Raw genomic sequence first — 57,439 nt, 5'->3', positions numbered from 1 at the left:
TCTTATCCCGGCTGGCGCGCTCTAACGCGTCCTGGTAGCGCTTACGCTCGGTAATATCGCGTCCAAAGCCCATCAGGCCGTGGCGCTTACCCACGCGGTCATAATAAGGCACTTTGCGGATTTCAAAGCAGGCTTTGCGCCCGTCCGGATAATCCAGCCACTGTTCATAGGTCAGAGAGACGTTGTGGCGGAAGACTTTCTCGTCGGTTTCAATGACCTTCTGCGCCGCCTCCGGCGAGTAGACGTCCTGCGGCTTCAGGTTGACCAGCTGCTTTTCGCTTTTGCCGGTCAGCAGCTCCATGGCGCGGTTACAGCCCGAGAACTCTTTGTCTTCGTTGCGGTAGAAGACCAGGTCCGGCGAGGCGTCCAGGAAGGAGCGCAGGAAGGAGGACTGCTGCTCCAGCAGGATTTGGGTCTCTTCACGCTCTTGCATCTCTACCTTGAGCTGCTCGAGCATGGTCTGACGCTCGTCCTCCGCCTTCACGCGGTCGGCAATCTCCTGGTTCAGCTGGGCGATGTTGTCCTTGAGCTGCACGTTTAGCTTCAGGTCGCGCTCGCGCATCTCCTCCAGCTTTTCAACCAGCTTTGACAGCCGCTGCCGCGACTCTTCGAGCTGCTCGACAACCACTGAAAGGAAGTAAACGGCCCAGGGCGTGATCAGCAGGCCGAAGAAAATTGAACGCACGACATCGATGCTTTCGACTTCGCCGCGCAGCAGCATGGTGACCGCCATCTGCACGATAATCGCCAGCACCACCAGGGCCGAGGCCAACAGCAGGGAGAAGCGAACCAGCCCCAGCTTCACCATTAAATCAACGTAGTACTGCGCCAGTAACCGGATTTGCTTCATGGAACGTTTCCTTCGCCAACAATTCGCTAAATATACCGCAAAAAGACGTGGCGCTCAGGAATTACGAGACGAGAGTGGGATCCCAGGGGGTATTCAGCCCGGAGCCCTGGGGGCCAAACTCCTGCAAATATTTGTCGATGGCCGCCATGCCAGCCCAGCGGTTCTCGCACCAAAGGGGCGCCAGCAGGGTCGGACGACGCGCATTGGCGGAAATTCGATGATAGACGACGTCCAGCGGCGTATGGCGGATCATCTCCCCTGCGGTTACAGCATATTCTTGCAGTTCGATCCCCTGCAAACGCCCCGCCTGCCAGCTCTTCGCCATAGTGCTGCCCTCAACAATATGCAGCGGATGAAGCTTGATGCCGTCCACGCCCGTCTCCACCACGCGCTCCAGCGTTTCCATGCAGTGCTGCTGCCCTTCTCCCGGCAGCCCGACGATAAGATGGCTGCATACTTTCAGGCCGCGCAGGCGGGCGCGGCGCGTTGTTTCCTGGTAGCAGGCGAAATCGTGACCGCGATTAATGCGGCGCAGGGTTTTGTCGTGCGCCGTCTGCAGCCCCAGCTCCAGCCAGACCTCGTAGCCACGGTCATGGTATTCACTTAATAAATCCAGAACGCTTTCCGGCACGCAGTCCGGGCGGGTGCCCACGCACAGCCCTACGATGTTGGTCTGCGCCACCGCTTCCTGATACATCGAACGCAGCACCTGAACTTCCGCCCATGTGCTGGTATAGGCCTGGAAATAGGCCAGATAGTGCTGGGCACGGTCCGCGAGCTTCGCCTGATGGGCAAGCTGGTCGGCAATCGACTTATGCTGCTGGGTTTCATCGGCAAAAGAGGCCACGTTGCAGAAAGTGCATCCGCCGCGTCCGATGGTGCCGTCGCGGTTCGGACAGCTGAAGCCGCCGTGGAGGGAGAGCTTATGGACTTTGTGCCCGTAGCGGCGGGTAAGATCGCCGCCAAACATATTGACTAATTTCTGTAACTGCATAATCTGTTGGGCCGGCCCGAGAAAGGGACGTAGCCTGCCATTTTCTGCACCACGACGCGATGACCTGGATCAAGCGTACTGGCGCAGCTTTAGCTATTGAATAACCATTCACAATTAGTGCAATTCTACGCACGATGCAGATGATTACTTTTCCTTATACTGCGACCTTCTTTTCAAAGAATATGCCCGCTGGTGAAAAACAGTGTCATGCAGTACGCCCAGGCCTATTAGCAGCATAACGTGCTGGTAAAATTACTGGTGCCAGCATGGACTGTAATTTCGTTGCCTTTCAGACAGTGAGAGAGATCACAGAACCCGCCTCGTTTACGGGTGCGTCACGCGTGCCAAAACGATTAGAAATATCTTTATATTCAGCGCGTTAAGCATCGTTTAGCACAATTACGCATAAATAAGAATGACATTTGACCTGTGTACGCTTTCCCGATAAGTTGGAAATCCGCTGGAAGCTTTCTGGATGGGCCCTGTGCCCGTCATATTTATGCAGTAATTTAGATTCCCTCTAAAGCAAGTCCTCAACGCTTGTGAAACCGATGCAAAGGTCAATTAAGAGGGCGACACGCGAGGTGAGCGTATGACACGCGAAACCCCGTCGCCATGCCCTTTTTACGCCCGTGCGCAGCGGTCCTGGAGTGAGTCACGTAGAGCCTGGGGAGGTTCACTGATATGTTGTACGATAAATCCCTTGAGAAGGATAACTGTGGTTTCGGCCTGATCGCCCACATAGAAGGCGAACCTAGCCACAAGGTAGTGCGTACTGCTATACACGCACTGGCCCGAATGCAGCACCGTGGTGCGATCCTTGCCGATGGCAAAACCGGTGACGGTTGCGGCCTGCTGTTACAGAAACCTGACCGTTTCTTCCGTATTGTTGCCCAGGAGCGCGGCTGGCGCCTGGCGAAGAACTATGCCGTAGGCATGATTTTCTTAAATAAAGACGATGCCCTGGCTTCTGCCAGCCGCCGCATCGTTGAAGAAGAGCTGCAAAACGAGACCCTGTCGATCGTCGGCTGGCGCGAAGTGCCAACCAATGAAGACGTGCTCGGTGAAATCGCCCTCTCCTCTAAGCCTCGCATCGAACAAATCTTTGTTAATGCTCCGGCCGGCTGGCGCCCGCGCGATATGGAACGCCGCCTGTTCATCGCCCGCCGCCGCATTGAGAAGCGTATCCAGGATAAAGACTTCTACGTTTGTAGCCTGTCAAACCTGGTGAACATCTATAAAGGTCTGTGTATGCCGGCTGACCTGCCGCGCTTCTACCTGGACCTGGCGGACCTGCGTCTGGAATCGGCCATCTGCCTGTTCCACCAGCGCTTCTCCACCAACACCGTCCCACGCTGGCCGCTGGCTCAGCCGTTCCGCTACCTGGCGCACAACGGCGAAATCAACACTATTACCGGTAACCGCCAGTGGGCGCGCGCCCGTACCTATAAGTTCCAGACCCCGCTGATCCCGGATCTGCACGATGCCGCGCCGTTTGTTAACGAAACCGGCTCCGATTCAAGCTCGATGGATAACATGCTGGAGCTGCTGCTGGCAGGCGGCATGGACATCGTGCGCGCCATGCGCCTGCTTGTTCCACCGGCCTGGCAGAACAACCCGAACATGGACCCGGAGCTGCGCGCGTTCTTCGACTTTAACTCCATGCACATGGAGCCGTGGGACGGCCCGGCGGGTATCGTTATGTCCGACGGACGTTTCGCTGCCTGTAACCTTGACCGTAACGGCCTGCGCCCTGCCCGCTACGTCATTACCAAAGACAAGCTCATCACCTGCGCCTCGGAAGTCGGCATCTGGGATTACCAGCCGGACGAAGTGGTGGAGAAGGGTCGCGTAGGCCCGGGCGAACTGATGGTAATCGACACCCGAGTTGGCCGCATCCTTCACTCTGCGGAAACCGATGAAGAGCTGAAAAGCCGTCATCCGTACAAAGAGTGGATGGAAAACAACGTGCGCCGTCTGGTGCCGTTTGAAGACCTGCCGGATGAAGAAGTGGGCACCCGCGAGCTGGACGACGACACGCTGGCGAGCTACCAGAAACAGTTTAACTACAGCGCGGAAGAGCTGGATTCCATCCTGCACGTGCTGGGTGAAAACGGCCAGGAAGCGGTCGGTTCAATGGGTGACGATACCCCGTTTGCCGTGCTTTCCAGCCAGCCACGCATTATTTACGACTACTTCCGCCAGCAGTTTGCGCAGGTCACCAACCCGCCAATCGATCCGCTGCGTGAAGCCCACGTGATGTCGCTGGCCACCAGCATCGGCCGTGAAATGAACGTCTTCTGCGAAGCGGAAGGCCAGGCGCACCGCCTGAGCTTCAAATCGCCGATTCTGCTGTGGTCTGATTTCCAGCAGCTCACCAGCCTGGACGAAGAGTACTACCGCGCCGACACGCTGGACATCACCTACGATGTCACCGAGAAGTCGCTGCACGAAACCGTCAGCGCCCTGTGCGATGAAGCTGAACGTATGGTGCGCAACGGCACCGTCCTGCTGGTGCTGTCTGACCGCAACATCGCCAAAAATCGCCTGCCGGTTCCGGCACCGATGGCGGTAGGCGCGATCCAGACTCGCCTGGTCGAGAAAAACCTGCGCTGCGACGCCAACATCATTGTTGAAACCGCAAGCGCCCGCGACCCGCACCACTTCGCGGTGCTGCTGGGCTTCGGCGCAACGGCTATCTACCCTTATCTGGCGTACGAATCGCTGGCTCGTCTGGTCGATACCGGCGCGCTGGATAAGAGCTACCGTACCGTGATGCAGAACTACCGCAACGGCATCAACAAGGGCCTGTACAAGATCATGTCCAAAATGGGCATCTCGACTATCGCCTCTTACCGCTGCTCGAAGCTGTTTGAAGCGGTCGGCCTGCATAAAGAAGTCTCTGAGCTGTGCTTCCAGGGCGTGGTCAGCCGTATCGGCGGCGCGGGCTTCAACGACTTCCAGCAGGACCTGCTTAACCTCTCCAAACGCGCGTGGCTGGTCCGCAAGCCGCTGGATCAGGGCGGTCAGCTGAAGTTTGTCCACGGCGGCGAATATCATGCCTACAACCCGGACGTGGTGCAGACGCTGCAAAAAGCGGTGAACAGCGGCGAGTACAAAGATTATCAGGACTACGCGAAGCTGGTGAACGAACGTCCGGTGGCTACGCTGCGCGATATGCTGGCGCTGGATCCTCAGGGCGAAAGCATCCGTATTGAAGACGTGGAGCCGGCAAGCGAGCTGTTCAAGCGTTTCGATACTGCCGCTATGTCTATCGGGGCATTAAGCCCGGAAGCGCATGAGTCTCTGGCTGAGGCGATGAACAGCATCGGCGGAAACTCCAACTCCGGCGAAGGCGGCGAAGACCCGGCGCGCTACGGCACCAACAAAGTTTCCCGCATCAAGCAGGTTGCTTCCGGTCGCTTTGGCGTGACCCCGGCTTATCTGGTCAACGCCGACGTTATCCAGATTAAAGTGGCCCAGGGTGCGAAACCTGGCGAAGGCGGTCAGTTACCGGGTGACAAAGTGACCCCGTATATCGCCAAGCTGCGCTACTCCGTGCCTGGCGTGACGCTGATTTCGCCGCCGCCGCATCACGATATCTACTCTATCGAAGATCTGGCGCAGCTGATTTTTGACCTCAAACAGGTCAACCCGAAGGCGATGATCTCCGTGAAGCTGGTTTCAGAACCTGGTGTCGGCACTATCGCAACCGGCGTGGCGAAAGCCTACGCGGACCTGATCACCATCGCAGGCTATGACGGCGGCACAGGCGCAAGCCCGCTCTCCTCCGTGAAATACGCGGGCTGCCCGTGGGAGCTGGGCCTGGTGGAAACCCAGCAGGCGCTGGTGGCTAACGGTCTGCGTCATAAGATCCGTCTGCAGGTGGACGGCGGCCTGAAAACCGGCCTCGATATCATCAAAGCGGCGATTCTGGGCGCGGAAAGCTTCGGCTTCGGCACCGGGCCAATGGTTGCTTTAGGCTGTAAATACCTGCGTATTTGCCACCTGAACAACTGCGCGACGGGCGTTGCAACCCAGGACGAGAAGCTGCGTAAGAACCACTACCACGGCCTGCCGTTCAAGGTAACGAACTACTTTGAGTTCATCGCCCGCGAAACCCGCGAGCTGATGGCGCAGCTGGGCGTGAAGCGTCTGGTAGATCTGATTGGCCGTACCGACCTGCTCAAAGAGCTGGACGGGTTCACCGCCAAACAGCAGAACCTGGACCTCTCTAACCTGCTGAAAACGGCTGAACCGATGCCGGGCAAAGCGGTGTTCTGCACCGAGCACAACCCGCCGTTCGATAAAGGCGATTTGAACGCCCAGCTGTTGGGCCAGGCGAAGCAGTACGTGGACGACAAGCAGAGCAAAACGTTCTGGTTCGATATCCGCAACACTGACCGTTCAGTGGGGGCGATGCTCTCCGGCTATATCGCACAGCACCACGGCGATCAGGGGCTGGCGGCCGATCCGATTAAAGCGCACTTCAGCGGGACCGCAGGCCAGAGCTTCGGCGTCTGGAACGCGGGCGGCGTTGAGCTGCACCTGACCGGCGATGCCAACGACTACGTCGGCAAAGGCATGGCGGGCGGGCTTATCTCCATTCGTCCTCCGGTCGGCTCCGCGTTCCGCAGCCATGAAGCGACTATTATCGGCAACACCTGCCTGTACGGCGCAACCGGCGGCAAGCTGTATGCGTCCGGCCATGCGGGTGAGCGTTTCGCGGTGCGTAACTCCGGCGCAATCACCGTAGTTGAAGGCATTGGCGACAACGGTTGTGAATACATGACGGGCGGCATCGTCTGCATCATCGGTAAAACCGGGGTGAACTTCGGCGCTGGCATGACGGGCGGCTTCGCCTACGTGCTCGACGAAGACGGCGATTTCCGCAAGCGTGTTAACCCGGAGCTGGTCGAGCTGCTCAACGTTGAAGAGCTGCCGATTCACGAAGAGCACCTGCGCGGCATGATTACCGAGCACGTGCAGCTGACGGGTTCACAGCGCGGCGAAGAGATTCTGGCGAACTGGCCGGCCTTTGCACCGAAATTCACGTTGGTTAAACCGAAGTCCAGTGATGTCAAAGCATTGTTGGGTCACCGCAGTCGTTCCGCAGCCGAGCTGCGGGTGCAGGCGCAGTAAGAGGTTACGATGAGTCAAAACGTTTATCAATTTATCGACTTACAGCGCGTTGATCCGCCAAAGAAACCGCTCAAGATCCGTAAAATTGAATTTGTGGAAATTTACGAGCCGTTCTCAGAAGGCCAGGCCAAGGCGCAGGCAGACCGCTGCCTGTCCTGCGGCAACCCTTACTGCGAATGGAAATGCCCGGTTCATAACTACATTCCAAACTGGCTGAAGCTGGCCAACGAAGGGCGCATCATTGAAGCGGCTGAGCTGTCTCACCAGACCAACAGCCTGCCGGAAGTGTGCGGTCGCGTATGCCCACAGGACCGCCTGTGCGAAGGTTCCTGCACCCTGAACGACGAGTTCGGTGCCGTCACCATCGGCAACATCGAACGCTATATCAACGATAAAGCGATTGAGATGGGCTGGAAGCCGGACCTGACCGGCGTGAAGCAAACCGGCAAGCGTGTGGCAATCATCGGTGCTGGCCCTGCCGGGCTGGCCTGTGCGGACGTGCTGGCGCGCAACGGCGTGAAGGCGGTGGTTTACGACCGTCATCCGGAGATCGGCGGCCTGCTGACCTTCGGCATCCCGGCCTTCAAGCTGGAAAAAGACGTTATGACCAAGCGCCGCGAAATCTTCAGCGGTATGGGCATTGAATTCAAACTGAACACCGAAGTGGGCCGCGATGTGCAAATCGACGACCTGCTGAGCGAGTTTGATTCGGTCTTCCTGGGCGTCGGTACCTACCAGTCCATGCGCGGTGGTTTAGAGAATGAAGATGCGCCAGGCGTTTACGACGCCCTGCCGTTCCTCATTGCCAACACCAAGCAAATGATGGGCTTCGGTGAAACCGTTGAAGAGCCGTATGTGAATATGGAAGGTAAACGCGTGGTGGTTCTTGGCGGTGGTGATACCGCGATGGACTGCGTGCGGACCTCCGTTCGTCAGGGCGCATCGCACGTTATCTGTGCTTATCGTCGCGACGAAGAGAACATGCCTGGCTCCAGACGCGAAGTGAAAAACGCGCGTGAAGAAGGCGTTGAGTTCCAGTTCAACGCACAGCCGCTGGGCGTGGAGATCAACGCCAACGGTCGCGTCTCCGGCGTGAAGTTCGCTCGCACAGAGCTGGGCGCTCCGGATGCCAACGGTCGCCGTCGTCCGGAAATCGTTGCCGGTTCAGAACATGTAGTTCCGGCAGATGCGGTGGTAATGGCGTTTGGCTTCCGTCCGCACAGCATGCAGTGGCTGGAAAAACACAGCGTGGAGCTGGACAGCCAGGGCCGCATTCTGGCACCGGAAGGCAGCGATAACCCGTTCCAGACCAGCAACCCGAAAATCTTCGCCGGTGGCGATGCGGTGCGTGGTTCGGACCTGGTGGTAACGGCGATTGCCGAAGGCCGTAAAGCGGCTGACGGGATCCTGAACTACCTGGAAGTGTAATGCCCGTGTCGGATGGCGCTAACGCTTATCCGACCTGCTGACAAAAAAGCCGGAGGACATGTTGCCTCCGGTTTTTTTATGCCACGAGCAGGCTGCGATGCACCTTGATAACGACTTTCTTGATGGCGGCGGGCCGCGTCACGATACAGCCAGGCTTATGCGGCTCGTTTGGCATAAACACCGCAAACTGCCCTGCCCGTAACGTCAGCACCTGCTGATTCTCAATGTGGTTGCACAGCTGATAATCCTCCTCAACGTGCTGCTCCTCACATTCACGCGCGCTGCCGTAAAATCCATAATAGATTTGTTCATCTCCCGACAGCAGAAGCTGGATATCCACGTAGGCCTCGTGCTGCTCGGCTTTTTTCTCGTCCGGTGAGGAAGTCGCGAATTCCATAATATTCATAAAGAGCTTCTCGCCCTGTAAGGGATAGCTGCCCGGTTCCTTATGCTGCGGTTCATGGGCTAACGCCACGCGAACGGCATTAACCAGCGCGGCGGGTAATCCTGCGGATTCAGGATGGTGAAACTCTCCGCTAATCATGGGATGGCTTCCTGTGCTAACAGCGCGGCGCCCAGCAGGCCCGCGTTGTGTTGATATCTTGCCGGGTATAGCGGGGAGCGGTAGGTCTCCGGCTCTTCGGCAAGAAAGGTTTTGACTAAAGATAAATACCCTTCGCTGAGCCCGACGCTGCCCCCTGTCACCACGCACTGGCAGTCCGTCACGGCTTTCACGTCGGCAATCAGCCGCGCCAGCGCCCTGGCCGAGCGCTGTATCAATAACACGGCCTGGGGATTGCCTTCCGCCGCATGGCCAAAAATCGCCCTGGCATCACAGCCTGCCAGCTCCCCCTTTGCCGCCGCCGCAATACCGCGGCCGGAAGCGATAGCTTCCACGCAGCCAATTCGTCCGCAGCCGCAGCGTGGCCCGTTCGGGTCGGCAAGCGTATGCCCAAGATGCCCGGCCAGTCCGCCACTGCCCACCAGCAGCCTGCCGTCGCTGATAATGCCGCCGCCAACGCCGGTGGAAACCGTCAGAAAGACCATATCGCTGATCTTTCCCGCCAGCGGACGGTACTCCGCCCATGCAGCCGCCTGCGCGTCGTTCACCGTGAGGCACGGCAGCCCGGTAAGCTGGGTTAGCACATCCTTTAGCGGGAAGCTTGCCAGGCCGCCCAGGTTTTCAGGGTTAATCGCCGTCAGGACGCCATCTTTGATTATCCCCGTCGAAGCGACCGCGACGCGCCGCGCATTTGCCGCCAGAGGCGTGACCAGTTCGGTCAGACAGGCTCGCAGCGCCTCCGGCGTTTTGCTGGCAGGCGTTGCAGCGGTACGCAGCCCGGTGATGTTAAGCGCCTCGTCCACCAGCGCGGCGGCGATTTTCGTGCCGCCAAGGTCGATGGCCAGCGTGCTCATTTCACCACCTTTTGGACCAGCGAACGTTTCTGGCCTGCTGGAATAACCGCGCCGCTAAACGGCTTGCCGTCGATGGAGTCGTGAGTGCGCACGGCTTCCGGGTGGATCCAGCGCTGAATGCGCGACGGCATATCCAGCCCAATCAGCAGGATCACCACAAACGTGAGGGTAAAGGAGAGCGACGCCAGCGCAGTGCCTAAATCAAGACGCTGTGCGATGGCCGCGCCAATCACCGGGGCCAGCGCGCCGCCAAGGGCACCCACGTTGTAGGTAAAGCCAAGGCCTGCTGCCCGCTGCTCGGTATCGAAATATCCGCCGATGAGCTTCGGCAAAATGCCGGAGATGCCCTGGCCCAGCATCTGCTGGAAGAACAGCAGCAGGCCGAGCACCCAGAGATTCCCGCCGCCAATCGCAAAGACCGGGATGATCAGCAGCTGTGACACCAGCAGGCTGTAAACATAGGCTTTGCGCGTGCCCAGCCAGTCGCCAAGAAAACCGCCGACGCAGCAGCCCACCGCTGCCCCAAAGCCGCTGAAGAACAGCATATGGGCGACCATCGCCGGGTCATAGCCCAGATCGGTTTTAAGATACGTTGGCAGCAGAGCCTGAATCGGCCAGGAATAGAGGAAGGCGAAGAACACCACGACCATCAGCGTGACGCCCGTCGGCCAGCGCTTGCCGCTGCTTTGCACCATAAAACTGATGAACGCCGCGGCGCAGACCAGGCCCAGTGCGGCGATGATCGCCGCGTTGCCAATCTTGCCGGAGAAACAGAAGTAGAGCGCCGTCGCCACGACAAACGTCAGGCAAATATTTATAACCCTGTGCTCGCCGCGATAGAGAATATCCACCATCGTTTTGGTTGGTTTCTTATCGGCAAACTTCTGCTGCCAGTCCTCTGCCTCCGGGATGCTTTTGCGCAGCCACAGCGCGAATATAATCGGTAAAATGCCGATGAAGAACAGCGCCCTCCAGCCCCATTCAGGGACGACAACGCTATAGACCTGCGCGGCCAGCACGGCCCCAATGGAAAAGCCGGAGATCAGGAATCCGCTCGCCTTGTTGCGCAGGTGCTTCGGCCAGCTCTCTATCACGTAGGTGGCGCTGGAGCCATACTCCCCCGCCATCCCCATGCCGATGACCAGACGGGCAATAAACATGGTCGTGAAGCCCGGCGCGAAACCGCAGGCCAGCGTACCGACCGAAAAAAGCACGATGCTGGTGATCATCGCGAGCTTGCGCCCGTAGCGATCGCCCATCGCCCCCAGCACCAGCCCGCCGAACCAGCGGGAGATAAACGCCGCCGAGATCAGGCTGGCGGCCTGAATGGTAGTGAGGCCGAACTCGCTTTGTATTTCAGTGAGGACTAACGCTATCAGAACAAAATCAAAACCATCCAGCAGGTAGCCAATCCACGCCGCCGAAAAGGCCTTCCACTGCGGTCTGGTTAAATGACGATGCCACGGGATCTGTTGGGTAGTGTTATTCATAAAGCACTCCCGGCGCGGGTAGTCAGCTACCCGCCCTTTGGTTAGGTCTGGAAGTCGTAGTAATGCCGGGCTGCCCGGCATTACGGATCAGAATGAAGCGCGTTCCGCCTGCAGCTTAAGCGCCAGCGCTTTCAGTTCCGGTAAATACTGCTCATCCACCGGTGCGAAAGGTTTCCGGCAAAGCGGTACGGCAACGATATCCATGTAGTGCAGCAGCGTTTTCAGGCCGCGGAAGACGCCGACCTTAATCAGCAGGTCGATGACCTTGTTACACTCGCTTTGCAGCCGCATGGCGCGCGCAACGTCTCCTTCCTGAACAGCCCGCCTGATCGCCAGATAGCGCCAGCCCATCACGTTATAAGTGCTGCCGATGCCACCGTCGGCCCCCGCCAGCAGGCCGGAGGCAAAGATTTCATCATAGCCGTTGTAAAGCACCAGATCGGGATGCGCACGGCGGATCTTTTCCATTTCATACAGATCGCCGGAGGTTTGTTTCAGCGCGCCGACGCCCGGCAGGCTGATAAGCGTGGCAATCTGATCCAGCGTCAGCTTCACGCCGCTGAGCGCCGGGATGTTATAGACCACCATCGGCAGCCCGCCTGAGGCGTCGATAACCGCGCGGTAATGATCGCAGTGCTCGTTGAAGCTGAATGGATAGTAGAACGGCGTGACCGCAGAGACGGCATCAAATCCGTAGCGATGCGCGGCGGCTCCCAGAGTCTGGCTCTCCTGGGTGCTGATGGCTCCGACGTGGGCAATCAGCGTCACTTTACCCTTTGCCTCTTCGGCGACGATCTCCAGAACCTGCTCGCGCTCCTGGACGCTTTGCAGGAAGGCCTCTCCGGTCGAGCCGCCAACGTACAGGCCGTCCACGCCCTGCTCAACGTTAAAACGCACCAGGCGGCGCAGGCTGTCCGTATCCACCTGCTGCTGCTGATTGAAAGGAGTGAGCAGTGCCGGCATCACGCCCCGAAGTTTCTGTGTCATATACGCCTCTGTATTGTGTGGTTTTTAATCTGATTGATATACCTTTATACCTGTTATACCAGATCAAAAACTAAACGCCATACCGTGAAGCGGTCAGGATGTGATCCTGTTCATAGGAAATGATGATGGGTGTGAATGAGTGCGGGGTATGTCGCAGATCGCTACGGATCTACTTTTTCGCTGAACGCTTCGCTGGGGTTTTGTAATAAGCGGCAAAAACGCTTTTCAGATGAGCTTTAAGCGCGGCGTCTGCGGCGTCCGGATCGCGGGCCTCAATCGCCCTGTAGATCTCAATATGCTGCTGGTAGCTGACATTGTTATGCGCGTGCAGCTCTTCCTGTGGAACTGCGGGACGCGCGGCAATCAGCCAGTCCAGCAGCGCTACGTGCACGGCCATAAAAATGGGGTTATCGGGGATTTCTGCCAGCTCGCGGTGAAACTCAATATCAGAGCGGATAAACAGATCGTTGTCATCCAGCGACTGGCTGTTCATCTCCAGCGCTTTACCCAGGCGGGCAATCTGCTCGTTGCTGGCAAATTCCGCCGCATAGCGAACCAGGCTTGATTCAAAAAACAGCCTTAGCTGTTCGAAATGGGCAATGCCGCCGGGACGGGAGAGAAAATCTTTCGCCACGCCGGACAGCTCGCCGATGATGGTGTCCGCAGACGGACGCGAAACGCGTGCCCGCTCGCCGTTGCTGATTTGCACCAGGCCTTTGCGCTTGAGCGCGGCCAGCGCCTCGCGCACCGAAGGCCGGCCAACGTTAAAGAACGCCATCAGCTCACGCTCGGAAGGAAGCTGCTCGCCTTCGGCAAACTCCCTTCTGCGGATCATCTGTTCCAGCTCTTCTTCCACCATGTCTGAGAGCTTTTTACGTGCAAGCGGGCGACGGCGCATCGCGTGTCCGATGGTGTCAGTCGTCTCAGCTGGCTGGTCGTCAAAAGTGCTCATAGCGTCAGAGTCGGGCCGTGTAAGGGGAAGAAAAAGCCAGTCGACAGACTGGCCCTGGTGTTACTTGACTACTCGTAGCGCCGGGCGTCCACCGCGCGGAGGTGGCTCATCGTCCGGGCCGTTATCATCTTCATCATGATCCGGGCGATCGCCATCAATTACCTGCATGACCATTTCTGGCTCAGCGGAGACCGGGCCCTGCTCGTCGTTATGACTGGCAGCTTCGCCGTCATAGCTGGCTTCCGGCTCGAACATGGTGCCAGCACCATTTTCACGCGCGTAAACCGCCAGCACGGCTGCCATCGGAACAAACACCTGACGAGGAACGCCGCCGAAACGGGCGTTAAAGGTCACGTCGTTGTTACCCAACTCCAGGTTTCCTACCGCACGCGGAGCGATATTCAGAACAATTTGCCCGTCGCGCGCATATTCCATCGGCACATGCACGCCTGGCAATGTCACATCCACAACCAGGTGCGGCGTGAGCTGGTTATCCAGTAGCCACTCGTAAAAAGCACGGAGCAGATAGGGACGACGCGGTGACAATTGCGACATATCCATCCATTAGCCTCGGGTATGCAGACGCATTTCGCGCTCAGGTTCGGTCAGAGAGGCCAGGAAGGAGTCACGCTCAAATACGCGAGTCATATAACCTTTCATCTCTTTAGAGCCTGCACCGGTCAGCTCAATACCCATCTGCGGTAAACGCCACAGCAGCGGAGCCAGGTAGCAGTCCACCAGGCTGAACTCATCGCTCAGGAAGAACGGCTTCTGGGTGAACACCGGAGCGATAGCCAGCAGCTCTTCGCGCAGCTGTTTACGGGCCGCGTCAGCTTCCTGAGCAGAACCGTTCACCACTGTGTTCATCAGGGTGTACCAGTCTTTCTCGATGCGGTGCATGTACAGACGACTTTCACCACGAGCAACAGGGTATACCGGCATTAACGGCGGGTGCGGGAAACGCTCATCAAGATATTCCATGATGATGCGGGATTCCCACAGGGTAAGTTCGCGGTCAACCAGAGTCGGTACGCTGTGATTTGGGTTGAGGTCAATCAGATCCTGAGGCAGGTTATCCGTTTCCACATGCTCAATTTCAACGCTAACACCCTTTTCGGCCAGCACGATACGTACCTGATGGCTATAGATGTCAGTAGGACCGGAAAACAGCGTCATTACCGAACGTTTGTTGGCAGCGACAGCCATGAAAACCTCCAAGTTTATTCAGAAAATTACTGCTAATAGCCGCAAGCGGCGACTAACCTGACTGTTAATTACCCAACTCACGCCGGACTGCCATCAGTTGCCAGAAACCGTGGCGAAAACAGACTGATGCCGACATTTGGGCAGAAAATTGGTTGATAGTTTACCAGATTTTAGCAGTTTTGTGGGGGGTGGTTCCTGATTTTGGGAAAATGCACCTAATTATCAGGGAGTTGAAAGCAATAATATAAATTTCAGACATAAAAAAACCCGGTACTGGACCGGGTTTTTGCCAATTGCCTTTCTGCGTAAGCAGAGAACAATTAACGCTTGGAGAACTGAGGACGACGACGTGCTTTACGCAGGCCGACTTTCTTACGTTCAACTTCACGAGCATCACGAGTAACGAAGCCAGCTTTACGCAGTTCGCCACGCAGGGACTCGTCGTACTCCATCAGAGCGCGTGTGATACCGTGACGGATCGCACCAGCCTGACCGGAAGAACCACCACCTTTAACAGTGATGTACAGATCGAATTTCTCAACCATATCAACCAGTTCCAGCGGCTGACGAACTACCATGCGGGCAGTTTCACGACCGAAGTACTGTTCCAGAGAACGTTGGTTGATAACGATTTTGCCGCTGCCCGGTTTGATAAACACGCGAGCTGCGGAGCTTTTGCGGCGACCAGTGCCGTAGTATTGATTTTCAGCCATTGCCTATAATCCCGATTAAATGTCCAGAACTTGCGGTTGCTGTGCCGCGTGGTTGTGCTCGGTGCCCGCGTAAACTTTCAGTTTACGGAACATAGCACGACCCAGCGGGCCCTTTGGCAGCATGCCTTTAACCGCGATTTCAATCACACGCTCAGGACGGCGGGCAATCATCTCTTCAAAGGTCGCTTGTTTGATACCACCGATGTGGCCGGTGTGATGGTAATACACTTTGTCAGTACGCTTGTTGCCGGTTACAGCAACTTTTTCTGCGTTCAGAACGATGATGTAATCACCAGTATCAACGTGCGGAGTGTATTCCGCTTTGTGCTTACCGCGCAGACGGCGAGCCAGTTCAGTAGCCAGGCGACCTAAGGTCTTACCTTCAGCGTCAACAACATACCAGTCGCGCTGTACGGTTTCTGGTTTAGCTGTAAAAGTTTTCATTAAAAGCTTACCCAATATATAGTTACACGTTGGTGAACACCCAAACGTTTAAAATCAGTTGAGGTTCACGCGACATTGTCCAGCAAACCTACCCCTTCGAATAGCCTATGCCGGCACGACAAAAGTTTTGGGAAAAAAACTTTGGTTGTAACGTGGGGTCGCAAGATTATAGAGAAGTCACCTTCAAAGGTCGACCCTTTTTATGACTCAATCCACATTATCTGCCTTACGGCATGTGCGACAGGCGTAAATACTCCTCGCTTTGCATTTCCTGCAGGCGGGAAAGGCAGCGCTGGAATTCGAACTTAAGCCTTTCGCCTTGATAAATATCGAATAATTCTGTCTGCGCGGAAACCACCAGCTTGACGTGGCGTTCATAAAACTCATCCACCAGCGCAATGAAGCGCCGGGCTTCATTTTCCGAAGAGACCGTCATCACCGGGACGTTAAACAATAAAACGGTATGGAAAAGGCGCGACAGGGCGATGTAGTCGTGCTGGCTACGGGCATCGACGCACAGGGTTTTGTAGTCAACGGCCAGCGTCTGGTTAGCCGTGCCCAGCGTCTGAAGCGGACGATGGTTAACTTCCAGCGCCGGTGTCCCCGTTCGCGGTTCGCCAGCAAGCGCGGTGTAAAGACGTTCCATTTGCGAAGCCGTTGCGTCATCCAGCGGAGCGAGCCAGAGGTGCGCCTGGGTGAGCGTGCGAAGGCGATAATCAATGCCCGCATCGACGTTCATCACGTCGCAATGACTCTTAAGCGCCTCGATAGCCGGGATAAACCGCGCGCGCTGCAACCCGTTGCGGTAAAGCTCATCGGGCGGAATGTTCGACGTTGCCACCAGCGTAATACCGCGGGCAAAAAGCGCTTTCATTAATGTACCGAGCAGCATGGCATCGGTGATATCCGTGACGAAAAACTCATCGAAGCACAGCACGTCCGCTTCGGCTTTAAATCCGTCGGCAACGATTTCCAGCGGGTCGGGCTGGCCCTGCAGCTGGGTCAGCTCTTCGTGGACCCGCAGCATAAAGCGGTGAAAATGGAGGCGCAGTTTGCGGTCGCCCGGCAGGCTCTGGAAAAACATATCCATCAGCCAGGTCTTGCCTCGCCCCACTCCACCCCACATATACAGGCCACGAACAGGTTCATCGCTGCCTGCCGTGGCCCGTTTGCCTAACAGCTTGCCAAATTTGGCCATTATTCCGCCAGCCGGCGCTGTTTCGGAACATTTACTTGTCAGCTCCTGATAGATGGCATCAAGGCGGGTTACCGCTTCGCGCTGGACGTCGTCAGGCTGGTGGCTTCCCTCGGTGAGAGCCTGTTGGTAGCGCGATGCAGGGGAGTGATTTTGCATGGTATTATGATCTTCCCTTAATAATCTTATTGCCGTTTGCAGGTGTTTTGATGGGCGGATGGCAAAAAAAAGGTCGTTCTACCCTAAGCGATGCTGCGTCAGGATTCCACTTCTCTTAGGTTAGCGGTTATAGTGGCTACATTGCCCTTACGGATTCACAAGATAACGGGAGAAGTTCATGACCTGGGAATATGCGCTAATTGGGTTAGTTGTCGGTATTATTATCGGTGCCGTCGCCATGCGATTTGGCAACCGCAAACTTCGCCAGCAGCAGGCAATGCAGTACGAGCTGGAGAAAAACAAAGCGGAGCTTGAGGATTACCGTGAGGAGCTGGTCAGCCACTTTGCCCATAGCGCAGAGCTGCTCGACAATATGGCGCACGACTATCGTCAGCTTTATCAGCACATGGCGAAGAGCTCCAGCAGCCTGCTGCCTGAGCTTTCTGCGGAAGCCAACCCGTTCCGCAACCGTCTGGCTGAATCTGAAGCCAGCAACGATCAGGCGCCGGTGCAGATGCCGCGTGACTACTCAGACGGTGCATCTGGTTTGCTCCGTACCGAGCGCGCCAAACGCGATTAATCACAGTCAGAAGTTTTTTTTGCCGGGGCATGGCGTCATGCCCCAAATCTCCCTTCTCCCCAGCTATCATCTAAGTATCTCTACGCTATAACAATGACATTGTTACCCGGCTGATATTTCAATAACATCGAGTGTTATCGGGTTTTCCTTTTATCCTTATCCAGGTCACGAGAGCAAGCCATCAATGAAGAAACAAACACGGTTATTGAGTGCGTTAGCGTTAAGCGTTGGGTTAGCTCTGGGCGCGTCTCCCCTTGCAGTTGCCTCTATCCCTTCACAGGTGCCTGGGCAACCGGCGCTGCCGAGCCTTGCGCCAATGCTTGAGAAAGTGCTGCCTGCGGTGGTCAGCGTCCAGGTTGAGGGCACCGCCGCCGCGCCAACGCAGAAGGTCCCGGAGGAGTTAAAGAAATATTTTGGCGGCGAGCTGCCACCTTCCGAAGCGCAGCCTTTTGAAGGTCTGGGATCGGGCGTAATCATCAACGCGGCGAAAGGTTACGTGTTGACCAATAACCACGTGATAAGCCACGCGGAAAAAATCAGCGTACAGCTAAATGACGGCCGCGAATTCGATGCCAAACTGATTGGTGGCGACGACCAGAGTGATATCGCGTTAATCCAGCTACAAAACGCGACCGGGCTTACGCAGATCGCCGTAGCTGACTCCGATAAGCTCCGCGTGGGCGACTTTGCCGTGGCCGTCGGCAACCCGTTCGGGCTTGGGCAGACGGCAACTTCAGGTATCGTTTCGGCCCTTGGCCGCAGCGGGCTGAACCTGGAAGGGCTGGAAAACTTCATTCAGACCGATGCTTCCATCAACCGGGGTAACTCCGGCGGGGCGCTGCTTAATCTCAACGGCGAGCTGATCGGCATTAACACCGCCATTCTCGCCCCGAGCGGCGGCAGCGTTGGCATCGGCTTTGCTATTCCCAGCAACATGGCCCAGACGCTGGCAAAACAGCTGATGGAGTTTGGTGAAATCAAACGCGGCCTGCTGGGCATTAAGGGCATGGAAATGAGCGCTGATATAGCCAAGGCGTTCAAGCTTTCCACCCAGCGCGGGGCGTTCGTCAGCGAAGTGCTGCCGCAGTCCGGCTCGGCGAAGGCGGGCGTGAAAGCGGGTGATGTGATTATCAGCCTGAACGGCAATCCGCTTAACAGCTTCGCAGAGCTACGGGCCAAAATCGCTACCACCGAACCCGGCACGGTCGTGAAGCTCGGCCTGCTGCGCGATGGTAAACCGCTGGAAGTCAGCGTTACGCTGGATAAGAGCACCGCGTCATCGGCCAACGCAGAGCTGATTGCACCTGCGCTACAGGGGGCATCACTCAGCGATGGGCAGCTGAAAGACGGCGCTAAGGGCGTGAAGCTCGACAGCGTAGAAAAAGGGACGCCAGCCGCCCAGGTCGGCCTGCATAAAGATGATGTGATCATCGGCATTAACCGCGAGCGGATCCGTACCATCGCCGAGATGCGCAAAGTGCTGGAATCCAAGCCGCCGGTCATCGCCCTGCAGGTCGTGCGCGGCGAAGACAGCCTCTATTTGTTATTGCATTAATTTTGTCCGGTAATCGGGCATCGCGAGTACGATGTCCGATTAACTCATGTTATTCTGCGTTCGTTTTCTCACTGATTAAATTAAACCCATGTTTCTGAAGATTTTACGATCGGTGGCGATCGGGTTGGTTGTGGCAGCAATACTGTTGGTTTCGCTACCTTCGCTGCGCCAGAAGATCGCCCCGCTCGCGCCATCGAAGTTTGACAGTGCCGACGAAACACCGCTGAGCTATAACATCGCGGTGCGCCGGGCTGCGCCTGCCGTAGTGAACGTCTATAACCGCAGCGTGGGAAGCAATGCCCAGAACCAGCTGGAGATTAAAACCCTCGGTTCAGGCGTGATCATGGATGACCGCGGTTACATCATTACCAACAAGCACGTGATCAACGATGCTGAACAAATTATTGTTGCCTTACAGGATGGCAGGGTCTTCGAAGCCCTGCTGGTCGGCTCGGATAACCTCACTGATTTAGCCGTATTAAAAATTAACGCCACCGGCCTGCCTATCATCCCTATCAACAGTAAACGCCAGCCGCACATTGGCGACGTGGTCATGGCTATTGGTAACCCCTATAACCTGGGCCAGACGATTACTCAGGGGATTATCAGCGCCACGGGCCGTATTGGCCTTAGCCCATCCGGCCGCCAGTCTTTCCTGCAAACGGATGCTTCTATCAACCACGGCAACTCCGGCGGCGCGCTGGTGAACTCGCTGGGTGAGCTGATGGGGATCAACACCCTCTCCTTTGATAAGAGCAACGACGGTGAGACGCCGGAAGGGATCGGCTTTGCTATCCCAACCCAGCTGGCGACAAAAATTATGGATAAGCTGATCCGCGATGGCCGCGTGATCCGTGGTTATATCGGTATCGGCGGACGTGAGATCACCCCTCTGCACGGCCCGGCAACGGGTATCGATCAGATTCAGGGCATTATCGTTAACGAAGTATCACCGGACGGCCCGGCGGCAAAAGCGGGTATTCAGGTCAATGACGTGATTGTCTCCGTGAACAATAAGCCAGCCATTTCGGCGCTGGAGACGATGGACCAGGTTGCAGAGATTCGCCCAGGTTCGGTGATCCCGGTAGAAGTGATGCGCGAAGACAAAAAGCTCACGCTGCAGGTCACTATCCAGGAGTATCCCGCGGGAGGCTAAGAATTCTCAGGCATAAAAAAACCGGAACGGATGTTCCGGTTTTTTTTCATCACTTAGACGATCACTTGTTAACGAATTCTTCGCCCAGGGTGATGTCTTTCTTCAGCGTGTCCAGCATGCCTTCCAGCGCCTGATGCTCGAAAGCACTCAGTTTGCCGTAGGATTTATGCTCTGCAATGCCGTTTTTACCCAGCAGCAGCGGCTGAGAGAAGAAACGAGCGTGCTCGCCGTTGCCTTCCACATAAGCACACTCAACCACATTGCTTTCGCCCTGCAGCGCGCGTACCAGCGACAGACCAAAGCGTGCTGCGGCCTGGCCCATAGACAGCGTGGCGGACCCGCCGCCGGCTTTCGCTTCAACGACTTCGGTGCCGGCGTTCTGAATACGTTTGGTCAGATCGGCAACTTCCTGCTCGGTGAAGCTGACGCCAGGGATCTGGGACAGCAGCGGCAGAATAGTGACGCCTGAGTGGCCGCCAATCACCGGGACTTCGATCTCGGTTGGCTTTTTGCCCTTCAGCTCGCCCACAAAGGTGTTGGAGCGGATGATGTCCAGCGTGGTCACGCCAAACAGCTTGTTCTTGTCGTATACGCCTGCTTTTTTCAACACTTCAGCAGCGATAGCAACGGTGGTGTTCACCGGGTTAGTGATGATACCGATACAGGCTTTCGGACAGGTTTTCGCAACCTGCTCGATGAGGTTTTTCACGATACCAGCGTTGACGTTAAACAGGTCAGAGCGATCCATACCTGGTTTACGAGCCACGCCTGCGGAGATCAGCACCACGTCAGCACCAACCAGTGCCGGGGTAGCGTCTTCGCCGCTGAAACCTTTAATTTTTACATCTGTAGGGATATGACTGAGGTCAACCGCTACCCCTGGGGTAACCGGTGCGATGTCATACAGTGAGAGTTCTGAACCTGAAGGCAGTTGGGTCTTGAGTAGAAGGGCAAGCGCCTGGCCGATACCGCCTGCCGCGCCGAGGACTGCAACTTTCATCCTAAACTCCTTATTATGGTTAGCAAATACGTGCCGTAACTCCATGCGGTGGCGACCATAATCCAGAGAGGGGGTAATTACAATCTTCCCGCCCTCAGAGTGCGACGTTACGCATTCCTCGAACGTTACTGCTGCATTTACTCGCCGGGTGGAACGACGCCTGAGCGCCCGGTCACTACCTGATGTTGTCACATCAACGGCGGTTACATTACACCTTAGCGATGCATCAAAACAACATCATTTTGATAACATTTAGTTCACTTTACGGCTTATTTCCGAGTCGTGACACAGGCATGTTCCTGGATAACGAAATTTGATAAAATCCGCCTCTTACATAACATTAATTCAGGCTTAATCTTTAGCCCGCATTTGCATAAAAATGCAATTAAATGCATAGTAATGTTATTCGTTTCCCTGCCTCAAGGTGATTCATGCGTAATTCCTCAAAACAAGAAGAACTGATCAAGGCCTTTAAGGCGCTTTTAAAAGAAGAAAAATTCAGCTCGCAGGGTGAAATTGTTCATGCTCTGCAGAACGATGGCTTTGAAAACATCAACCAGTCCAAAGTTTCCCGTATGCTGACCAAGTTCGGTGCGGTACGCACCCGCAACGCGAAAATGGAAATGGTTTACTGCCTTCCTGCTGAGCTTGGCGTGCCGACAACCTCCAGCCCGCTGAAGAATCTGGTGCTGGATATCGACTATAACGATGCGGTTGTCGTCATCCACACAAGCCCCGGCGCCGCGCAGCTGATCGCACGTCTTCTGGACTCACTGGGTAAAGCAGAAGGCATTCTTGGCACCATCGCCGGGGATGACACGATCTTCACGACGCCTGCCAATGACTTCACGGTCAAAGAGCTTTACGAAGCGATTCTGGCTCTGTTCGAACAGGAACTCTAGCCTCCCCGCTGGCCCGCTCTCTATGGCGGGCCTCCCCCCGCACGGTCGTCCCTTCTTTATTATCTTTCCCCGTTGGAAAACTTCCTCCCCTTCCTTGCCATAATAATTTCCTCTAAAAATTGTAGGCAATGTTTAATACCGCACAAATTATCAAAGCCAGCCATCCTTATGATTTTACTTACATTTAACATTTCATCGGCGATAAAAACGTCGTTTTAATAACTATAGGTAATAAAAAAAGCTTCTGTTAACGTAAAGTTTCATTGGGAATTGTTAGCAGGGTATTAATTTTCTGCGTTACTAGTGTATACTTGATTTTGTGATGAGGGTCACGAAATGAGGACCCCAACAAAAGAATACGACGAGGAAAAAATCATGAACATGAAAAATACATTAGTAACTGCAGGCCTGCTCTCAATGCTGTCATTCGGTGCTTTTGCCGCCACATCCGTTAACGCTGAACAGGCGCAAAACCTTCAGCCGGTAGGCACCGTTTCCATCAGCGGTATCGCCAGCTCGCCAATGGATATGCACCAGAAGCTGGAGCAGAAAGCCGAGCAGGAAGGGGCTTCATCCTACCGCATCATCGAAGCGCGCTCTGGCGACCAGTGGCACGCAACGGCTGAGCTGTATAAATAAACCCGCAGCGTTATAAGCCAGACCAGTAATCAACGAGACAATGAAATCAACAGTCGACGGCCCCAAGAACAATAAAAGCCGTATAGCCCTTCCGGCCGTCGTGAACCTTATTCAGGAGTAGACATCATGAAAACCACATTAACCATCGCAGCCGTCAGCCTTCTTTCCGTGCTCTCTTTCGGTGCCAGCGCAGCAGCGCAGCAAATCTCCAGCGAGCAGGCGCAGGGCATGCAGTCTATGGGTAGCATTTCTGTCAGCCAGGTTGGCAGCGCGCCGATGGATATGCGCCAGGAGCTGTCGCAAAAAGCAACTGAGAAAGGGGCTTCAGCGTATCGCATTACCGAAGCACGTTCTGGTGATACCCGCCACGCAACGGCTGAGCTGTACAAATAAACCCTCGTCGTCACGTCCGACGACTTTGCCCCCGCTCGCGGGGGCTTTTTTATGCCTGAACGTTGAAGCGCAGCTGGCCCTCAAGCTCCTCCTCTGCCTCATCAAACAGCAGAATCAGCGCGCCATAGCGGCGTCTTTGCATTTCCGGCAGGTTAACAAATTCGATCTCCGCCGGGAGCGGCAGACCTCCTCCCGTCACCACATCCCAAAGGCTGTCCAGATCGTGAACCTGTTTCTTCTCCAGCGCAAAAGTCTGGATAAAGCGGCGATAGAATGCTGGCTGGTCCTCTATCTGGCTAAAATCAAACGTATATTTTTTCATTTCCTGCCACCCCGCCGGAACACGCTCCGCATATCAGCACTTATAATCCGCCAATATGCAGGGTTTTCACTTCCAGAAACTCATCCAGCCCCAGCACCGAGCCTTCACGGCCAAGACCAGATTCTTTTACGCCGCCAAACGGCCCCAGCTCCGTGGACACCGCGCATTCGTTAATGCCGATCATGCCGCTTTCCAGCGCCTGCGAAACGCGGAAAACGCGCTTCAGATCCTGAGTATAGAAGTATGCCGCCAGGCCAAACGGCGTATTGTTGGCGCGCTCAATGACTTCCTCTTCCGTTTTGAAGCTGAAGCAGGCGGCCAGCGGACCGAACGTCTCCTCCTGCGCCAGCTTCATGTCATCGCTGGCGTTAACAATTACCGTAGGCTGCCAGAAGTTGCCGCCCAGCTCGTGGCTTTGGCCGCCTACCAGCGCCTTGCCGCCTTTTTCCAGCGCATCTTCGACGTGCTCCCGCACCTTATCGACCGCAGATTTTTCAATCAGCGGCCCAACAACCACGCCATCCTCAAGACCGTTTCCGACCTTCAGCGCTTTAACCGCATCCGCCAGCTTGCTGACGAATTCGTCATACACCCCTTCCTGAATAAAGAAGCGGTTGACGCTGACGCAGACCTGGCCCGCGTTACGGAATTTATTGGCGATGGCACCCTTCACGGCTGCGTCGATATCCGCATCGTCGAAGACGATATACGGCGCGTTGCCGCCCAGCTCCATCGACACTTTCTTCATGGTTTCAGCGGCGTTACGCACCAGCGTTTTGCCTACCGCCGTGGAACCCGTGAAGGAGATCTTACGGACATCGTGACTAGCCATAATAGCGTCACTGATTTCCGGCGTGTTCCCGGCAACGGCATTCAGCACGCCATCCGGGACGCCAGCTTTTTTCGCCAGCGCCAGCAGGGCAAAAGCGGACAGAGGCGTGTTGTTAGCCGGTTTGATTACGCCAGTACAGCCCGCTGCCAGAGCTGGCCCCAGCTTGCGGGTCAGCATCGCCATCGGGAAGTTCCAGGGAGTGATCGCGGCGACAACGCCAATCGGTTCGCGGGTGGCAAGAATGCGCGAGCCAGGCTTAGCGGGCGGAATAATTTCGCCGTTCGCACGCTTGGCCTGTTCAGCGAACCACTGGATGAAGCTGGCGGCGTACTCAACCTCACCCTCGGCCTCTTTCAGCGGCTTGCCCTGCTCGGTCGTCATTAATCGCCCCAGCCAGCTCTTGTTTTCGATTATCAGCTCGTACCAGCGATAGAGGATGGTTGAACGCTCCTTGGCGGTTTTCGCGCGCCAGGAAGGGAATGCTTTGGTCGCCGCCGCAATGGCTTCTTCGGTCTCATTCTTACCCGCTTTGGCAACCTTAGCGATGGTCTCGCCGGTCGCAGGGTTGATCACGTCAAAGGTCTTATCAAGTTTGCGCCATTCGCCGTTGACCAGATACCCGGTGTTGAATAGTTCACTGTCCTGGAGTGCCTGATTTGTCATAATTTTCTCCTGTTTTAAAAAGCACATCAGGTAAGTATAGATACAAAAAAGCCGACGCAGGGCGTCGGCTCGGGAACTCAGACTAGGCATCAATCAGCGCATGCTGATAGCGATGCAGCACGTCGGCAAGCCGTTTGACCGGCTCGGTCACCTGGAGGGGGGCCTCCCAGACCTTCAGCTTTTCCTGGTAAATCTCCAGCTCGCCGAGCAGCTGCTGGAAGTATTTACGCCGTTTGTCATCGTTAGAGGCCGAGATAACTTTGTCAGCCGTATTACGAAGCTGCCGGTGGAATGCGGAGAGATCGGCATTGATCGGTATCGGAGCGTCGCGCAGCCGCTGGTGCGCAATAATCAGGATCAGCGCCAGCCGGTAGCGTGCAATGTCGCCCGGGAACATATTCAGCAGCAGGTACAGCTGCTGATAAAGTGCGGGCAGGTGGTTTTCTTTGCGGCGCGCTTTATTGGTGGTTAATGCCGAAACGGCGGCCGACACAAACTGGTTGAGCAGCGTGCGCCCGGTACGCTCTTTCGAGTTGTCCCGCACCAGCAGAATCACCATCATCGCGAGGAAACAGCCGACAATCTGCCCCAGCGCGCTGTCCAGGAAGGAGCTGAAGTGAAAGGTCATCGGGTTATCCAGCACGATAACGTTAATCGTCCCGGCAAGCGCGCCCATGGAGCCCAGGCGCCGCTTTTGCACTTCGATACCAATGAAAAAGCCGAGCAGCGCAAGGCTGATACACAGCAGCAGCATGCTTTGCTGGGTTGAGGGAATGATAACCAGAAAATAGAGCGCACCCAGCGGCAGTGCCACCAGCATACCGTAAAGGAAATCCAGCGAGACCATACGCGGGTTAGGCAGGCGCATGGCAAGGGAGGTCACCACTGCAATCATCACCATCGCCCCGCTGCCGGAAGTCCAGCCGGTCCAAAGCCAGAACAGGCTTCCCAGACCACAAGCAATCGTCGTACGCCAGAAGTTAATCATCGCATGATGCCGCTCGGCGGACTGCACCTTAACCACCGTTTCGCCGCTCAGAATTTCTTCTTCTACGGCATTGATCCTGGCGTTGCTGGCGACCCCCCGCTTCAGCAGCAGAAAGCGCGTAGCGGCACCCACCCAGCTACTGATAGTGACAGGCGTATGTTTTTCACCGCTTGATGAGATAAAGCGGCGCAGCATCTTCAACTGCTTGTGAACGTCGGCGGCCGTCTCTACCGGCATTTCGAACAGCATTTTAAACTCTGGCGTGACGAACTCGGGACGCGTGTTCTGAATCAGATAGGTTTCCCCAGCCTGGGTAATCAGCGTCAGAGAGAGCGTATTGATAGCTTTCAGGCGACGGTTTGCCTGACCCCAGCGGGAGGATTCAATTTTCAGGTTCGATCGCATACCTTCCAGGGCCGTGGTACGCCGTACCAGGTTGGCCCAGGATTTATCGACCTCCTCTTTTTCACCGTGGGCGACGCAGAGCTGCATCAGGCGATACTGATCCACCAGCAGGTTATCCAGCTCGCGGTCAATCTCCTGCTTGATGGAGCGCGGGGAGAAGATTAGGTCAGCCAGGATAGCGCAGACGATACCGATAACGATTTCGCTACAGCGCTCAACGGCAAACTGCGGGGCCGTAACCGGGTTTGCCTGAATGGTGACGATAATAATCAGCGCCGTATAGCCCGACAGGCCCCAGGCGTAGGAGTTCTCTACCTTCACCAGCGAGGAGATCCAGGTGCAGAACCCTGCCCAGACGCAGCAGACCAGCAGCATCACGATCGGCGCGCGGATAAGCGTAGTGATAATGACCAGCGCCGCGATACAGCCGATAAACGTACCGATGATGCGGAGCATACCGCGATAGCGAATCGCACCGGAGTATGGCTCGCCACCTGCGGCAAACGCCGGGCCAGCCGCAACGATGGCGGCGGTTAAGACCGCCCAGCGCGGCGTTTCGAGCTCAAAGTGAAAGCCAACAAACAGCGCCAGCACGATGGCAAACGCCAGCTTGAAGGCGAAGCGCAGGTGAAAGGGTGAGATGGAGTACATATCAGCCGCGCTTAACCAAATTCACGCAGACGATGCATGAACTTGATAAATACGGAGTCCTGGCTGACATCCCGGTCTTTTTCACCGGTGACAACAACCGTGGCCGTGGTCCCCGCCGGGAACAGGTTGCCCTGTTGCTGGTCAAGGCGAATACGTACCGGCACGCGCTGCGCCAGGCGAACCCATTCCAGATTGGAGTCCACCGTCGCCATCCCTTTTGCATCGCTGGTGCTGCTGGCGTTGGTTACGCCTGCGGAAATACTGTCAACCGTACCGCGCAGCACGCGGTTGCTGCCAAGCGGGGTGATCTGCACGCGATAGCCCGGACGGATACCTTCGAGCTTGGTTTCTTCCATGTAGGCAAGAATGTAGAAGGTGTGCTGCTTCACCAGCGCCACGGCCGTTGAGCCACGGGTAATAAATTCCCCACCGTGAACGTTCAGGTTGGTCACCCAGCCATCTGCCGGGGCACGAATGACGGTACGTTGCAGGTCCAGCCGCGCCAGGTCACGCGTGGCTTCTGACTTCGCGAGCTGATGCAGCACGGTTTGCAGCAGGTTGTTGGACTGGTCAATCTCTTCACGAGACATGGCCTGGGTACCAAGCTGGTTACGTCGCCCTGCTTCGCGGCGCTTTTCGCTGGCTAAAGCTTTGTAATAAGCAACATCTGCCTCGGCCTGTTCCAGCGCTTTCTGATACCGTGGCTGGTCGATGGTGAACAGCACCTGATCTTTCTTCACAAGCTGGTTGTCATGAACCTGAACGGCAGTGATCAGGCCTGAGACGTCCGGGGCGATGGCGACAACGTCCGCGGTAAAGCGGGCGTCACGCGTCCAGGGTGACTCGGTGTAAAACGCCCAGGCACGGAAGATAGCGATAAAGGCCAGCAGCACAAGGATTAGCGTGATGGCGGTGCGGGTCATTTTTCTTGTAAGTGTTTTCACATCAACCTCAAACGAACAGCTGCGAGATGAGCCAGAACAGGCAGCAATAAAGCGCTGTATTGAACAATGCCGGATGCCAGACGAAATCATAGATGCCCGTAGGGGTCAGCAACCTGCGTACCAGCCAGAATACGGCCAGCGACAAAATCAGCTCAAAGAATATCGGTGGAAAGGACAGCCCGAATACCACGATAACCGGAAATAAAGTCATGTTAACCTTGTCTGAATAGTACTTGCGACACGCCCCCTGATAGTGAATCCGCGAAAGAGTTGCCGGGAACGGCAGGCGAGAACGCGGTATGGGTCGTGTTAATAATAATATATTAACGTAACTGTTACCCTGTTATCTATAATATGTGATCTAAATCACTTTTAACTCAGAGTGAACAATCAGAGTAAATTATGGAAAGACTTAAACGCATGTCGGTTTTTGCCAAAGTTGTCGAGCTCGGCTCGTTTACCGCCGCCGCAAGGCAATTGCAGATGAGCGTTTCGTCCATCAGCCAGACGGTTTCGAAGCTTGAAGACGAGCTTCAGGTAAAGCTCCTGAACCGCAGCACCCGCAGCATTGGCCTGACCGAAGCCGGGAAAATTTACTATCTCGGCTGCCGTAAAATGCTGCATGAGGCGCAGGAGGTTCACGAGCAGCTTTACGCTTTCAATAACACCCCCATCGGCACGCTGCGCATCGGCAGCTCTTCAACCATGGCACAGAATGTCCTCGCGAACATGACGGCGGAGATGCTCAAAGAGTACCCGGGGCTGACGGTAAACCTGGTCACCGGCATACCAGCTCCCGATCTGATAGCAGACGGTCTGGACGTGGTGATCCGCGTCGGCGCGCTCCAGGACTCCAGCCTGTTTTCGAAGCGGCTTGGGTCGATGCCGATGGTCATCTGCGCGTCGAAAACCTATCTTCAGCAAAACGGCGAGCCCGAAAAACCGGCCGACCTGGCCAATCATTCATGGCTGGAGTATAGCGTACGTCCCGATAACGAATTTGAGCTGATTGCACCGGAAGGTTTGCCGACTAAGATCATCCCGCAGGGGCGATTTGTGACTAACGATCCCATGACGCTCTCGCGCTGGCTGAAAGCCGGTGCGGGGATCGCATACGTGCCGATCATGTGGGTGATCGATGAAATCAACAGCGGCGACCTGGAGATCTTATTCTCGCGCTACCAGTCCGATCCTCGTCCGGTGTACGCGCTGTATACCGAAAAGGATAAGCTGCCGCTGAAGGTGCAGGTGTGCATTAACTATCTGACGGAGTATTTCGTGAAGGTGGCGCAGCTGTATCAGGGGATGCGGGAAAGGAATGGCAGAGGGTCAGAAAACAGCCGGGGCTAGCCCCGGCCATAGGTTAATGCTTAAGCGGTGCCGCCAACCGTCAGGTTATCGACCTTGAGCGTAGGCTGGCCTACGCCAACCGGCAGGCTCTGCCCCTCTTTGCCGCAGACGCCTACGCCGTTATCCAGCGCCAGGTCGTTACCGACCATCGAGATCTGCTGCATGGTTTCAATGCCCGAGCCAATCAGCGTCGCGCCTTTCACCGGTTTGGTCACTTTACCGTTCTCGATGAGGTACGCTTCTGAAGTAGAGAAGACGAACTTGCCGGAGGTGATATCCACCTGGCCGCCGCCGAAGTTAGGCGCATAGATGCCGTACTCGACGGATTCGATGATCTCCTGCGGCGTGGATTTCCCGGCAAGCATATAGGTGTTGGTCATACGCGGCATTGGCAGGTGCGCGTAAGATTCACGGCGCCCGTTACCTGTTGGCGCCACGCCCATCAGACGCGCGTTCAGCTTGTCCTGCATGTAGCCTTTCAGAATACCTTTTTCGATCAGCACGTTGTACTGGCCCGGTACGCCTTCGTCGTCAATGGCAACAGAACCACGGCGGTTGGCCATGGTGCCGTCGTCCACAACGGTACACAGTTCTGAGGCGACAAGCTGGCCCATCTGGCCGCTGAATACGGAAGTGCCACGACGGTTAAAATCGCCTTCCAGACCGTGCCCCACGGCCTCGTGCAGCAGCACGCCCGGCCAGCCAGCCCCAAGCACCACCGGGAACATACCGGCCGGTGCCGCAACGGCAGACAGCGTAATCAGCGCCATACGCACGGCTTCCTTCGCCCATGCGTCGGCACGCACTTCACCGTCTACGGTTTCGAGGAAATAGTCATAGCCAAAACGACCGCCGCCGCCGCTCGATCCGCGCTCGCGCTTGCCGTCTTCTTCCACCTGTACGCTGACGGACAGACGCACCAGCGGGCGAACGTCCGCCGCCAGGGTGCCGTCGGTCGCCGCGACCAGAATTAATTCATACACGCCGGTCAGGCTCGCCGTCACTTCCTGCACGCGCTTGTCCGCGGCTCGCGCCACGCTATCCACACGCTTGAGGATATCGAGCTTCTCTTCACGGGTCATGCTCTGCAAAGGATCGGCGCTGGTATACAGCGCGCTGTGCTGCACCGCCCCCAGAGTACGCGCACGGCCATCGCCCTGTTCACGCACGATGCTGCGGGCCGCATGAGCGCTTTGCTCAAGCGCCAGCAGGCTTATCTGGTCCGCATAGGCGAAACCGGTCTTTTCCCCACTCACGGCGCGTACACCGACACCCTGGTCAATGTTGTACGAGCCGTCTTTAATAATGCGGTCTTCTAATACCCAGGATTCGTGATAACTGGACTGGAAATAGAGATCGCCATAGTCGAGTCGACGCTCGGACAGCTGTCCCAGAATGGAAAACAGATCTTGATGGTTTAAGCCATTCGCAGACAGCAACTGCTCACTTACCAGGTTCAGACTCATCGTTTGGCTACTCTTATTTGTCTATCGATTGGAGATATCTATTGAGCTTGCGGCAATTAGCTTCTCGCGTCAAATCACTTAACGTCCTTGACGCGAGGCTGGCGCAGCACTTCGTTGATTTTTGGATCGTCTATCGGACCGGTGATGTGGTAGCGCAGCACGGAGATTTTACTCCACAGCGGCCCCAGCACCTTACTGGCGGCGAACACCGCGGCTCCGACGATCGGGTTGATGACGAAGGCCGTCGCAACGCCCACCGTGGCGGAGATTTCCGGTGCCACGACGGCTTCCATGTCGAGCTGGCGACGGACCAGGTCCACGGAGCCTTTCATCGCGATGTCCGCTTCCAGACCGTCCACCAGCGTGTCATCGGTGTGCATCACGCCGTCTTTAATCCAGGCGGTGCTGCGGATGGAGTCAAAGTAGAACCCGTTCCCGAAGGTATCGCTGAAATCAAAGCGCAGCTTGCGCAGCAGCGCATCGAAGCTGACCAGCCGCAGCAGCTGGCCCGCGTGTCCCGTGCCGAGGTCGGAAATCTGTCCTTTGCCCAGATGGGTATGAAGAATGCCGTTCAGGGAAGAGACTTCCGGCTTCCACGGTTCGGCGCGCCAGTGCAGGTCGTAATCCACATCAAACGGGGAGTCCTGGATTGGCGTTTTGGCGCCGAAGAAGTTGGTCGCCGCATCCAGCTTTTTGCCCTTCAGCTTGCCCTTCATGGAAGTGCGCACTTCGCCCGGGCCGTTCACCCACTCACCGTTGCCCGTGAGGCGCGCAAAACCGTTGTCCACCAGACCGTTGCTGAGTTTCAGCGTATCGCCCTTAATGGCGATATCCCCGTCGATGCGGCCATATTTCTGCCCCCACAGCCAGCATTCGGCGCAGCGCAGCTGCAGATCTGGCCAGTCCCGGAAGCTTATCGCGTCATTTTTCGGGGCGGAAGTACCGCTCGGCGGTGCGGACGAATTAGCGATGCTCCAGGCCGGGTTGAAGTAGAGATACTTAATCTCCGCCTGCCACGGTGCGCTATCGCGAATATTGAGCGTGCCGTTGATTTCCCTCCCCTGGGCATTGATTTGCGTCCCGCCAGGTAACTGTTTCGACACCAGGCTCAGGTTATTCCAGACCTGGCCGCCCATAGTCAGCGCTGGCGTGCGCAGCGTAATGTCAGACGGGAACTGAGCGGAGTTGCTGACCTGCTCCGTTGCGCCCTGGCTAAAGAGGGCCAGCCACTGGGCGCCGTCCATCGCGGGCAAATCAAGCTCCAGTCCCTGCCGATCCGGCAACGGCGGCACGGTATGGCTGTTGGTGGCCCAGATAGCGCGGTCGAGGGTGAGCTTTTTGTTAAGCAGCCAGCGGCTCGAGAAGTGATTGGTGCCCGCAGCGCTGCCCGTCAGGGTAAAACTGTTAAGATCGCCCTTCACCGCAATCTTCAGCGGCAGCGGCTCTCCCGCAGATTTATTGACCGGCTCAGGTAAGTGACTACTTACACTCTTCAGATCGGCGTCAACGTCGACGCTGTAGGTCGGTTTCCCTTTATAAGGCAGGGTGATCCCGACGTTGCCTTTCCACGCCGCGGTGCCGCTCAGCGCTTTGTTAATCTGCTCCGGCAGCACGCCCATTTTATTCGGCTGCCAGTTACCGTTGAGGTTGACGCCGATCTGGTAATCTTTGTCTCCCGTTCTGGTATCAAAATTGATTTCCAGCGGCTGATTAAACCAGGTCGCACGCAGCGGCTCGCTTTGCAGGTCGCCGTTCACGAAGCTGAATTTACCGCTGAGGTTTTTCAGCGTGCTGGACAGCGGCTTGATCAGCAGCGTGTTGTTGTTCAGCACCACGTCGCCTTTGGCGGTGGTCATCTTGCCGTCCAGCGGGATATCGAGATGTAAGCGAGCATTCACATCGCCGCCAATCTGGAGCTCATCCAGCGCCGCGCCCAGCGAATCCTCAAGCGGCGTCTCTTTAAAATAGGGACCAACCGCGCTGCCCGGCCCGCTGATATCGGCGTCGATCAGCAGCTTCTCTTTCGAGTAATCAGGAATGATGGCGGTCAGGTTGCGGGCCGTTACCCCACCGAGCTTCACGCCCGGGGTTTTCATCCACAGCCCGTCATTCAGAAAATCGAGCTCAATGTTGAGATTTTCAAGCGCGGGCCAGTCCGGCTGGAAGGCGTACTTCGCGTTACGCAGCGGCACCAGCACTTCAAACTGCCCTTCGTTGTGCTTATAAGGGAAGAGGTGCGGGTTGCCGCCGTACACCAGCGTGGCGCTGTCGGCCTGGCCGCCCTGAATCGCCCCGCTCAGGTAATCGACCAGCTCTTTGCCCATCAGGTTTTCCGGGAAATAGCGCCAGGCGTCCGCACCGTTGCTGGTGCTGATACCGGCCAGAATGCTCAGCCACGGATCGCCATCCGTGGGCTGGTAGTAGCGGAAATCGCCTCTCGCCCATAGCGAGCGGGCTTTGACATCAATTTTCTTACCGTCGAGCTGGAAGCCGTTGGCATTCTTTTGCCACTCAAGCGTGGCGGCCCCTTTCTCTACTTCCAGCGGCGCACGGAATACCGTCTCGTACGGCATCTTAGCCTGGCTCACCAGGGCGTTAAGCTGGCCGTGCTCCACGCTGCCGGTCACAGAACCGGAGAAATTCTCAATGCCCGGCAGCATCTTCCACTGGTGCCAGCTGACATCTTTCCAGCGCCCCTGCAGACGGGTTTTTTCCGTTTGCTGTAGGGGGATGTCCGCGGCCAGCACGTCGATGTGCCCGCGCGGCTGCATGATATTCCAGATTTCGCCAAGGTCAGGCGAGACCTTCGCGGCAATCGGCAGCAGGCCGTTGAAGCTTTCCAGCTCCATATTGGTGGCGCGAACGTGCAGCTCTTCGCTGCGCTTGCCTTCTTTGCCCCCGACGTCCTGCGGGCCAATCCAGGCCAGCGACAGCGAGCCTTTCGGCCACGTTTTGCCATCGAGGGTAATATTGGTCGACGGGATAGTCAGGTTCCAGCCGGCCTGGTCGCGGTTAACCCGGGCCATCAGGTTATCGACGGAAAGCGAGTGGTCGCTCTTATCGCCTTTCCAGCTCGTGCCGCCCTGCTTGAGCCAGATATTACCGCCTGCAATATCGCCTTTTTTAATATCCACCCAGGCTTCAAGGCTGAACTCAGCGTGCTGAAGCTCAATGTTGTCCTGCATCCAGCGGCCCAGCCAGGGCTTCACGTCAACCCGGTCGGCCTGCAGCCAGATTTTACCGATGTTCAGAATGCCGTTTTCGTCTCGCAGATCCATCCTGACGTTAGCCAGGCCATGCTGCCCGGTAAAGCTGGAAAGGCTGACCTGCCCTTCGGCGCGGTGACGATTTTTGGTGTTCAGCCAGTTCAGCTGGGGGATAGTCAGTTCGGCGCGCTGGCCTGAAAGCGTGAGGAAGCTAAGGGAGCTGTCGCGCAGATCGAAGTGATCGAACTGGCGCAGGAAAAGATCGCTGATTTTGCCCGGCTCAAACTTGCCGTCGCCGCGGTTCTGACTGAGCGGCGTGTTGCTGCGCATGTGAAGCTGATAGAAGGTGAGATCGCGGAACTGCCAGCGTGCGTGGATCAGGCTTTGCCAGACGTCCAGCGCCAGCGTCACGCGTTTGATGCGCATTTCACCGCCGTCTTTCAGGCCAGCTTTGATATCGCGAACGTCCAGCGTCGGGCCGAAATTTTCCCAGCTTGCTTTAATGTGGCTTGCATCCACCGGCGTGCCGGTCATGGCCTCAATTTTATCCAGCAGCGCCGGGCGCCAGGCATCCAGGTGCGGCAAAACGAGCCGCAGGCCACTGACCAGCAGTGCGACGATAACAATCAGCGTTGCGCCTGTGATCAGCAAAATGCCGGGCAGTCGCCTCATATCTCTCCTTGTCAGCCTTGCGGCCAGGTCACCCTGTACAGTCCATCCGTCAGGATAAACTACATCATTACGACGTCGAACTGCTCCTGATTATAGAGCGGCTCAATCTGGACTTTTACCTGCTTGCCGACAAAGATTTCTACCTCTGCCAGCGCGTGAGATTCTTCGCTTTTCAGCGCTTCGCCAACCGCCGGGGAGGCGTAAACCAGGAAACGGTCAGAATCGTAGGCATGATGTACGCGGACAATTTCACGCATGATCTCATAGCAGACGGTTTCGACGGTTTTTACGGTTCCGCGCCCGTGGCAGGTTGGGCAACCGGCGCACAGCACGTGTTCCACGCTTTCGCGCGTGCGCTTGCGGGTCATTTCCACCAGCCCCAGCTGTGAGAACCCATTAACGCTGGTTTTCACCCGGTCTTTACTTAGCGCCTGCTCAAGCGAGTGCAGCACCCGGCGGCGGTGGTCTTCGTTACTCATATCGATGAAATCGATAATGATAATGCCGCCAAGGTTACGCAGGCGCAGCTGGCGGGCAATCGCCTGGGTCGCTTCGATGTTGGTGTTGAAAATAGTATCGTCGAGGTTGCGGTGGCCCACAAACGCGCCGGTATTAATGTCTACGGTAGTCATCGCTTCGGTCTGATCGATAACCAGATAGCCGCCGGACTTAAGCTCGACCTTACGCTCAAGGGCGCGCTGGATTTCATTTTCCACGTCAAACAGGTCGAAAATGGGCTGGCGGCCCGTGTAATGTTCTATGTTGCCGTGCACCTCAGGCATATACTCTTCGGTGAACTCGAGCAGCATCTCATAGGTCTGCCGCGAGTCAACCCGGATGCGGTCCAGCGCTGCGTCTGCAAAATCGCGCAGCACGCGCTGGGCTAATGCCAGCTCGCCGTAGAGTTCACAGCGGGTTTTATTTCGTTTTTTACGCTCGCTGACTTTGGTCCAGACGCGTTTAAGGTAGGCTGCATCAGATGCCAGATCCTCTTCACAGACCCCTTCCGCCGCGGTGCGAATAATAAACCCGCCCTGTTCGTCACAGTAAGCGTTGACCACACGTTTTAAACGTTCCCGCTCTTGTTCGCTTTCAATACGCTGGGAAACCCCCACGTGGGAAGCCCCGGGCATAAACACGAGGTAGCGGGATGGTAGGGTAATGTCTGTTGTCAGGCGGGCACCTTTGGTTCCCAACGGATCCTTCACCACCTGCACCATTAAATCCTGGCCCTGGCGCACCAGCTCAGAGATATCGCGGACCGTGAAGTTTTTACGCTCTTCCCCTGCCACGCATTCGGTGTGCGGCATGATGTCGGAGGCGTGAAGAAACGCTGCCTTATCAAGGCCAATATCTACAAATGCCGCCTGCATGCCCGGTAGCACCCGGCTGACACGACCTTTGTAGATATTCCCTACAATTCCTCGGCGTGCTTCACGCTCGATGTGGATTTCCTGCAGTATTCCGCCGTCAATATAGGCCACCCGCGTTTCTGAAGGGGTAACATTGACCAGTAATTCAGCCGTCATCTTTTCCTCGTCCATCACGCAGCGCGTGAAAATTACTCAGTAATTCATAGGTTTCAACCAGCGGCAGGCCGACAACCGCATGGTAACTGCCGTTAATTTTTCTGACGAAACAGCCGCCCAGGCCCTGAATGCCATAAGCGCCCGCTTTATCCATGGGCTCACCGCAGGCAACGTAATCGGCAATATCCTGCTCGGATAAACTGCGGAAGGTCACGTCCGTCACCACCAGGCAATCGAGCACCGTCTGACTGTCCGCCAGCGCAACCGCCGTCATCACCTGATGCTGATGGCCAGAGAGTAATCGTAGCATCTGAACAGCATGTTGTTGATCGCGAGGCTTTTCCAGCACTTCTCCATTGTAGATAACAATGGTGTCCGCACCTAATACCGGTAAATCGCGCGGGGCCAGCGCGACGCCCGCCAGCGCTTTGTCCCGTGCCAGGCGTCGAACATACTGCTCCGCACTTTCGTGCGCCAGACGCTGCTCTTCAACATTCGTGACGATACGTTCGAAGCTGACGCCAAGCTGGGTCAGTAATTCCTGGCGGCGCGGCGAGCCGGAGGCGAGATACAAAGCTGTCATGATTACCCTTACTGCACGGCAAATTGCTGACGAATTTTACGCATCAGCAGGAAGATCCACGGCCAGAGCACGCCGTTCACCACGCTGCTCCAGAAGATTTCAGGTCGGAAAGAGACGTTGATAACCAAAAATTCTGACCAGAAGACGATGACGTCGGTCACCAGCGACAGCAGCATGACCACAAGAGCCTGCTGCCACAGCGCGAGGTTACGGAACAGCTGGAATTTTAGGGCTGCCAGATAGGCGACGATACTCAATGACAGGGCGCGAACGCCCAGCGTGGAGCCACTAATCAGATCCAGTATGGCACCCACCACAAAACCTGTGCCCACATTTACGCGATGGGGCAAGGCCAGGATCCAGTAGAGCAGGATCAGCAGCACCCAGTCCGGACGATAAACTTTCAGATCGTCCGGCCAGGGCATGACCTGCAATAACAGTGCGACCAGAAATGAGAGCCAGATAACCCAACGTCCCTGGCTACGATAGCTCCCCACTACTGCCCCCCTCGGGTCACAGCTGCGGAAGGAGCCTTCGCTGCGGGTGCGGGCTGGGTGATCCCGGTGGCCGGTGGCGGCACGGGTGCAGGCGGCCCAACGGAATCAGCGGAAGGGAGAACCTGCGGCATCATCTGCATCAGACGCTCGTTTGCTACGCGATGAACCTCATCAGGCTGCATCGGCGTCTTGCCTTCGCGGTCCGCCCCCCACAGCAGCAGCAGATAGCGCAGACGTTGCAGACCAGCCGTTGGGCGGGCCTGAATCACCGTGTACGCACGCTGCGTATCGAGTTTGACGGACGACACCACGCCGACCGGATAACCTTCCGGGAAGCGGCCACCCAGTCCAGAAGTCACCAGTACGTCACCCACACGGATATCCGTGTTGGCAGGCAGGTGCTCCAGTTGCAGATCGTCGGTGCAGCCGTTACCGGCGGCAATCACGCGGATATCATTTCGCAGCACCTGAATCGGCAGCGCATGGGTGGCATCGCAAATCAGCAGGACGCGGCTGGTAAGCTTGGCTACCGCAACAACCTGGCCGACCACGCCTTTATCACTGATAACCGGCTGGCCTTCGTAAACCCCGTTGACGCTGCCTTTATCGATAACGACCTGGTCGCTGTAGGGATCGCTGACGGTAGAGATCACCTGGGTGACCATCTTTTGCTCGTCCTGGCGCAGCGGCGAGCCGAGCAGCTCACGCAGGCGTGCGTTTTCCTGACGGAACTGGCCCATCATCAGTAATTCGCTGTTTTTCAGGATCAGTTCCTGACGCAACGCGCGGTTTTCAAGTTCCAGCTGGTCACGTGACGCCAGCGTTTGCGACACGCTATCAAGCAGTTCACGGGGACCATTTGAGACGAAATAGAAAGGGCTGACGGCAGTATCCATGTACGTTCGGATCTGGCTGAACGCACCGAGGCGGCTGTCGGCGACAATGACGCCAATCGCGACTAATAGCGCCAGGATAAGGCGAATCTGTAGCGACGGGCCACGGCTAAAAATGGGCTTCATAGGCTATGCGTATTCCGAGGCCAACAAGAAGGGGCAGTCCAGGACTGCCCTAACGTGCGGCTGATTACTCTTCGCTGAACAAGTCGCCGCCGTGCATGTCGATCATTTCCAGCGCCTTGCCACCGCCGCGGGCTACGCAAGTCAATGGATCTTCTGCAACTACTACAGGAATACCGGTTTCTTCCATCAGCAGACGGTCGAGGTTACGCAGCAGCGCGCCACCACCGGTCAGTACCATACCACGCTCGGAGATATCGGAAGCCAGTTCTGGCGGGCACTGTTCCAGTGCAACCATCACCGCGCTCACGATGCCGGTCAGCGGCTCTTGCAGCGCTTCAAGAATTTCGTTGGAGTTCAGGGTGAAGCCACGCGGCACACCTTCTGCCAGGTTACGGCCACGCACTTCGATTTCACGGACTTCGTCGCCTGGGTAGGCAGAACCGATTTCGTGCTTGATACGTTCCGCGGTGGCTTCACCAATCAGGGAGCCGTAGTTACGACGCACATAATTAATGATGGCTTCGTCGAAACGGTCACCGCCGATACGCACGGAGGAGGAGTAAACCACACCGTTAAGGGAGATAACGGCTACTTCGGTAGTACCACCACCGATATCCACCACCATTGAACCGGTAGCTTCAGAAACTGGCAGGCCTGCACCAATTGCCGCAGCCATTGGCTCTTCAATCAGGAACACTTCACGCGCGCCCGCGCCCTGAGCGGACTCACGGATAGCACGACGTTCAACCTGCGTTGCACCTACTGGCACACAAACCAGCACGCGCGGGCTTGGGCGCATGAAGCTGTTGCTGTGAACCTGTTTGATGAAGTGCTGCAGCATTTTTTCAGTCACGAAGAAGTCAGCGATCACGCCGTCTTTCATTGGACGAATAGCCGCGATATTGCCAGGCGTACGGCCCAGCATCTGCTTTGCGTCATGACCTACGGCAGCAACGCTTTTCGGTGAACCGGCACGATCCTGGCGAATGGCCACGACGGAGGGCTCATTCAGTACGATGCCTTGTCCTTTTACATAAATCAGGGTATTCGCGGTACCCAGGTCAATGGACAGGTCATTGGAAAACATGCCACGAAATTTTTTCAACATACTAAGGGATAATCCTGAAAGCTGGGGCGGAAACAAAATCCGCTTACTTTACCAACCACACGCTGCAGCGACAAGGCGCTTAAATGTTCTGCAACGGTGAAAAATTGTGCTGTTTGCTTCAGCTGTAACATCTACTATCAGCGGCGCTTCATCCGTAGAGGAAGTGAACAGATGCTGTAGGTTAAACGAACAGTGCAAAGTAGCAAACCGATACCTTGCATGCTGCGATATTCTTGCCGGCAGGCGTATTCGCCCCCTTGAGATACAGCGCGCGTTATTCTACGTGGAAAACTTGATAAACGGCAGGTTAAACCGAGTATCTTTGTGAATATTTTTTCACGTTGCTGTCCAGCGGCGCGGAGGAGGCAAAAAAATCACCCTGAGCACCGCTTATACCCTTCTCGGTCAGCGTCTGCCATTCTCCCCGCGTCCTTACGCCCGTAGCAAAGACCTGGGTTTTCGTACCGTGACAGGTCTCGACAAGGCTCTGTACAAACAGCTGATTTTCGGTGCGCTTCTGGATGTTTCGCACAAGGCCTGGATGCAGTTTTATTAGCTCTACGTCCAGCTCCTTGATGTAGCTTGTGCTGACCACAGTTAAACCGGCCTGAACAATCGCCACTCGGGCACCAAGAGCCTTGATTAACCTAATCACCGGCTGTAGGCGGCTGATGTGTTGACACACATCCGCCTCTGCAAGTTCAAAAATAATTCGCGTTCGCAGCGATTTTTCACATTGCATTAACGTATCCCTTAGCCAGCGCTGGAAAGGAACGCGAATTAGCGAATCAACCGTTATCTGCACGGCGAGCGTCTCTTCGGGCCAGAACCCCACCAGCGGCAGGGCTCGGGCGATGATTTTGCGGTCGTATTGCTCAAACAGGCCGAACTGCTTCACCATCGGCATGTACTCGGCCGACAGTACCTCTTCCTCACCGTCAAAGATACGGCACATGATTTCGCGATGATGAACGTTTCCGCTGCGGTTCACCGCTGGCTTCTGGTAGAAGCGCGGTCCGCCACGGTGCAACGACTGCTCAATTAGAGTACGCCACTTAACGTTTCCGCGCCCCTTTTCCGGCAGCTTATCGTCATATATCGACCAGCTGTTAGTGCCCTGCAGAGAAGCATTGCGGGTCGCCACCTCCGCATGTTCCATCACCTGCTCTTTCGTATGGCCACTTCGCCAGGCGCAAATACCGATGTGCAGCATGTCGTTACGGTCAAGAATTCGCGTTGGCGGCAGAGCGTCCACGGCGGTCAGAAGCTGGCTGGCGAAACTGTCCGCTTCTTTTAAGGTGCGATGGGGCAGCAGGACAGCAAAATCGCTGCGGAAATAGCGGGCAAGCAAAGCGCCCGGATAGCGCATCACAAAGGTGGACAGCAAGTTAATCAACGTGAAGAGATACTCTTCTACTGCCGCACGGCCCCAGGTATCGTGGAGGGTGTCAAAATCCGGCAGGCGGATAATCATCACCACGCCGTGGGCGCCGACCTGTTCCTGATCTTCCAGCAGCATCGCCAGCTGGTTATCAAAGAACAGGCGGTTATTAAGCCCCGTTTTGCCATCCTGAGCGGCAAAGGCCCGAATCAAAGTATCCATGCGGCTGCGCTGTTCGCTGGCATTCTGAAGATCGGATAGCAGCACGTCCATCGCGCTACTGGCGCGGGTTGGCCACTCCAGCACGGACCCTCTTACGCCAGCGCTTCGGTCACCGTTGAGAATGCGGGTAGCGCGTTTTTCCAGCAGCTCCTGCCCGGCCAGCTGTCTCTTCATCCAGCGCATAGCGAGCAGCAACACCAGCAGCATGAGGCCGATGGCTATAGAGAGCGGTACGGTAGTGAATAAAGAGTGGTAGTAGCTGGCAACGGGATCGCGGTAGGTCAGGCTGACGGACATGCCAGGGTGCTTCATGAGATTAACCGTCGTCTGCCTGGTGCCATATTCCAGGGTCTCCGGCTCGTAACCATGCATAAGCTTCTGGGTATAGACCTCCGAGTTACCCATTTTCAACCGAATCTCAGTGATATCGATCGGCACCATGACGTCGTTAAGGCGCGTGGAGAGCATTTCGGGGGAGGAGGTGACCAGCTCGCTGTCAATAATAGTGGCAACGGCCAGCATCCGTTGATGCACTTTGTCATGGGTGGCATTGAAGAAGCTGAGCGAGCAGCCAATGAGCGTCACGAAGATGGCTAAGCCGGTTAGCAGCGTCATAAATGCTGAAAGTTTCGTCGTTAATCGCATCCCTGAGTTAACTCCGTCTGCTGAAGAAATCGCCACCTTAACCGGGCCTGGGTTGACGCGGCATTACATAGCAAAAGGCTATGCCTGGCAAACCCCGTTAGCCAAAACATCGCCATTTATTGCGGCAAACGGGCATAAGGCGTCATTAAGCGAGTATAGTCGGCAACTTTTTTTTGCCAAAGGTAAGCAGCGGTAACAGCCGGGCTTTACCGTAAATTTCAATTTTTTGTGAGATATTCGCCGGGAGACCACTTCTCCGTCATGCTTAGCTAAAAGCATTTCAGGAGATCGCCATGAAAAAGGTTACCCGTTTTACCGAGGCCGACGTCACGCCAGAATCCGTTTTTATGCTCAAGCGGCGCCAGGTGCTCAAAGCACTGGGTATTACTGCCGCCGCGCTTTCCGTTCCGCAAACGGCCAATGCCGATATTCTTTCATGGTTTAAAGGCAACGATCGCCCACCGGCCCCCTCGGGTAAACCGCTCCAGTTCAGCAAACCCGCTCAGTGGCAGGCGAAGCTCCCCATGACGCCGGAAGACAAAGTCACGGGCTATAACAACTTCTATGAGTTTGGGCTGGATAAAGCCGACCCGGCGGCCAATGCCGGTAGCCTGAAAACCGATCCGTGGCAGCTGAAAATCAGCGGCGAAGTCGCAAAGCCAGTAACGCTTGACCTCGATGACCTCTATAAACGTTTCCCTCTGGAGGAGCGAATTTACCGCATGCGCTGCGTGGAGGCCTGGTCGATGGTCGTGCCGTGGATTGGCTTCCCGCTCAGCAAGCTGCTGGCCCTGGTCGAGCCGAACAGCAACGCGAAGTACGTGGCCTTTGAAACGCTCTACGATCCGGAGCAGATGCCCGGTCAGAAAGATCGCTTTATCGGCGGCGGCCTGCAGTATCCCTACGTGGAAGGCCTGCGCCTCGACGAAGCGATGCATCCATTAACTATGCTGACGGTGGGCGTTTACGGTAAAGCCCTGCCGCCGCAGAACGGCGCGCCGATCCGGCTGACCGTCCCCTGGAAGTATGGCTTTAAAGGAATTAAGTCTATCGTCAGCATTAAGCTGGTTCGTGAGATCCCGCCCACCACCTGGAATATGGCAGGGCCGAACGAGTACGGCTTTTATGCCAACGTAAACCCAAATGTCGATCACCCGCGCTGGTCGCAGGCGTCCGAAAGGTTTATCGGATCCGGCGGCATACTGGACGTGAAACGTCAGCCAACCCTGCTGTTCAACGGCTATGCCGACCAGGTCGCTTCGCTGTATCGGGGCCTCAACCTCAAGGAGAACTACTGAGTGCGTCTGACTGCAAAGCAAATCACCTGGCTGAAGGTGGCGCTGCATCTTGCGGCGTTTCTCCCCTTTGTATGGTTGTTCTATGCGGCAAACCAGGGGCTGTTCAGCGCGGACCCGGCTAAAGACATCCAGCATTTTACCGGCAGGATGGCGCTGAAGCTGCTGCTGGCGACTCTGCTTATTACCCCACTTGCCCGCTACGCGAAGCAGCCGCTGCTGATCCGCACACGCCGTCTGCTTGGCGTCTGGTGTTTCGTCTGGGCATCCATCCACCTGACCAGCTATTCGCTGCTGGAGCTGGGGATAAACAATATTGGCCTTTTGGGCAAAGAATTAGTGACCCGTCCTTACCTCATGCTGGGCATCGTGAGCTGGATTATCCTGCTCGCTCTGGCGGTAACCTCAACGCAAAGTGCCCAGCGTAAGCTAGGTAAACGCTGGCAAAAACTGCACAACTGCGTCTATCTGGTTGCTATCCTCGCCCCCATTCATTACCTGTGGTCAGTGAAGATTCTCTCCCCCCAACCCTTGCTTTATGCCCTGGGTGCCTTCATCCTCCTCGCCCTGCGCTACAAGAAGTTCCGTCAGTGGTGGCGATAATTCCAGAATTTTGCCGTTTATCCCAAAACTAACGCCCTGACGGGCGTTGAAAGCAATAGGGGTTGATCATCTTCCCTGATAAGACCAGTATTTAGCTGCCAAATGCTACGAAATCGTTATAATGTGCGACTTTGGTTTTTCTGACAGGCCATTTTCAGGGTCTGAAGGTGACAACCGAGCAACTTAGGTATATTTTGTAAAATGCCTACAAATTGCGGGAGATGGCAGCACGATGTCGGGTAATTTTCACATTTTGCTTTTGAACGGTCCTAATCTGAACATGCTGGGTACACGCGAGCCGGACAAGTACGGCGACCAGACCCTGGCACAGATTGTTAACGCGCTTGAGAACGAAGCGAAAAGCCTTAACGTGTCGCTCAGCCACCTGCAATCGAATGCGGAATATGCGCTAATCGACCGAATTCATCAGGCGAAAGACAACGTCGACTTTATCCTGATTAATCCGGCCGCGTTTACGCATACGAGCGTTGCGCTGCGTGATGCCCTGCTGGCGGTGAGTATCCCGTTTATCGAGATCCACCTGAGCAATGTGCATGCGCGCGAACCGTTCCGCCACCATTCGTATCTTTCTGATAAAGCTGTCGGTGTGATCTGCGGATTAGGCGCCGACGGTTATTCATATGCACTACAGACGGCGGTCAAACGCCTGTCAAAATCCATCTAACAAGAGTACGGAACCCACTCATGGATATTCGTAAGATTAAAAAACTGATCGAGCTGGTTGAAGAATCAGGCATCTCCGAACTGGAAATTTCTGAAGGCGAAGAGTCTGTTCGCATCAGCCGTAGCGCGCCTAACGCGGGCTACCCGATGATGCAGCAAGCTTTCGCTGCGCCAATGTACCAGCCACAGCCGCAACCTGGTCTGTCTAACGCTGTTGCTCCTGCCGCTACCCCGGCCATGGAAGCTCCAGCCGCTGCTGAAGTCAGTGGTCACATCGTACGTTCCCCGATGGTCGGTACTTTCTACCGTACCCCAAGCCCGGATGCGAAAGCGTTTATTGAAGTTGGCCAGAAAGTTAACGCCGGCGACACTCTGTGCATCGTTGAAGCAATGAAAATGATGAACCAGATCGAAGCTGACAAATCAGGCGTGGTGAAAGCCATTCTGGTTGAAAACGGCCAACCGGTAGAATTTGACGAGCCGCTGGTCGTCATCGAGTAACGAGGCGAACATGCTGGATAAAATTGTTATCGCTAACCGTGGTGAGATCGCCCTGCGTATTCTTCGTGCCTGTAAAGAACTGGGCATCAAGACTGTCGCCGTACACTCCACCGCGGACCGCGACTTAAAACACGTACTGCTGGCGGATGAGACGGTCTGTATTGGCCCGGCTCCGTCCGTAAAAAGCTATCTGAATATCCCGGCAATCATCTCTGCGGCAGAAATCACCGGCGCAGTGGCGATCCACCCGGGCTACGGCTTCCTGTCTGAAAACGCCAACTTTGCCGAGCAGGTTGAGCGTTCAGGCTTTATCTTCATCGGTCCGCGCGCCGACACTATTCGCCTGATGGGCGATAAAGTTTCTGCGATCAACGCGATGAAGAAAGCTGGCGTACCTTGCGTGCCAGGCTCTGACGGCCCACTGGATGGCGATATGGATAAAAACCGTGCCCATGCGAAACGCATCGGCTACCCGGTTATTATCAAAGCCTCCGGCGGCGGCGGCGGTCGTGGTATGCGCGTTGTGCGTAACGACGCGGAGCTGGAACAATCCATTAATATGACCCGTGCGGAAGCAAAAGCTGCTTTCAACAACGACATGGTCTATATGGAGAAGTACCTCGAGAACCCACGCCATATCGAAATTCAGGTACTGGCAGACGGTCAGGGCAACGCAATCTATCTGGCAGAACGTGACTGCTCCATGCAGCGCCGTCACCAGAAAGTCGTCGAAGAAGCGCCAGCGCCGGGCATCACGCCTGAGCTGCGTAAGTTCATCGGCGAGCGCTGCGCGAAAGCCTGTGTGGATATCAACTATCGCGGCGCGGGTACCTTCGAGTTCCTGTTCGAAAACGGCGAGTTCTACTTCATTGAGATGAACACCCGTATTCAGGTTGAGCACCCGGTAACAGAAATGATCACCGGCGTTGACCTGATCAAAGAGCAGCTGCGCATTGCGGCCGGTCAGCCACTGTCCATCAAGCAGGATGAAGTTCACGTTAAAGGCCATGCGGTAGAGTGCCGTATCAACGCCGAAGACCCGAACACCTTCCTGCCAAGCCCGGGCAAAATCACCCGCTTCCATGCACCAGGTGGTTTTGGCGTGCGCTGGGAATCTCATATTTATGCCGGTTACACAGTGCCGCCATATTATGATTCCATGATTGGCAAACTGATCTGCTACGGCGAAACCCGTGAAGTGGCAATCTCTCGTATGAAGAATGCCCTGGCGGAGCTGATCATCGACGGTATCAAAACCAACGTTGAGCTGCAGACCCGTATCATGAATGACGAACACTTCCAGCAGGGTGGCACCAACATCCACTATCTGGAGAAGAAGCTGGGTCTTCAGGACTAGTTTTCGTTACGTCACGCTGTTCAGAAGGCCGGATTATCCGGCCTTTTTTTATTTTTACCCGCCATCATTTCCATCATTTATCCTCTGCTGATGCGATGTGTTTTGACCGTTCGCCTCTGAAAACCGACCCTCTCCTCAGCGAATCTTTCGCTACCAATAACTTTTAACTATCAACACAGAGGATAAGACTATGAGTACCAATCTGGTTCGTGACGGTGATTTTGAAACAACGGGCTCCAGCGCATGGAACATGACGGCAATTAACGAGGGGGGTGTTAAAAAGGAATCGGAGACGGTAACCAATCAGTACTGCCAGATCTTCCCTTCTGAATCCACCTATCAGGATATCGGCTTAGGCATAAATCAAAGCTTCATGCTGACGTTCAAATACCGTGGCATTATCGGCGGTACGGTACATATCTTTAACAGCAATTCAAATGAATCAGTTGAGATTATCAAAAGCCTGTCACCGCAGGAGAATTGGACCGACATGAACGTCCAGTTTACGGTGGATTATGACTACAGTGCGTATCGCCTGCATTTCCAGGCGGCTTATTCCGAACTGACTGATGAGACTCTCGATATTGATGAAGTTTCTGTAGTGGAAGTGACTCAGGACTAATTGTCGCTACGCCCCCGTATACCTTGATACGGGGGCATATCTGTTCCGCTGACAGCGACTTACCCTATCCGGTGGTTTTCTTTTTTTATTCTCCGCCAGCGTCAATGCGCTACAATCGCCGCTTTCCGCGAACTCAAGGGATAATAATGGACAAGCGTTTTGTTCAGGCCCATAAAGAAGCGCGCTGGGCGCTCTGGCTAACCCTGGCCTACCTTACAGCTTGGTTAGTGGCTGCTTACTTACCTGGAAACGAGATCGGTCCGACCGGCCTGCCGCACTGGTTTGAAATGGCCTGCCTGCTGGTACCTCTGGTCTTTATCGTGCTGTGCTGGACGATGGTGAAATTCATCTTCCGCGACATACCGCTGGAGGATGACAATGCAGCTTGAAGTGATTCTGCCGCTGGTCGCCTATCTGCTGGTGGTGTTCGGCCTGTCCGTTTACGCCATGCGCCGCCGCAGCACCGGCAACTTCCTTAATGAATATTTCCTCGGCAGCCGCTCAATGGGCGGCTTCGTGCTGGCGATGACCCTTACCGCCACCTATATCAGCGCCAGTTCGTTTATCGGCGGGCCGGGGGCGGCCTATAAATACGGCCTGGGATGGGTGCTGCTGGCGATGATCCAGCTGCCCGCGGTCTGGCTGTCGCTGGGCATTTTAGGCAAGAAATTTGCCATTCTGGCGCGCCGCTACAACGCGGTAACGCTCAACGACATGCTTTATGCCCGCTACCGGAGCCGCCTACTGATCTGGCTGGCGAGCCTGAGCCTGCTGGTGGCCTTTGTAGGCGCGATGACGGTACAGTTTATCGGCGGTGCCCGCCTGCTGGAAACCGCTGCGGGCATCCCTTACGAAACTGGCCTGTTAATTTTCGGCATCAGCATTGCGTTGTACACCGCGTTCGGCGGCTTCAGGGCGAGCGTGCTTAACGATGCCATGCAGGGAATGGTGATGCTTGTCGGCACCGTTTTGCTGCTGATAGGCGTGATTCATGCCGCAGGTGGTCTGCACAGTGCGGTGGACAAGCTGCAGCACATCGATCCGAAACTGGTTTCTCCGCAGGGCGCCGACAACATTTTGTCGCCTGCGTTTATGACCTCGTTCTGGGTGCTGGTGTGCTTTGGCGTCATTGGCCTGCCGCACACCGCGGTGCGCTGCATCTCCTACAAAGACAGCAAAGCCGTTCACCGTGGCATTATTATTGGCACCATCGTGGTGGCAATTTTAATGTTTGGTATGCATCTGGCGGGTGCGCTGGGCCGGGCGGTACTGCCCGACCTGAACGTGCCGGATCTGGTGATCCCAACGCTGATGGTGACCGTGCTGCCGCCTGTTGCCGCCGGGATTTTCCTCGCCGCGCCAATGGCCGCTATTATGTCGACCATCAACGCTCAGCTGCTGCAGTCCTCGGCGACAATCGTTAAAGATCTCTACCTCAATATGCGCCCGGAGCAAATCCACAACGAGAAGCGCCTGAAGCTGATGTCCTCGGTGATTACCCTGGCGCTGGGAGCACTGCTGCTGCTGGCGGCGTGGCGTCCACCTGAGATGATCATCTGGCTGAATCTGCTGGCCTTCGGTGGCCTGGAAGCCGTTTTCCTGTGGCCGCTGGTGCTGGGCCTCTACTGGGAACGGGCGAACGCGGCGGGCGCGCTCAGCGGCATGATCGTCGGCGGCGTGCTGTATGCGGTGCTGGCGAGCTTTAATATCCAGCTGTTCAGCTTCCACCCTATCGTTCCTTCACTACTATTAAGTTTGCTGGCCTTCCTGATTGGGAACCGCTTCGGTCATAGCGTCCCCGCGCCAGCGCTTGTTTCAACTACTGATAAATAAAGAGTTTCGCCATGCCATGGATCCAACTGAAGATTAATACCACCGGTGCCAGCGCAGAAGAGCTGGGTGACGCGCTGATTGAAAGCGGCTCGGTGTCCGTAACGTTCCAGGATACCCACGACACGCCGGTGTTTGAGCCCCTGCCGGGGGAAACCCGCCTGTGGGGCGATACCAACGTGACGGGCCTGTTTGACGCGGAAGCGGACATGAAAGAGGTGGTCGCCATTCTTGAGAATCACCCGCTGCTGGGTCAGGGCTTCCCTCATAAAATCGAGCAGCTCGAGGATAAAGACTGGGAGCGCGAGTGGATGGATAATTTCCACCCGATGCGCTTTGGCGAGCGCCTGTGGATTTGCCCAAGCTGGCGCGACGTGCCGGATGAGAATGCGGTCAACGTCATGCTCGACCCTGGGCTGGCTTTCGGTACCGGCACTCACCCGACTACCTCGCTGTGCCTTGAGTGGCTCGACGGGCTGGACCTGGCTGGCAAGACAGTCATTGATTTCGGTTGCGGTTCCGGCATCCTTGCCATTGCTGCGCTGAAGCTGGGCGCGGCGAAAGCCATCGGTATCGACATCGATCCTCAGGCAATTCAGGCCAGCCGTGACAATGCCCAGCGCAACGGCGTCTCTGAGCGCCTCGAACTTTACCTCCCGCAGGATCAGCCAGAAGCGATGAGCGCCGACGTCGTGGTCGCAAACATCCTGGCAGGCCCGCTGCGTGAGCTTGCGCCGTTAATCAGCGTGCTGCCTGTTGAGGGCGGTTTCCTGGGGCTGTCCGGCGTGCTGGCCAGCCAGGCAGAAGGCGTTTGCGAAGCCTACGCGGACAAATTCACGCTCGATCCTGTTGCCGAAAAAGAAGAGTGGTGCCGCATTACGGGTATCAAACGCTGATTTAAATCTTATTGCAGCGTGGCTGTCCGGCCGCGCTGCATATTCCGAATCTTTTCCCTCGCCATCTTTCGCCCCTGCTTCCCGCCGCGTCTGGATTTATAATTAATCGCTTTAATTCATTGAATTAAAACATACAAAAACATAAGTCCAATCAGGGAATGAATCTATGAAAACACAGTTACGAGTCGCTGCACTTCTTATTACGGGCATGCTGCCAGCGTTTGCCATGGCTTCGCACTGGAGCTATGAGGGCAAGGATTCTCCGGAGCACTGGAGCGAAATTGACGCGAACAACCAGCTTTGCCGACAGGGTATGAATCAGTCACCCATCGATATTAATAAGGCCATGCAGGCCCATCTTCGCCCGTTAAACACAGCCTACGCCGACTCGCCGATTAGCATCATTAATAACGGCCATACCATCCAGGCGGGGTTTGCTGAGAAGGCGAAGGATATCGTCACAATTGACGATGTTGCCTTCCAGTTACAGCAGGTACACTTCCACGCTCCGAGCGAAAACACGCTGCACGGGAAGCACTACGCGATGGAAATGCATATGGTGCATAAGAATGCCGACGGTGAAATAGCCGTCGTGGCGGTGATGTTTGAAACCGGTGCCGCAAACGAAGAGCTGGCGAAGCTTTGGCAGGCCATGCCTGCGAAGGCAGAAGAGTCTTCCGCATTAAAGCAGAAAATTGATGTGAATAAGCTGCTGCCCGCTGATTTGACCCACTATCGCTTCAGCGGCTCGCTAACGACGCCGCCTTGTTCTGAAGGGGTCCGCTGGCTGGTGATGAAGCATCCCGTCACCCTGTCGGCACAGCAGCTCAAACAATTCACGGATGTTATGCATCATGACAATAACCGACCGGTACAGCCGCTGCACGGTCGGGTAATTGTTGAATAATTAATCGCTTAGCGGGGCCCGTGCCCCGTATTTCATCTGCGGTTCACGGGGCAAAATCCTGAACTAAAAGCCCGCAAAATTGCGACCTTCATCGCATAAAAGCACTAAAACAGCCTATTTATGCAGCAGTTTATCTCGCTCACAGGCTTTAAATAGTGGTTAATCGCTGCTGTTTTTTCGCTAATTTTAAAAGAGCACAAATCATTCAATATCAGCTAAATCAATGATATTTAAATAAATTAAAATTTCGTTTATCGGAAGCTTAATGATTCATTGATCTACAACAGCGGATTGCTCAAAGTTTGTCCTTTCATCTCGTGTAAAAAATGCGTAATATACGCCGCCTTGCAGGTACAGTATGGTCATTTCTTAACTCATGCGCATCGGACACCACCAGCTCAGAAATTGCCTTATCGCAGCACCTATGGCTGGCATTACCGACAGACCATTCAGGACCCTGTGCTACGAGATGGGAGCAGGTTTAACCGTTTCCGAGATGATGTCCTCCAACCCTGAAGTTTGGGCGAGCGACAAATCCCGTTTACGGATGGTGCATGTGGATGAACCAGGTATTCGCACCGTGCAAATTGCCGGCAGCGATCCTGAAGAGATGGCAGAAGCCGCACGTATTAACGTGGCAAACGGCGCCCAGATTATTGATATCAATATGGGATGCCCGGCCAAAAAGGTGAATCGCAAGCTGGCAGGTTCAGCGCTGCTGCAGTATCCGAGTCTGGTGAAGTCTATCGTGACGACGGTGGTGAAGGCAGTGGATGTTCCTGTGACCTTAAAGATTCGCACCGGCTGGGATACGGCGCACCGTAACTGTGTAGAGATTGCCCAACTGGCTGAAGACTGTGGCATTCAGGCCCTGACAATTCATGGACGCACCCGCGCCTGTTTATTCCAGGGAGACGCTGAGTACGACAGCATTCGGGCAGTTAAGCAGAAAGTTTCCATTCCGATTATCGCGAATGGTGACATTACTGACCCGCTTAAAGCCAGAGCTGTGCTCGACTATACAGGGGCAGATGCTCTGATGATAGGACGTGCAGCTCAGGGAAGACCCTGGATCTTTCGGGAAATCCAGCACTATCTGGACACTGGAGAGTTGCTTGCTCCCCTGCCTCTGGCAGAGGTAAAGCGCTTACTTTGTGCACATATTCGGGAACTTCATGACTTTTATGGTCATGTTAAGGGATACCGAATTGCGCGCAAACACGTATCCTGGTATCTCCAGGAACACGCTCCAGATGACCAGTTTCGGCGCACATTCAACGCCATTGAAGATGCAGGCGAACAGCTTGCGGCGTTGGAGGCATACTTCGAAAATTTTGCGTAATAGAAATAAAGAGCTGACAGAACTATGTTCGAACAACGCGTAAATTCTGACGTACTGACCGTTTCTACCGTTAACTCTCAGGATCAGGTTACCCAAAAACCCCTGCGTGACTCCGTGAAACAGGCACTGAAGAACTATTTTGCTCAACTGAATGGTCAAGATGTAAACGATCTGTATGAGCTGGTACTGGCTGAAGTAGAGCAACCATTGTTGGACATGGTGATGCAATACACCCGTGGCAACCAGACCCGCGCTGCCCTGATGATGGGCATCAACCGTGGTACGCTGCGCAAAAAATTGAAAAAATACGGCATGAACTGATACTAGTCAGTTAGTGTTGTTTAAGAAGGCGCTACTCGGCATGGGGATGCGCCTTTTTTATTGTTTAAATCCTGCCGCCCTCCTTTTTCTCTCCATAATTTTCCCGCCCTGCGGCTTTACCTCCACTTTGTTTACACAGCACATGAATTGCAATTATTGCCCTCTGCGTACGGCGTAATGGCGGTGATAAAATAAGCACATTCACACCGAGGTGGACTTTGTGAGGACACAGTGCGAACACTTCGCACCATCGAGAGTTCTCCCTGCTTCGGATTGGTATCAATGAGGTTGAAAATGAAAAAGCTAATCGCGGCAGCGCTGCTCTCGACACTTCTGGCTGGTTGTGCGACTAACTCCCCCTGCGTGCCGGTCTATGATGACCAGGGCCGTCTGGTGCACACCAATACCTGCATGAAAGGGACAACCCAGGATAACTGGGAAACGGCAGGCGCCATTGCCGGAGGCGCAGCGGCCCTGGCAGGTTTGACCCTGGGCATCGTTGCCCTGACCAAATAGCCGTAAACGATTTTATGAAGCCTTCGCAGGTCGGATGACATTTACTGTGAAAAGGCTTCATCAGCAATCTGAGCGCGAGTCTAACTCGCGCTTTTTTTTGCTCTGCATTCTTAAAGTGCAGCCAGTTGGGGACATGTAAATTTTAAGCCTCGCCCCGGAACGTCTCTCTCCCGGCAAACGTGAAACAAATCACTCAAAACGTGGCTGCTACATTCATTTGCAGCGCACCGCGTGATAATTCTCACAACTCCGCACGAACCCTATCATTGCTACTATTAACGCCTGAAATTAGTTCTTTCCGCACGATCAAATCCTGAAACTATTTTGCTCTGAAATGTGGCGCAGGTTTCAGTTTTGCACCGCGACGGGGCGTTGAGCGCTCCTTTTCCTGTCTACACTCAGCTTACTGCGCGCGGCCGTACACGCATATTGCCGAGCGCAAACCTGGCATTACCTTTGCTTTACCCAGACTGGCTGATGCCACAGACAGGTAACGGCGCCTCCGGGACGCCACAAAATATAACGATAATTTCGCCACACAGGATGCATTATGAAAAAGATGATACTCGCCACGCTGGTCGCAGCCGGATCCTTGTTAGCGGTTGCGGGTCAGGCTCATGCCGGGACCTCGCTTGATGCAGTAAAAAAGAAAGGCTTTGTGCAATGCGGAATTAGTGACGGTTTGCCTGGTTTTTCTTATGCCGATGCGAGCGGTAAATTTTCCGGTATTGATGTGGACGTTTGCCGCGGCGTTGCCGCTGCGGTATTTGGAGATGCCTCGAAAGTTAAATACACGCCGCTGACCGCCAAAGAACGCTTCACGGCGCTGCAATCTGGCGAAGTCGACATTCTTTCACGTAACACCACCTGGACCTCATCCCGCGATGGCGGCATGGGCATGATCTTTACCGGCGTGACCTATTACGACGGCATTGGCTTCCTGACCCACAATAAAGCGGGCCTGAAGAGTGCTAAAGAGCTGGACGGCGCCACGGTCTGCATCCAGGCCGGTACGGATACCGAGCTGAACGTCGCCGACTACTTTAAAGCGAACAACATGAAGTACACCCCGGTGACCTTCGACCGTTCCGATGAATCTGCGAAAGCGCTGGAGTCCGGCCGCTGCGACACGCTCGCGTCTGACCAGTCCCAGCTGTACGCACTGCGCATCAAGCTGAGCAATCCGGCTGAATGGATTGTCCTGCCAGAAGTTATCTCTAAGGAACCGCTGGGCCCGGTAGTGCGCCGCGGTGATGAAGAGTGGTTCGCCATCGTGCGCTGGACGCTGTTCGCCATGCTGAACGCCGAAGAGATGGGCGTCGACTCCAAAAACGTCGACCAGATGGCCGCTAACCCAACCACGCCGGATATGGCTCATCTGTTAGGTAAAGAGGGTGACTTCGGGAAAGACCTGAAGCTCGATAATAAATGGGCTTATAACATCGTTAAGCAGGTCGGTAACTACGCTGAAATCTTCGACCACAACGTCGGCGCGGAAAGCCCGCTGAAAATTAAACGCGGTCAGAACAACCTGTGGAACAAAGGTGGTATTCAGTACGCTCCGCCAGTTCGCTAAGCGAAACGTCAGAAACGGGCGCTGCGCAGGTAGCGCCCAGAGTCAGATTTTATGTTACTGAGGTTTGCTTATGCTCCATCGCCGCCCAGCCGTAAAAGGAGACTTCTCCTTCTCTAATCCCGCGGTTCGTGCCTGGCTGTTTCAGATTATCGCGGTCGCCATTGTCGTTGGCATCGCGGTTTACCTGATACATAACACCGTCACCAACCTTAATAATCGTGGCATCACCTCAGGCTTTGCGTTTCTCGACCGGGCCGCCGGTTTTGGCATCGTCCAGCATCTTATCGACTATGAGCAGGGCGATACCTATGGCCGGGTGTTCGTGGTCGGGCTACTGAATACCCTGCTGGTTTCCGCGCTGTGTATTGTGTTTGCATCATTTATTGGCTTTTTCCTGGGCCTTGCGCGCCTGTCGGAAAACTGGCTGCTGCGCAAACTCTCTACCCTCTATATTGAGACGTTCCGTAATATTCCGCCGCTGCTGCAAATCTTCTTCTGGTACTTTGCCGTGCTGCGTAATCTGCCCGGGCCGCGCCAGGCCGTCAGCGCCTTCGATCTGCTGTTTCTCAGCAATCGCGGGCTGTATATCCCTTCCCCGCAAATGGGCGAAGGTGCCATCGCTTTTGTCGTAGCCATCATTGCCGCGCTGGTTGTGTCCGCCGGGCTTTATCGCTTCAATAAGATGCATCAGGTTAAAACCGGCCAGCTTCGCCGTACCTGGCCCGTTGCGCTTGCGCTACTGATAGTCTTACCCATGCTCGCACAGTGGGGCTTCGGCGCGGCTCTGCACTGGGATGTTCCAGCCCTGCGTGGTTTTAACTTCCGTGGTGGGATGGTGCTGATCCCGGAGCTAGCTGCACTGACGCTGGCGCTGTCGGTTTATACCTCCGCGTTTATCGCCGAGATCATCCGCTCGGGTATTCAGTCGGTGCCGTACGGCCAGCACGAGGCTGCACGTTCGCTTGCGCTGCCGAATCAGGTCACGCTGCGCCAGGTCATCATTCCACAGGCGATGCGGGTCATTATCCCACCGTTAACCAGCCAGTATCTCAACATCGTCAAGAACTCCTCGCTGGCGGCCGCCATCGGCTACCCGGATATGGTGTCGCTGTTTGCCGGGTCGGTGCTCAACCAGACCGGACAGGCCATCGAAACCATCGCCATTACGATGTCGGTCTACCTGATTATCAGCCTGACTATCTCCCTGCTGATGAATATCTACAACCGCCGCATAGCCCTGGTTGAACGCTAAGGAACCATGATGACGAAAGCATTAATCTCCCATCAGGCGCCACCAAAGATCGTTCGTTCGGGCGCGATACAGTGGACCCGCAAAAACCTGTTCTCCAGCTGGACCAACAGCCTGCTAACGCTGTTCTGTATCTGGATGATGTGGGAACTGATCCCGCCGCTGCTGAACTGGACAATCTTCCAGGCGAACTGGATAGGTGAAACACGAGCCGACTGCACCAAAGAAGGTGCCTGCTGGGTCTTCATTCACGCCCGCTTTGGGCAATTCATGTATGGGCTTTATCCCCACGATCAGCGCTGGCGCATCAACCTCGCATTAATCATCGGTCTGGTGTCTGTCGCGCCTATGTTCTGGAGCGCCATGCCGCGCCGCGGTCGCTATATCGCTGCGTGGGCCGTTATCTACCCGCTGGTTGTGTGGATCTTGCTCTACGGCGGCTTTCTCGGTCTGGAACGAGTGGAGACTCGCCAGTGGGGCGGACTGACATTAACGCTGATCATTGCCTCCGTCGGGATTGCAGGAGCATTACCGCTGGGGATCTTACTGGCGCTTGGACGACGTTCAACGATGCCGGTGGTAAGGATCCTTTCCGTCGTGTTTATTGAGTTCTGGCGCGGCGTTCCGCTGATTACGGTCCTGTTTATGTCATCGGTCATGCTGCCGCTGTTTCTGGCGGAAGGAACAAGCATCGATAAGCTAATACGTGCGCTGGTAGGGGTGATCCTGTTTCAGTCAGCCTATGTCGCAGAGGTTGTGCGCGGTGGGCTACAGGCACTGCCAAAAGGGCAATACGAAGCGGCGGAGTCTTTAGCTTTAGGCTACTGGAAAACTCAGGGGCTGGTGATTTTGCCTCAGGCACTGAAGATGGTGATCCCGGGCCTTGTGAACACCATCATCGCCCTGTTCAAGGACACCAGTCTGGTGATCATCATCGGCCTGTTCGATCTGTTCAGCAGCGTGCAGCAGGCCACGGTAGATCCCGCATGGCTGGGGATGTCTACGGAAGGCTATGTTTTTGCAGCCCTGATCTACTGGGCTTTCTGTTTCAGTATGTCGCGCTACAGCCAGCATCTGGAAAAGCGCTTTAACACCGGGCGGGCACCGCACTGAGGATGAATATGAGTCAAATTACACTGCAACCCGCTGACGCGATGATCATGCTGGAAAATGTGAACAAGTGGTACGGACAGTTTCACGTGCTTAAGGATATCAACCTGAAGGTAAAGCAGGGCGAAAGAATCGTTCTCTGCGGGCCGTCAGGCTCGGGGAAATCTACGACCATTCGCTGCATAAACCATCTGGAAGAGCATCAGCAAGGGCGAATCGTTGTTGACGGAACGGAGCTGAATGACGATCTGCGCAATATAGAAAAGGTCAGAACGGAGGTAGGGATGGTCTTCCAGCACTTCAATCTGTTCCCGCATCTTACCGTTTTGCAGAACTGTACTTTGGCCCCCATTTGGGTCAAAAAGATGCCAAAGAAAGAGGCTGAGGCGCTGGGCATGCACTATCTGGAACGAGTGCGTATTGCCGAACATGCACATAAATTCCCAGGGCAGATCTCCGGCGGCCAGCAGCAGCGCGTGGCCATTGCACGCTCGTTATGCATGAAACCGAAGATCATGCTGTTTGATGAGCCAACGTCCGCACTCGATCCGGAGATGGTTAAGGAAGTGCTGGATACCATGATTGGCCTGGCGCAGTCGGGTATGACAATGCTGTGCGTGACCCATGAGATGGGCTTCGCCAGAACGGTGGCGGATAGAGTGATCTTTATGGATCGGGGTGAGATAGTGGAACAGGCAGCGCCGGATGAGTTCTTCGCTCATCCGAAATCTGAGCGAACCCGCGCTTTTCTGTCTCAGGTTATTCATTAATATCAAAGCAAAGGCCGCTTTCGCGGCCTTTTTAGCCGGAATGTTGTGCCTTTCCCAAAGCAAAAAGGCCATCCTTGCGGATGGCCTTCTTTTATTTGAAGCCTGGCAGTTCCCTACTCTCGCATGGGGAGACCCCACACTACCATCGGCGCTACGGCGTTTCACTTCTGAGTTCG

General features: G+C 55.6%; 52 protein-coding genes and 1 rRNA gene (1 of these 53 cut by a window edge). 26 read left to right on the top strand and 27 right to left on the bottom strand.

Annotated features, from left to right (window positions below; all coding sequences use genetic code 11):
- Both arcB and AAE045_RS19125 read right to left on the bottom strand, forming a co-directional pair.
- A protein-coding gene (gene arcB, locus AAE045_RS19130; RefSeq protein ID WP_455549065.1) for an aerobic respiration two-component sensor histidine kinase ArcB crosses the window boundary here: on the bottom strand, nt 1-850 show its start. 1,499 nt of this gene lie to the left of the window's left edge; the window shows 850 of its 2,349 coding nt (coding positions 1-850); it begins with the start codon at nt 848-850; its stop codon lies beyond the left edge, outside the window.
- Nucleotides 851-911: 61 nt separating this feature from the next.
- The gene (locus AAE045_RS19125) at nt 912-1,844 is read right to left on the bottom strand and encodes a TIGR01212 family radical SAM protein (protein WP_455549064.1); all 933 of its coding nucleotides are present in this window, start codon (nt 1,842-1,844) and stop codon (nt 912-914) included.
- Between the two features lie 684 nt (nt 1,845-2,528).
- Here AAE045_RS19125 and gltB point away from each other — a divergent pair.
- Together gltB and AAE045_RS19115 are read left to right on the top strand one after the other, a co-directional pair.
- Entirely contained in the window at nt 2,529-6,986 is a 4,458-nt protein-coding gene (gene gltB, locus AAE045_RS19120) for a glutamate synthase large subunit (protein ID WP_455549063.1), read from the top strand.
- A 9-nt stretch (nt 6,987-6,995) separates the two neighbouring features.
- Nucleotides 6,996-8,414: a glutamate synthase small subunit gene (locus AAE045_RS19115; protein ID WP_455549062.1), complete on the top strand. Its 1,419-nt coding sequence runs from the start codon at nt 6,996-6,998 to the stop codon at nt 8,412-8,414.
- A 76-nt stretch (nt 8,415-8,490) separates the two neighbouring features.
- Here AAE045_RS19115 and nanQ read toward each other — a convergent pair whose 3' ends face one another.
- From nanQ to zapE, 10 genes are all read right to left on the bottom strand, one after another.
- Entirely contained in the window at nt 8,491-8,958 is a 468-nt protein-coding gene (gene nanQ / locus AAE045_RS19110) for an N-acetylneuraminate anomerase (protein ID WP_455549061.1), read from the bottom strand.
- Nucleotides 8,955-9,830 carry an N-acetylmannosamine kinase gene (gene nanK / locus AAE045_RS19105; RefSeq protein WP_455549060.1) on the bottom strand — a complete coding sequence of 292 codons (876 nt, stop codon included), beginning with the start codon at nt 9,828-9,830 and terminating at the stop codon, nt 8,955-8,957. Before nanK ends, nanQ begins: the two co-directional genes overlap by 4 nt.
- Nucleotides 9,827-11,320, bottom strand: a complete 1,494-nt coding sequence (locus tag AAE045_RS19100) for a sialate:H+ symport family MFS transporter (protein WP_455549059.1) — start codon at nt 11,318-11,320, stop codon at nt 9,827-9,829. Before AAE045_RS19100 ends, nanK begins: the two co-directional genes overlap by 4 nt.
- Nucleotides 11,321-11,407: 87 nt before the next feature.
- Complete coding sequence (nanA, locus tag AAE045_RS19095; RefSeq protein WP_455549058.1) at nt 11,408-12,307, bottom strand: N-acetylneuraminate lyase; 900 nt, start codon at nt 12,305-12,307, stop codon at nt 11,408-11,410.
- 169 nt (nt 12,308-12,476) lie between these two features.
- On the bottom strand, nt 12,477-13,259 hold the full coding sequence (locus tag AAE045_RS19090; protein ID WP_455549057.1) for a transcriptional regulator NanR: 783 nt from the start codon (nt 13,257-13,259) through the stop codon (nt 12,477-12,479).
- A 60-nt stretch (nt 13,260-13,319) separates the two neighbouring features.
- Nucleotides 13,320-13,820, bottom strand: a complete 501-nt coding sequence (gene sspB, locus AAE045_RS19085) for a ClpXP protease specificity-enhancing factor (protein ID WP_455549056.1) — start codon at nt 13,818-13,820, stop codon at nt 13,320-13,322.
- A 3-nt stretch (nt 13,821-13,823) separates the two neighbouring features.
- Nucleotides 13,824-14,465 carry a stringent starvation protein SspA gene (gene sspA / locus AAE045_RS19080; RefSeq protein WP_455549055.1) on the bottom strand — a complete coding sequence of 214 codons (642 nt, stop codon included), beginning with the start codon at nt 14,463-14,465 and terminating at the stop codon, nt 13,824-13,826.
- Between the two features lie 320 nt (nt 14,466-14,785).
- Nucleotides 14,786-15,178: a 30S ribosomal protein S9 gene (rpsI, locus tag AAE045_RS19075; RefSeq protein ID WP_202306161.1), complete on the bottom strand. Its 393-nt coding sequence runs from the start codon at nt 15,176-15,178 to the stop codon at nt 14,786-14,788.
- A gap of 15 nt (nt 15,179-15,193) precedes the next feature.
- Nucleotides 15,194-15,622, bottom strand: coding sequence for a 50S ribosomal protein L13 (rplM, locus tag AAE045_RS19070; protein ID WP_202306163.1), 429 nt, complete (start codon nt 15,620-15,622; stop codon nt 15,194-15,196).
- 226 nt (nt 15,623-15,848) lie between these two features.
- Nucleotides 15,849-16,976, bottom strand: coding sequence for a cell division protein ZapE (zapE, locus tag AAE045_RS19065; protein WP_455549054.1), 1,128 nt, complete (start codon nt 16,974-16,976; stop codon nt 15,849-15,851).
- Between the two features lie 178 nt (nt 16,977-17,154).
- Between zapE and zapG the strand changes: the two genes are divergently transcribed.
- From zapG to degS, 3 genes are all read left to right on the top strand, one after another.
- Nucleotides 17,155-17,556 (top strand): YhcB family protein, encoded by a 402-nt coding sequence (zapG, locus tag AAE045_RS19060; protein ID WP_455426691.1) that lies wholly within the window; start codon nt 17,155-17,157, stop codon nt 17,554-17,556.
- Nucleotides 17,557-17,740: 184 nt separating this feature from the next.
- Nucleotides 17,741-19,111, top strand: coding sequence for a serine endoprotease DegQ (degQ, locus tag AAE045_RS19055; RefSeq protein WP_455549053.1), 1,371 nt, complete (start codon nt 17,741-17,743; stop codon nt 19,109-19,111).
- A gap of 88 nt (nt 19,112-19,199) precedes the next feature.
- Nucleotides 19,200-20,267 (top strand): outer membrane-stress sensor serine endopeptidase DegS, encoded by a 1,068-nt coding sequence (gene degS / locus AAE045_RS19050; RefSeq protein WP_455549052.1) that lies wholly within the window; start codon nt 19,200-19,202, stop codon nt 20,265-20,267.
- A 61-nt stretch (nt 20,268-20,328) separates the two neighbouring features.
- Here the strand turns inward: degS and mdh are convergent, their stop codons facing one another.
- The gene (mdh, locus tag AAE045_RS19045) at nt 20,329-21,267 is read right to left on the bottom strand and encodes a malate dehydrogenase (RefSeq protein ID WP_455426688.1); all 939 of its coding nucleotides are present in this window, start codon (nt 21,265-21,267) and stop codon (nt 20,329-20,331) included.
- A 431-nt stretch (nt 21,268-21,698) separates the two neighbouring features.
- Between mdh and argR the strand changes: the two genes are divergently transcribed.
- The 3 genes from argR (at nt 21,699) to yhcN (AAE045_RS19030) (ending at nt 23,201) form a co-directional block, all read left to right on the top strand.
- Nucleotides 21,699-22,169, top strand: a complete 471-nt coding sequence (gene argR, locus AAE045_RS19040; RefSeq protein WP_455426687.1) for an arginine repressor — start codon at nt 21,699-21,701, stop codon at nt 22,167-22,169.
- A 375-nt stretch (nt 22,170-22,544) separates the two neighbouring features.
- Nucleotides 22,545-22,808 (top strand): peroxide/acid stress response protein YhcN, encoded by a 264-nt coding sequence (gene yhcN, locus AAE045_RS19035; RefSeq protein ID WP_455549051.1) that lies wholly within the window; start codon nt 22,545-22,547, stop codon nt 22,806-22,808.
- Between the two features lie 126 nt (nt 22,809-22,934).
- Nucleotides 22,935-23,201, top strand: coding sequence for a YdgH/BhsA/McbA family protein (gene yhcN / locus AAE045_RS19030; RefSeq protein ID WP_455426685.1), 267 nt, complete (start codon nt 22,935-22,937; stop codon nt 23,199-23,201).
- Between the two features lie 49 nt (nt 23,202-23,250).
- On the opposite strand, the gene AAE045_RS19025 is transcribed toward yhcN (AAE045_RS19030), so the two are convergent.
- From AAE045_RS19025 to aaeX, 5 genes are all read right to left on the bottom strand, one after another.
- On the bottom strand, nt 23,251-23,523 hold the full coding sequence (locus AAE045_RS19025) for a barstar family protein (protein ID WP_455549050.1): 273 nt from the start codon (nt 23,521-23,523) through the stop codon (nt 23,251-23,253).
- 40 nt (nt 23,524-23,563) lie between these two features.
- Nucleotides 23,564-25,018 carry an NAD-dependent succinate-semialdehyde dehydrogenase gene (locus AAE045_RS19020; protein WP_455549049.1) on the bottom strand — a complete coding sequence of 485 codons (1,455 nt, stop codon included), beginning with the start codon at nt 25,016-25,018 and terminating at the stop codon, nt 23,564-23,566.
- Nucleotides 25,019-25,100: 82 nt separating this feature from the next.
- The gene (gene aaeB, locus AAE045_RS19015) at nt 25,101-27,062 is read right to left on the bottom strand and encodes a p-hydroxybenzoic acid efflux pump subunit AaeB (RefSeq protein WP_455549048.1); all 1,962 of its coding nucleotides are present in this window, start codon (nt 27,060-27,062) and stop codon (nt 25,101-25,103) included.
- Nucleotides 27,063-27,073: 11 nt separating this feature from the next.
- Entirely contained in the window at nt 27,074-28,006 is a 933-nt protein-coding gene (gene aaeA, locus AAE045_RS19010; protein WP_455549047.1) for a p-hydroxybenzoic acid efflux pump subunit AaeA, read from the bottom strand.
- 7 nt (nt 28,007-28,013) lie between these two features.
- A complete protein-coding gene (gene aaeX, locus AAE045_RS19005; protein ID WP_455549046.1) occupies nt 28,014-28,217 on the bottom strand; it encodes a p-hydroxybenzoic acid efflux pump operon protein AaeX in 204 nt (67 codons plus the stop codon).
- Nucleotides 28,218-28,408: 191 nt separating this feature from the next.
- Between aaeX and aaeR the strand changes: the two genes are divergently transcribed.
- Complete coding sequence (aaeR, locus tag AAE045_RS19000; protein ID WP_455549045.1) at nt 28,409-29,356, top strand: HTH-type transcriptional activator AaeR; 948 nt, start codon at nt 28,409-28,411, stop codon at nt 29,354-29,356.
- Nucleotides 29,357-29,376: 20 nt separating this feature from the next.
- On the opposite strand, the gene tldD is transcribed toward aaeR, so the two are convergent.
- From tldD to csrD, 8 genes are all read right to left on the bottom strand, one after another.
- A complete protein-coding gene (tldD, locus tag AAE045_RS18995) occupies nt 29,377-30,822 on the bottom strand; it encodes a metalloprotease TldD (protein ID WP_455549044.1) in 1,446 nt (481 codons plus the stop codon).
- 74 nt (nt 30,823-30,896) lie between these two features.
- On the bottom strand, nt 30,897-34,700 hold the full coding sequence (gene yhdP, locus AAE045_RS18990; RefSeq protein WP_455549043.1) for an AsmA2 domain-containing protein YhdP: 3,804 nt from the start codon (nt 34,698-34,700) through the stop codon (nt 30,897-30,899).
- A 59-nt stretch (nt 34,701-34,759) separates the two neighbouring features.
- Nucleotides 34,760-36,229: a ribonuclease G gene (gene rng, locus AAE045_RS18985; RefSeq protein ID WP_455549042.1), complete on the bottom strand. Its 1,470-nt coding sequence runs from the start codon at nt 36,227-36,229 to the stop codon at nt 34,760-34,762.
- On the bottom strand, nt 36,219-36,812 hold the full coding sequence (locus AAE045_RS18980; RefSeq protein WP_455549041.1) for a Maf family protein: 594 nt from the start codon (nt 36,810-36,812) through the stop codon (nt 36,219-36,221). Before AAE045_RS18980 ends, rng begins: the two co-directional genes overlap by 11 nt.
- A gap of 8 nt (nt 36,813-36,820) precedes the next feature.
- Nucleotides 36,821-37,309, bottom strand: a complete 489-nt coding sequence (gene mreD / locus AAE045_RS18975; RefSeq protein ID WP_455549040.1) for a rod shape-determining protein MreD — start codon at nt 37,307-37,309, stop codon at nt 36,821-36,823.
- Nucleotides 37,309-38,328, bottom strand: a complete 1,020-nt coding sequence (mreC, locus tag AAE045_RS18970) for a rod shape-determining protein MreC (protein ID WP_455549039.1) — start codon at nt 38,326-38,328, stop codon at nt 37,309-37,311. Before mreC ends, mreD begins: the two co-directional genes overlap by 1 nt.
- A gap of 64 nt (nt 38,329-38,392) precedes the next feature.
- The gene (gene mreB / locus AAE045_RS18965) at nt 38,393-39,436 is read right to left on the bottom strand and encodes a rod shape-determining protein MreB (RefSeq protein WP_000913396.1); all 1,044 of its coding nucleotides are present in this window, start codon (nt 39,434-39,436) and stop codon (nt 38,393-38,395) included.
- Between the two features lie 307 nt (nt 39,437-39,743).
- Complete coding sequence (csrD, locus tag AAE045_RS18960) at nt 39,744-41,684, bottom strand: RNase E specificity factor CsrD (protein ID WP_455549038.1); 1,941 nt, start codon at nt 41,682-41,684, stop codon at nt 39,744-39,746.
- A 293-nt stretch (nt 41,685-41,977) separates the two neighbouring features.
- On the opposite strand from csrD, the gene msrP reads away from it, so the two are divergent.
- The 17 genes from msrP (at nt 41,978) to AAE045_RS18875 (ending at nt 57,263) form a co-directional block, all read left to right on the top strand.
- Nucleotides 41,978-42,982 carry a protein-methionine-sulfoxide reductase catalytic subunit MsrP gene (gene msrP / locus AAE045_RS18955; RefSeq protein ID WP_455549037.1) on the top strand — a complete coding sequence of 335 codons (1,005 nt, stop codon included), beginning with the start codon at nt 41,978-41,980 and terminating at the stop codon, nt 42,980-42,982.
- The gene (gene msrQ, locus AAE045_RS18950; RefSeq protein WP_455549036.1) at nt 42,983-43,582 is read left to right on the top strand and encodes a protein-methionine-sulfoxide reductase heme-binding subunit MsrQ; all 600 of its coding nucleotides are present in this window, start codon (nt 42,983-42,985) and stop codon (nt 43,580-43,582) included.
- A gap of 232 nt (nt 43,583-43,814) precedes the next feature.
- On the top strand, nt 43,815-44,267 hold the full coding sequence (aroQ, locus tag AAE045_RS18945) for a type II 3-dehydroquinate dehydratase (protein WP_455549035.1): 453 nt from the start codon (nt 43,815-43,817) through the stop codon (nt 44,265-44,267).
- A gap of 20 nt (nt 44,268-44,287) precedes the next feature.
- Nucleotides 44,288-44,767 (top strand): acetyl-CoA carboxylase biotin carboxyl carrier protein, encoded by a 480-nt coding sequence (gene accB / locus AAE045_RS18940; protein WP_202306198.1) that lies wholly within the window; start codon nt 44,288-44,290, stop codon nt 44,765-44,767.
- A 10-nt stretch (nt 44,768-44,777) separates the two neighbouring features.
- Nucleotides 44,778-46,124 (top strand): acetyl-CoA carboxylase biotin carboxylase subunit, encoded by a 1,347-nt coding sequence (accC, locus tag AAE045_RS18935; RefSeq protein WP_271128051.1) that lies wholly within the window; start codon nt 44,778-44,780, stop codon nt 46,122-46,124.
- A 190-nt stretch (nt 46,125-46,314) separates the two neighbouring features.
- Nucleotides 46,315-46,746 carry a hypothetical protein gene (locus tag AAE045_RS18930; protein WP_455549034.1) on the top strand — a complete coding sequence of 144 codons (432 nt, stop codon included), beginning with the start codon at nt 46,315-46,317 and terminating at the stop codon, nt 46,744-46,746.
- A gap of 146 nt (nt 46,747-46,892) precedes the next feature.
- Nucleotides 46,893-47,135, top strand: coding sequence for a YhdT family protein (locus AAE045_RS18925; RefSeq protein WP_455549033.1), 243 nt, complete (start codon nt 46,893-46,895; stop codon nt 47,133-47,135).
- Nucleotides 47,125-48,579 carry a sodium/pantothenate symporter gene (panF, locus tag AAE045_RS18920; protein ID WP_455549032.1) on the top strand — a complete coding sequence of 485 codons (1,455 nt, stop codon included), beginning with the start codon at nt 47,125-47,127 and terminating at the stop codon, nt 48,577-48,579. Before AAE045_RS18925 ends, panF begins: the two co-directional genes overlap by 11 nt.
- A gap of 11 nt (nt 48,580-48,590) precedes the next feature.
- Nucleotides 48,591-49,472, top strand: a complete 882-nt coding sequence (gene prmA, locus AAE045_RS18915) for a 50S ribosomal protein L11 methyltransferase (RefSeq protein WP_455549031.1) — start codon at nt 48,591-48,593, stop codon at nt 49,470-49,472.
- A gap of 166 nt (nt 49,473-49,638) precedes the next feature.
- Nucleotides 49,639-50,379: a carbonic anhydrase gene (locus AAE045_RS18910; RefSeq protein ID WP_455549030.1), complete on the top strand. Its 741-nt coding sequence runs from the start codon at nt 49,639-49,641 to the stop codon at nt 50,377-50,379.
- A 376-nt stretch (nt 50,380-50,755) separates the two neighbouring features.
- Complete coding sequence (dusB, locus tag AAE045_RS18905) at nt 50,756-51,721, top strand: tRNA dihydrouridine synthase DusB (protein WP_455549029.1); 966 nt, start codon at nt 50,756-50,758, stop codon at nt 51,719-51,721.
- A 24-nt stretch (nt 51,722-51,745) separates the two neighbouring features.
- Entirely contained in the window at nt 51,746-52,042 is a 297-nt protein-coding gene (gene fis, locus AAE045_RS18900) for a DNA-binding transcriptional regulator Fis (protein ID WP_000462905.1), read from the top strand.
- A gap of 294 nt (nt 52,043-52,336) precedes the next feature.
- Complete coding sequence (locus AAE045_RS18895; RefSeq protein WP_202306212.1) at nt 52,337-52,558, top strand: hypothetical protein; 222 nt, start codon at nt 52,337-52,339, stop codon at nt 52,556-52,558.
- A gap of 550 nt (nt 52,559-53,108) precedes the next feature.
- Nucleotides 53,109-54,134 (top strand): amino acid ABC transporter substrate-binding protein, encoded by a 1,026-nt coding sequence (locus AAE045_RS18890; RefSeq protein ID WP_455549028.1) that lies wholly within the window; start codon nt 53,109-53,111, stop codon nt 54,132-54,134.
- Nucleotides 54,135-54,204: 70 nt separating this feature from the next.
- A complete protein-coding gene (locus tag AAE045_RS18885; RefSeq protein ID WP_455549027.1) occupies nt 54,205-55,386 on the top strand; it encodes an amino acid ABC transporter permease in 1,182 nt (393 codons plus the stop codon).
- Between the two features lie 9 nt (nt 55,387-55,395).
- Nucleotides 55,396-56,496: an amino acid ABC transporter permease gene (locus AAE045_RS18880; RefSeq protein WP_455549026.1), complete on the top strand. Its 1,101-nt coding sequence runs from the start codon at nt 55,396-55,398 to the stop codon at nt 56,494-56,496.
- Nucleotides 56,497-56,504: 8 nt separating this feature from the next.
- Nucleotides 56,505-57,263 (top strand): amino acid ABC transporter ATP-binding protein, encoded by a 759-nt coding sequence (locus tag AAE045_RS18875; RefSeq protein WP_455549025.1) that lies wholly within the window; start codon nt 56,505-56,507, stop codon nt 57,261-57,263.
- Between the two features lie 100 nt (nt 57,264-57,363).
- Here the strand turns inward: AAE045_RS18875 and rrf are convergent.
- Nucleotides 57,364-57,439: ribosomal RNA gene (gene rrf / locus AAE045_RS18870) — 5S ribosomal RNA — on the bottom strand; the annotation flags it as partial.

This window comes from Dryocola clanedunensis, assembly GCF_038405435.1.
In the GTDB taxonomy this organism is placed as follows: Bacteria; Pseudomonadota; Gammaproteobacteria; order Enterobacterales; family Enterobacteriaceae; genus Dryocola; species Dryocola clanedunensis_A.
The sequence above is the reverse complement of the archived record's forward strand: the minus strand, read 5'-3'. Positions and strand labels throughout refer to the sequence as shown.

What these genes read in the sequence shown, in the direction of transcription:
- AAE045_RS19115 (WP_455549062.1), top strand. Translation starts at nt 6,996, where the DNA reads ATGAGTCAAAACGTTTATCAATTTATCGACTTACAGCGCGTTGATCCG.
- prmA (WP_455549031.1), top strand. Translation starts at nt 48,591, where the DNA reads ATGCCATGGATCCAACTGAAGATTAATACCACCGGTGCCAGCGCAGAA.
- rpsI (WP_202306161.1), bottom strand. Translation starts at nt 15,178, where the DNA reads ATGGCTGAAAATCAATACTACGGCACTGGTCGCCGCAAAAGCTCCGCA.
- AAE045_RS19125 (WP_455549064.1), bottom strand. Translation starts at nt 1,844, where the DNA reads ATGCAGTTACAGAAATTAGTCAATATGTTTGGCGGCGATCTTACCCGC.
- AAE045_RS18980 (WP_455549041.1), bottom strand. Translation starts at nt 36,812, where the DNA reads ATGACAGCTTTGTATCTCGCCTCCGGCTCGCCGCGCCGCCAGGAATTA.
- nanQ (WP_455549061.1), bottom strand. Translation starts at nt 8,958, where the DNA reads ATGATTAGCGGAGAGTTTCACCATCCTGAATCCGCAGGATTACCCGCC.
- msrP (WP_455549037.1), top strand. Translation starts at nt 41,978, where the DNA reads ATGAAAAAGGTTACCCGTTTTACCGAGGCCGACGTCACGCCAGAATCC.
- AAE045_RS19100 (WP_455549059.1), bottom strand. Translation starts at nt 11,320, where the DNA reads ATGAATAACACTACCCAACAGATCCCGTGGCATCGTCATTTAACCAGA.
- gltB (WP_455549063.1), top strand. Translation starts at nt 2,529, where the DNA reads ATGTTGTACGATAAATCCCTTGAGAAGGATAACTGTGGTTTCGGCCTG.
- degS (WP_455549052.1), top strand. Translation starts at nt 19,200, where the DNA reads ATGTTTCTGAAGATTTTACGATCGGTGGCGATCGGGTTGGTTGTGGCA.
- AAE045_RS18930 (WP_455549034.1), top strand. Translation starts at nt 46,315, where the DNA reads ATGAGTACCAATCTGGTTCGTGACGGTGATTTTGAAACAACGGGCTCC.
- csrD (WP_455549038.1), bottom strand. Translation starts at nt 41,684, where the DNA reads ATGCGATTAACGACGAAACTTTCAGCATTTATGACGCTGCTAACCGGC.
- AAE045_RS18895 (WP_202306212.1), top strand. Translation starts at nt 52,337, where the DNA reads ATGAAAAAGCTAATCGCGGCAGCGCTGCTCTCGACACTTCTGGCTGGT.
- AAE045_RS18925 (WP_455549033.1), top strand. Translation starts at nt 46,893, where the DNA reads ATGGACAAGCGTTTTGTTCAGGCCCATAAAGAAGCGCGCTGGGCGCTC.
- accB (WP_202306198.1), top strand. Translation starts at nt 44,288, where the DNA reads ATGGATATTCGTAAGATTAAAAAACTGATCGAGCTGGTTGAAGAATCA.
- degQ (WP_455549053.1), top strand. Translation starts at nt 17,741, where the DNA reads ATGAAGAAACAAACACGGTTATTGAGTGCGTTAGCGTTAAGCGTTGGG.
- nanA (WP_455549058.1), bottom strand. Translation starts at nt 12,307, where the DNA reads ATGACACAGAAACTTCGGGGCGTGATGCCGGCACTGCTCACTCCTTTC.
- AAE045_RS19020 (WP_455549049.1), bottom strand. Translation starts at nt 25,018, where the DNA reads ATGACAAATCAGGCACTCCAGGACAGTGAACTATTCAACACCGGGTAT.
- AAE045_RS18875 (WP_455549025.1), top strand. Translation starts at nt 56,505, where the DNA reads ATGAGTCAAATTACACTGCAACCCGCTGACGCGATGATCATGCTGGAA.
- yhcN (WP_455426685.1), top strand. Translation starts at nt 22,935, where the DNA reads ATGAAAACCACATTAACCATCGCAGCCGTCAGCCTTCTTTCCGTGCTC.
- AAE045_RS19025 (WP_455549050.1), bottom strand. Translation starts at nt 23,523, where the DNA reads ATGAAAAAATATACGTTTGATTTTAGCCAGATAGAGGACCAGCCAGCA.
- nanK (WP_455549060.1), bottom strand. Translation starts at nt 9,830, where the DNA reads ATGAGCACGCTGGCCATCGACCTTGGCGGCACGAAAATCGCCGCCGCG.
- mreB (WP_000913396.1), bottom strand. Translation starts at nt 39,436, where the DNA reads ATGTTGAAAAAATTTCGTGGCATGTTTTCCAATGACCTGTCCATTGAC.
- tldD (WP_455549044.1), bottom strand. Translation starts at nt 30,822, where the DNA reads ATGAGTCTGAACCTGGTAAGTGAGCAGTTGCTGTCTGCGAATGGCTTA.
- dusB (WP_455549029.1), top strand. Translation starts at nt 50,756, where the DNA reads ATGCGCATCGGACACCACCAGCTCAGAAATTGCCTTATCGCAGCACCT.
- panF (WP_455549032.1), top strand. Translation starts at nt 47,125, where the DNA reads ATGCAGCTTGAAGTGATTCTGCCGCTGGTCGCCTATCTGCTGGTGGTG.
- accC (WP_271128051.1), top strand. Translation starts at nt 44,778, where the DNA reads ATGCTGGATAAAATTGTTATCGCTAACCGTGGTGAGATCGCCCTGCGT.
- yhdP (WP_455549043.1), bottom strand. Translation starts at nt 34,700, where the DNA reads ATGAGGCGACTGCCCGGCATTTTGCTGATCACAGGCGCAACGCTGATT.
- zapG (WP_455426691.1), top strand. Translation starts at nt 17,155, where the DNA reads ATGACCTGGGAATATGCGCTAATTGGGTTAGTTGTCGGTATTATTATC.
- AAE045_RS19090 (WP_455549057.1), bottom strand. Translation starts at nt 13,259, where the DNA reads ATGAGCACTTTTGACGACCAGCCAGCTGAGACGACTGACACCATCGGA.
- AAE045_RS18880 (WP_455549026.1), top strand. Translation starts at nt 55,396, where the DNA reads ATGACGAAAGCATTAATCTCCCATCAGGCGCCACCAAAGATCGTTCGT.
- rng (WP_455549042.1), bottom strand. Translation starts at nt 36,229, where the DNA reads ATGACGGCTGAATTACTGGTCAATGTTACCCCTTCAGAAACGCGGGTG.
- sspA (WP_455549055.1), bottom strand. Translation starts at nt 14,465, where the DNA reads ATGGCTGTCGCTGCCAACAAACGTTCGGTAATGACGCTGTTTTCCGGT.
- aaeB (WP_455549048.1), bottom strand. Translation starts at nt 27,062, where the DNA reads ATGTACTCCATCTCACCCTTTCACCTGCGCTTCGCCTTCAAGCTGGCG.
- AAE045_RS18885 (WP_455549027.1), top strand. Translation starts at nt 54,205, where the DNA reads ATGCTCCATCGCCGCCCAGCCGTAAAAGGAGACTTCTCCTTCTCTAAT.
- AAE045_RS18890 (WP_455549028.1), top strand. Translation starts at nt 53,109, where the DNA reads ATGAAAAAGATGATACTCGCCACGCTGGTCGCAGCCGGATCCTTGTTA.
- argR (WP_455426687.1), top strand. Translation starts at nt 21,699, where the DNA reads ATGCGTAATTCCTCAAAACAAGAAGAACTGATCAAGGCCTTTAAGGCG.
- aroQ (WP_455549035.1), top strand. Translation starts at nt 43,815, where the DNA reads ATGTCGGGTAATTTTCACATTTTGCTTTTGAACGGTCCTAATCTGAAC.
- zapE (WP_455549054.1), bottom strand. Translation starts at nt 16,976, where the DNA reads ATGCAAAATCACTCCCCTGCATCGCGCTACCAACAGGCTCTCACCGAG.
- sspB (WP_455549056.1), bottom strand. Translation starts at nt 13,820, where the DNA reads ATGGATATGTCGCAATTGTCACCGCGTCGTCCCTATCTGCTCCGTGCT.
- rplM (WP_202306163.1), bottom strand. Translation starts at nt 15,622, where the DNA reads ATGAAAACTTTTACAGCTAAACCAGAAACCGTACAGCGCGACTGGTAT.
- yhcN (WP_455549051.1), top strand. Translation starts at nt 22,545, where the DNA reads ATGAACATGAAAAATACATTAGTAACTGCAGGCCTGCTCTCAATGCTG.
- mdh (WP_455426688.1), bottom strand. Translation starts at nt 21,267, where the DNA reads ATGAAAGTTGCAGTCCTCGGCGCGGCAGGCGGTATCGGCCAGGCGCTT.
- aaeX (WP_455549046.1), bottom strand. Translation starts at nt 28,217, where the DNA reads ATGACTTTATTTCCGGTTATCGTGGTATTCGGGCTGTCCTTTCCACCG.
- fis (WP_000462905.1), top strand. Translation starts at nt 51,746, where the DNA reads ATGTTCGAACAACGCGTAAATTCTGACGTACTGACCGTTTCTACCGTT.
- AAE045_RS18910 (WP_455549030.1), top strand. Translation starts at nt 49,639, where the DNA reads ATGAAAACACAGTTACGAGTCGCTGCACTTCTTATTACGGGCATGCTG.
- mreC (WP_455549039.1), bottom strand. Translation starts at nt 38,328, where the DNA reads ATGAAGCCCATTTTTAGCCGTGGCCCGTCGCTACAGATTCGCCTTATC.
- aaeR (WP_455549045.1), top strand. Translation starts at nt 28,409, where the DNA reads ATGGAAAGACTTAAACGCATGTCGGTTTTTGCCAAAGTTGTCGAGCTC.